General features: G+C 71.8%; 42 protein-coding genes and 1 riboswitch (1 of these 43 running past the window's edge). Of the genes, 12 read left to right on the top strand and 30 right to left on the bottom strand.

Translation table 11 applies throughout. The features are described from left to right. Positions 1-166: 166 nt before the first annotated feature. Both AC0NH5_RS33805 and AC0NH5_RS33800 read right to left on the bottom strand, forming a co-directional pair. A complete protein-coding gene (locus AC0NH5_RS33805; protein ID WP_474411019.1) occupies positions 167-430 on the bottom strand; it encodes a DUF3040 domain-containing protein in 264 nt (87 codons plus the stop codon). Between the two features lie 73 nt (positions 431-503). Beyond that, positions 504-1685, bottom strand: a complete 1182-nt coding sequence (locus AC0NH5_RS33800) for a M20/M25/M40 family metallo-hydrolase (RefSeq protein ID WP_474411018.1) — start codon at positions 1683-1685, stop codon at positions 504-506. Between the two features lie 96 nt (positions 1686-1781). Here AC0NH5_RS33800 and AC0NH5_RS33795 point away from each other — a divergent pair, with 96 nt between their 5' ends. The 4 genes from AC0NH5_RS33795 to AC0NH5_RS33780 all read left to right on the top strand — a co-directional run bounded on the left by AC0NH5_RS33795 (position 1782) and on the right by AC0NH5_RS33780 (position 5046). Further along, positions 1782-2456, top strand: coding sequence for a GNAT family N-acetyltransferase (locus AC0NH5_RS33795; RefSeq protein ID WP_474411017.1), 675 nt, complete (start codon positions 1782-1784; stop codon positions 2454-2456). Then, complete coding sequence (locus AC0NH5_RS33790) at positions 2453-3067, top strand: MurR/RpiR family transcriptional regulator (RefSeq protein WP_474411016.1); 615 nt, start codon at positions 2453-2455, stop codon at positions 3065-3067. The genes AC0NH5_RS33795 and AC0NH5_RS33790 overlap by 4 nt, the downstream gene beginning before the upstream one ends. Continuing rightward, on the top strand, positions 3064-4170 hold the full coding sequence (menC, locus tag AC0NH5_RS33785) for an o-succinylbenzoate synthase (protein WP_474411015.1): 1107 nt from the start codon (positions 3064-3066) through the stop codon (positions 4168-4170). Before AC0NH5_RS33790 ends, menC begins: the two co-directional genes overlap by 4 nt. Positions 4171-4321: 151 nt before the next feature. Continuing rightward, positions 4322-4499, top strand: a riboswitch (cyclic di-AMP (ydaO/yuaA leader). Continuing rightward, positions 4498-5046 carry a transglycosylase family protein gene (locus AC0NH5_RS33780; RefSeq protein WP_474411014.1) on the top strand — a complete coding sequence of 183 codons (549 nt, stop codon included), beginning with the start codon at positions 4498-4500 and terminating at the stop codon, positions 5044-5046. It overlaps the preceding riboswitch by 2 nt. Before the next feature lie 67 nt (positions 5047-5113). Here AC0NH5_RS33780 and AC0NH5_RS33775 read toward each other — a convergent pair whose 3' ends face one another. From AC0NH5_RS33775 to AC0NH5_RS33750, 6 genes are all read right to left on the bottom strand, one after another. After that, complete coding sequence (locus AC0NH5_RS33775; RefSeq protein WP_474411013.1) at positions 5114-5941, bottom strand: alpha/beta fold hydrolase; 828 nt, start codon at positions 5939-5941, stop codon at positions 5114-5116. A 12-nt stretch (positions 5942-5953) separates the two neighbouring features. Beyond that, on the bottom strand, positions 5954-7318 hold the full coding sequence (locus AC0NH5_RS33770; RefSeq protein ID WP_474411011.1) for a transaminase: 1365 nt from the start codon (positions 7316-7318) through the stop codon (positions 5954-5956). 23 nt (positions 7319-7341) lie between these two features. Further along, a complete protein-coding gene (locus AC0NH5_RS33765; RefSeq protein WP_474411010.1) occupies positions 7342-11763 on the bottom strand; it encodes a beta-propeller fold lactonase family protein in 4422 nt (1473 codons plus the stop codon). A gap of 546 nt (positions 11764-12309) precedes the next feature. Beyond that, positions 12310-12558, bottom strand: coding sequence for a hypothetical protein (locus AC0NH5_RS33760; RefSeq protein WP_474411009.1), 249 nt, complete (start codon positions 12556-12558; stop codon positions 12310-12312). Positions 12559-12702: 144 nt separating this feature from the next. After that, complete coding sequence (locus tag AC0NH5_RS33755) at positions 12703-13908, bottom strand: helix-hairpin-helix domain-containing protein (RefSeq protein ID WP_474411008.1); 1206 nt, start codon at positions 13906-13908, stop codon at positions 12703-12705. A 117-nt stretch (positions 13909-14025) separates the two neighbouring features. Beyond that, positions 14026-15393, bottom strand: a complete 1368-nt coding sequence (locus tag AC0NH5_RS33750; RefSeq protein WP_474411007.1) for an APC family permease — start codon at positions 15391-15393, stop codon at positions 14026-14028. 89 nt (positions 15394-15482) lie between these two features. On the opposite strand from AC0NH5_RS33750, the gene AC0NH5_RS33745 reads away from it, so the two are divergent. Further along, positions 15483-15899 (top strand): universal stress protein, encoded by a 417-nt coding sequence (locus AC0NH5_RS33745; RefSeq protein WP_474411006.1) that lies wholly within the window; start codon positions 15483-15485, stop codon positions 15897-15899. Between the two features lie 16 nt (positions 15900-15915). On the opposite strand, the gene AC0NH5_RS33740 is transcribed toward AC0NH5_RS33745, so the two are convergent. The 13 genes from AC0NH5_RS33740 to AC0NH5_RS33680 form a co-directional block, all read right to left on the bottom strand. Then, positions 15916-17802 (bottom strand): adenylyl cyclase, encoded by a 1887-nt coding sequence (locus AC0NH5_RS33740; RefSeq protein ID WP_474411005.1) that lies wholly within the window; start codon positions 17800-17802, stop codon positions 15916-15918. Positions 17803-17978: 176 nt separating this feature from the next. Beyond that, complete coding sequence (locus tag AC0NH5_RS33735) at positions 17979-18737, bottom strand: class F sortase (RefSeq protein ID WP_474411004.1); 759 nt, start codon at positions 18735-18737, stop codon at positions 17979-17981. Continuing rightward, a complete protein-coding gene (locus tag AC0NH5_RS33730; RefSeq protein WP_474411002.1) occupies positions 18730-19206 on the bottom strand; it encodes a hypothetical protein in 477 nt (158 codons plus the stop codon). Before AC0NH5_RS33730 ends, AC0NH5_RS33735 begins: the two co-directional genes overlap by 8 nt. Before the next feature lie 104 nt (positions 19207-19310). Next, entirely contained in the window at positions 19311-20843 is a 1533-nt protein-coding gene (locus AC0NH5_RS33725) for a hypothetical protein (protein WP_474411001.1), read from the bottom strand. Beyond that, positions 20840-22750, bottom strand: coding sequence for an AAA family ATPase (locus tag AC0NH5_RS33720; protein WP_474411000.1), 1911 nt, complete (start codon positions 22748-22750; stop codon positions 20840-20842). Before AC0NH5_RS33720 ends, AC0NH5_RS33725 begins: the two co-directional genes overlap by 4 nt. After that, a complete protein-coding gene (locus AC0NH5_RS33715) occupies positions 22738-23943 on the bottom strand; it encodes a hypothetical protein (RefSeq protein ID WP_474410999.1) in 1206 nt (401 codons plus the stop codon). The genes AC0NH5_RS33720 and AC0NH5_RS33715 overlap by 13 nt, the downstream gene beginning before the upstream one ends. Beyond that, entirely contained in the window at positions 23940-24554 is a 615-nt protein-coding gene (locus tag AC0NH5_RS33710) for a 4Fe-4S single cluster domain-containing protein (RefSeq protein ID WP_474410998.1), read from the bottom strand. Before AC0NH5_RS33710 ends, AC0NH5_RS33715 begins: the two co-directional genes overlap by 4 nt. After that, positions 24554-25798, bottom strand: a complete 1245-nt coding sequence (locus AC0NH5_RS33705; RefSeq protein ID WP_474410997.1) for a protein kinase domain-containing protein — start codon at positions 25796-25798, stop codon at positions 24554-24556. Before AC0NH5_RS33705 ends, AC0NH5_RS33710 begins: the two co-directional genes overlap by 1 nt. Then, a complete protein-coding gene (locus AC0NH5_RS33700; protein ID WP_474410996.1) occupies positions 25795-26622 on the bottom strand; it encodes a protein phosphatase 2C domain-containing protein in 828 nt (275 codons plus the stop codon). Before AC0NH5_RS33700 ends, AC0NH5_RS33705 begins: the two co-directional genes overlap by 4 nt. Continuing rightward, positions 26615-27382 (bottom strand): vWA domain-containing protein, encoded by a 768-nt coding sequence (locus tag AC0NH5_RS33695; RefSeq protein ID WP_474410995.1) that lies wholly within the window; start codon positions 27380-27382, stop codon positions 26615-26617. The genes AC0NH5_RS33700 and AC0NH5_RS33695 overlap by 8 nt, the downstream gene beginning before the upstream one ends. Then, complete coding sequence (locus AC0NH5_RS33690) at positions 27379-28341, bottom strand: hypothetical protein (RefSeq protein WP_474410994.1); 963 nt, start codon at positions 28339-28341, stop codon at positions 27379-27381. The genes AC0NH5_RS33695 and AC0NH5_RS33690 overlap by 4 nt, the downstream gene beginning before the upstream one ends. Before the next feature lie 117 nt (positions 28342-28458). After that, positions 28459-29061, bottom strand: coding sequence for a DUF2510 domain-containing protein (locus AC0NH5_RS33685; RefSeq protein ID WP_474410993.1), 603 nt, complete (start codon positions 29059-29061; stop codon positions 28459-28461). A 101-nt stretch (positions 29062-29162) separates the two neighbouring features. Then, positions 29163-30638, bottom strand: a complete 1476-nt coding sequence (locus AC0NH5_RS33680) for a M28 family metallopeptidase (protein ID WP_474411020.1) — start codon at positions 30636-30638, stop codon at positions 29163-29165. Positions 30639-30882: 244 nt separating this feature from the next. On the opposite strand from AC0NH5_RS33680, the gene AC0NH5_RS33675 reads away from it, so the two are divergent. Then, positions 30883-32508, top strand: coding sequence for an alpha/beta hydrolase (locus AC0NH5_RS33675; protein ID WP_474410992.1), 1626 nt, complete (start codon positions 30883-30885; stop codon positions 32506-32508). Between the two features lie 55 nt (positions 32509-32563). Here the strand turns inward: AC0NH5_RS33675 and AC0NH5_RS33670 are convergent, their stop codons facing one another. From AC0NH5_RS33670 to AC0NH5_RS33655, 4 genes are read right to left on the bottom strand one after another with little or no spacing between them, the layout of a single operon-like run. After that, positions 32564-33334: an ABC transporter ATP-binding protein gene (locus AC0NH5_RS33670; RefSeq protein ID WP_474410991.1), complete on the bottom strand. Its 771-nt coding sequence runs from the start codon at positions 33332-33334 to the stop codon at positions 32564-32566. 11 nt (positions 33335-33345) lie between these two features. Continuing rightward, positions 33346-34119: an ABC transporter permease gene (locus tag AC0NH5_RS33665; RefSeq protein WP_474410990.1), complete on the bottom strand. Its 774-nt coding sequence runs from the start codon at positions 34117-34119 to the stop codon at positions 33346-33348. Continuing rightward, a complete protein-coding gene (locus tag AC0NH5_RS33660) occupies positions 34119-34922 on the bottom strand; it encodes an ABC transporter permease (protein ID WP_474410989.1) in 804 nt (267 codons plus the stop codon). Before AC0NH5_RS33660 ends, AC0NH5_RS33665 begins: the two co-directional genes overlap by 1 nt. After that, positions 34919-35881: an ABC transporter substrate-binding protein gene (locus tag AC0NH5_RS33655; RefSeq protein ID WP_474410988.1), complete on the bottom strand. Its 963-nt coding sequence runs from the start codon at positions 35879-35881 to the stop codon at positions 34919-34921. The genes AC0NH5_RS33660 and AC0NH5_RS33655 overlap by 4 nt, the downstream gene beginning before the upstream one ends. 98 nt (positions 35882-35979) lie before the next feature. On the opposite strand from AC0NH5_RS33655, the gene AC0NH5_RS33650 reads away from it, so the two are divergent. Then, positions 35980-36765: an IclR family transcriptional regulator domain-containing protein gene (locus AC0NH5_RS33650; protein ID WP_474410987.1), complete on the top strand. Its 786-nt coding sequence runs from the start codon at positions 35980-35982 to the stop codon at positions 36763-36765. 109 nt (positions 36766-36874) lie between these two features. Here the strand turns inward: AC0NH5_RS33650 and AC0NH5_RS33645 are convergent, their stop codons facing one another. After that, positions 36875-38395 carry a diguanylate cyclase domain-containing protein gene (locus tag AC0NH5_RS33645; RefSeq protein WP_474410986.1) on the bottom strand — a complete coding sequence of 507 codons (1521 nt, stop codon included), beginning with the start codon at positions 38393-38395 and terminating at the stop codon, positions 36875-36877. Between the two features lie 112 nt (positions 38396-38507). On the opposite strand from AC0NH5_RS33645, the gene AC0NH5_RS33640 reads away from it, so the two are divergent. Next, on the top strand, positions 38508-40730 hold the full coding sequence (locus tag AC0NH5_RS33640) for a putative bifunctional diguanylate cyclase/phosphodiesterase (protein ID WP_474410984.1): 2223 nt from the start codon (positions 38508-38510) through the stop codon (positions 40728-40730). Between the two features lie 27 nt (positions 40731-40757). Here the strand turns inward: AC0NH5_RS33640 and AC0NH5_RS33635 are convergent, their stop codons facing one another. From AC0NH5_RS33635 to AC0NH5_RS33620, 4 genes are all read right to left on the bottom strand, one after another. After that, on the bottom strand, positions 40758-42074 hold the full coding sequence (locus AC0NH5_RS33635; protein WP_474410983.1) for a macro domain-containing protein: 1317 nt from the start codon (positions 42072-42074) through the stop codon (positions 40758-40760). 77 nt (positions 42075-42151) lie between these two features. Next, positions 42152-42661 (bottom strand): peptidoglycan-binding domain-containing protein, encoded by a 510-nt coding sequence (locus AC0NH5_RS33630; RefSeq protein ID WP_474410982.1) that lies wholly within the window; start codon positions 42659-42661, stop codon positions 42152-42154. Between the two features lie 23 nt (positions 42662-42684). Then, positions 42685-43083: a VOC family protein gene (locus tag AC0NH5_RS33625; protein ID WP_474410981.1), complete on the bottom strand. Its 399-nt coding sequence runs from the start codon at positions 43081-43083 to the stop codon at positions 42685-42687. A gap of 37 nt (positions 43084-43120) precedes the next feature. Continuing rightward, positions 43121-44161 carry a LacI family DNA-binding transcriptional regulator gene (locus tag AC0NH5_RS33620; protein WP_474410980.1) on the bottom strand — a complete coding sequence of 347 codons (1041 nt, stop codon included), beginning with the start codon at positions 44159-44161 and terminating at the stop codon, positions 43121-43123. 580 nt (positions 44162-44741) lie between these two features. On the opposite strand from AC0NH5_RS33620, the gene AC0NH5_RS33615 reads away from it, so the two are divergent. The 4 genes from AC0NH5_RS33615 to AC0NH5_RS33600 form a co-directional block, all read left to right on the top strand. After that, positions 44742-46325, top strand: coding sequence for a glycosyltransferase family 2 protein (locus AC0NH5_RS33615; protein WP_474410979.1), 1584 nt, complete (start codon positions 44742-44744; stop codon positions 46323-46325). A gap of 43 nt (positions 46326-46368) precedes the next feature. Next, the gene (locus AC0NH5_RS33610; protein WP_474410978.1) at positions 46369-47163 is read left to right on the top strand and encodes an HlyD family secretion protein; all 795 of its coding nucleotides are present in this window, start codon (positions 46369-46371) and stop codon (positions 47161-47163) included. A gap of 17 nt (positions 47164-47180) precedes the next feature. Then, positions 47181-49454 (top strand): glycosyl hydrolase, encoded by a 2274-nt coding sequence (locus AC0NH5_RS33605; protein WP_474410977.1) that lies wholly within the window; start codon positions 47181-47183, stop codon positions 49452-49454. 171 nt (positions 49455-49625) lie between these two features. Further along, on the top strand, positions 49626-54094 hold the 5' portion of the coding sequence (locus tag AC0NH5_RS33600; RefSeq protein ID WP_474410976.1) for a GH92 family glycosyl hydrolase. Its footprint extends 874 nt past the window's final position; 4469 of the gene's 5343 nt are visible here — the first part of the coding sequence; it begins with the start codon at positions 49626-49628; its stop codon lies beyond the right edge, outside the window.

The raw sequence follows: 54094 nt of genomic DNA, 5'->3' as shown, positions 1-54094 counted from the left end.
TGTGAACTTGCGGTTCGATACGCACCCCAACTTCACACACCGAGCCGTGCGCGGTGAGTGTGTGAACTTGCGGTTCGATACGCACCCCAACTTCACACACCGAGCCGTGCGCGGTGAGTGTGTGAACTTGCGGTTCGGAACGCACCCGAAGTTCCCACGCAGGGGGTCAGTGGGGGCGGGTGCGCCAGCGGCGGACGACCACGACGGCGACCGCGATCGCGAAGACGTCCGCGGCGATCATCAGCCCGAGCCAGCCGAACAGGACGATGACGATCGGGAAGGCGAGGAACAGCAGGACGCAGAGCACCGAGACGGTGGGGAACGCGGGGATCTCCGGCGCCTCACCCATCCGGGCGGCAAAGCCGGGGTCGGCGGACGCGAGGTCGCGTTCGAGGTCGGCGAGGACGCGGCGCTCTCTATCGTCAAGCATCGATAACTCCTCCGAGACCTCAGACTCGCAGGACCACCCGGGCCCGCGGGCCACTCGGCCGGTGGAAAATCCGCTATCTGAAAACCAGCAGGGCTTCGAGAAGATCGGCACGCTGGGCGATGCTCGCCGCGGAGACCCATTCGGTACGCGCATGCGCCCCGCCACCGGCCGGCGCCAGCCCGTCCACCGTGGGCCGGCCGAGCGCCCCGGTGGTGTTGGTGTCGGCCGCCCCGTCCGCGGGCCGCCCGTCGATCTCCTGGCCGATCTCCGCCGCGACCCGCTTGACCCGTGCCAACAGGTCCGGCTCGCCCACCCGTCCCGGCGAGCCGGGCTCACCCGCGCGCCCCGGCGAGCCGAGCTCACCCGCGCGGCGCGATGAGCCGGGCTCATCCGACGGGCCCGGCTCATCCGGTGGGGCCGGTCGCCAGGTGGGCCGGTGGGACAGCAGCTCAGCGGTGATCCGGGCGCGGGTCCGCACCGGCGTCAGCGAGTCCAGCGCCCCGAGGACCGCCCGCTCGTCGGCCGGGTCCAGGAACCGCAGCCCGAGGTCGGCGTGTGCCGCCCCGGCGACCACGTTGGTGCGGCCGCCTCCCGCGACGGTGCCGGTGTTGAGCAGCACCGGCCGGCCGGCGACCACCTCGCGGATCCGGATCAGCTGGTCGACCAGCTCGTCGATGGCGTTCACCCCGGCGTCCGGGTCGAGCGCCGCGTGCGCCTCGATGCCGGTGACCGAGATCCGCGCCCGGGCGCTGCCGCGTCGCCCGGTCTTCAGGTCGCCGCCGGGGTGCGGCGGCTCGAGGCCGAGCACCGCCCGGGCCCGGCGTGCCTCGGAGCGCACCAGCTCGCCGGCGGTCGGCGAGCCGATCTCCTCGTCCGCCACCACGAGGACCCGGATCTCGGGGTGCGGCCGGTCCGCGATCCGGGTGACCGCTTCGAGCAGCGCCACCAGACCGGCTTTCGTGTCATAGACGCCGGGCCCGCGGATCACGTCGCCGTCGACCGTCCAGGGCATCCCGGTCAGCGTCCCGGCCGGCCAGACGGTGTCGTAGTGGCTGAGCAGCAGCACCGGCTCGCCGGCGTCGTCGCGGGCGGGCAGGCTCCAGATCAGATGGTCGCCGGTGGGGTGTGGCTCGCGCGCGGTGGCGAACCCGGCCCGCGCGGCGTCGGCCTCGAGCACCTCGGCGAGCGCGGCCAGGCGGGTGGTGTCCCCGGTCGGCGACTCCAGGAGGGTGTACCGGCGCAGGGAGTCAAGCATATGCGAACGCTAAGTTCCGCCAGATGCGTTGTCAACGAGCGTCGATCGCGCCACGATGGCAGTCTTACGAGCGCTATCTTGGATCGAGGTGCTGTGATGCCGCTGGTGCGTGACCTGGACGGCCTCGCTGAGTGGACGGCCGCCTCCGCCCTCTACCGCTCGGTCTTCGGATATACCGCCCCGGAGTGGGGGCTGAGCCCGCGCCTGCTGGCCGCGCTCGGCGAGAACTCCGGCACGGTGCTCGGCGCCTTCGACGGCGGCGGCGAGCTCATCGGCTTCTGCTACGGCTTCTGCGCGGTCGAGCACGGCGAGGTCTACCACTACAGCCAGGCCGCGGTGGTCGCCCCCGGCGCGCAGGGCACGGGCGTCGGGCGCCTGCTCAAGACGGCCCAGGCCGCGGCGGCGCGCCGCACGGGTGCGGGGTCGATGCGGTGGACCTTCGATCCGTACGCGCTGCGCAACGCCCATTTCAACTTCACTGTGCTCGGGGCGACCGGAATCAAGTTTTTGCCCGACTTCTACGGGGAGGCCGGCACCGACCGGGTGCTCGTCACGTGGGATCTGACGGGCGCGTGCTCAGGTCGTACCACCGCGGTTCAAGAAGTGACCACGACGGCCGGTGCCGGGACCGCCGCGCCGGACCCGGCAGATCGCGCCCGGCTGCGACAGCAGCTGATCGACCGCTTCGCCGCCGGCGGCAGGCTGACCGCCGTGCGACGGTCGCCGGAGGTTGCCGACCGGGTGGTCTACGCGTTCGAGGGAGTCCGATGACGAGCCCGTTCGAGCGGTTCGACCGCAACGTGCAGCGCCGCTCCGCGCGGGTGCTCAAGCAGCGGGTCCTGGAGCAGCAGCGTGCCTCGTTCGACAAGGCGCTGGCCCGGGCGGCCGAGCAGGACGCGATCGAGCGCGCGGCGGCGCTGATCGTGTCGGCGCGGCGGCGGTATCTGCTGGGTTCGGGCAAGTCGCTCGGCTACGCGTCGCTGCTCGCGGCGGATCTCAGCGCCGGGCTGTCCGGGGTGCATCTCGTCGACGGGGTGGCGCTGCGCCCGCTGGACGTGCTCAGCGACATCCGGCAGGGTGACCTGCTGATCGCCGTGTCGATGCAGCGGTACGCGCGGGAGACCGTGGACGTGGCGGCGGCGTACGCACGGCACGGCGGCGCCCTGGTTCTGATCACGGACGCCGAGGACTCGCCGTTGGCCGGCGGGGCCGCGGCGGTGATCGTGACCGGGACCGAGACCGCCTCCTACGCGAGCTCGCCGACATCGGTGGTGCTTGCGCTGCACCTGCTCGCCACCCTCACCATCGCCAGCTCCAAGGGGGCCGGTCGCCGACTGCGTGAGCGTGACGCGCTCGCGGGGGAGTTGGGGCTCTACACATGATCCGCATCGAGCACGTCGAGCTGCGCCGAGTGCGGCTCCCGCTCGTCCATCAGTTCCGGACCAGCTCGCACGCCAAGCGGGAGCTGGAGCACATCCTGGTGGTGCTGCGGGACTCGCAGGGGTCAGCCGGCTGGGGGGAGATCGCCTCGCCGAGCGGGCCGTTCTACTCGGCGGAGACGGTGGAGAGCTGCTGGGCGGTCGCGCGGTCGTTCCTGGCGCCGCTGGTGCTCGGGACGTCCTGGTCGCACCCGGCGGAGCTGGCGGCCGTGCTGGCGAAGGTCCGGGGCAACCAGTTCGCACGGGCCGGGTTCGACATGGCGGCCTGGGCGCTGTGGTCGGCGCGCGAGGGGGTGCCGCTGGCCCGGGCGCTCGGGGGCACCCGCACCCGGGTGGCGGCGGGCGTGTCCCTGGGCATCGAGCCGACCATCGATGATCTGCTCGCCCAGGTCGCTGCGCGCGTGGCGGAGGGCTATCGGCGCGTCAAGCTGAAGATCGCCCCGGGTTGGGACGTGGAACCGGTCCGCGCGGTCCGATCCGCTTTTCCGTCCGTGCCTGTGCACGTCGATGCGAATGGAGCCTATCGCGCTTCTGATTTCGCCGTCTTTCGTGAATTGGACCACTGCGGACTGCTGATGATCGAGCAGCCTTTCGCGCCGCGTGACTTTGTGACGCATGCCGCATTGCAGAAAACGGTGGACACGCCGATCTGCCTGGACGAGTCCCTCGAAGAGGTGGACGACGTGGTCACCGCGCTGCGGCTCGCAGCCGGCCGGATCCTGAATCTGAAGGTCTCCCGGATGGGTGGGCTCACCGCGGCGGTCCGCGCTCATGACCTCGCCCACTCGGAGGGTGTCCCGGTGTGGTGCGGCGGGATGCACGAGTTCGGCATCGGCCGGGCCGCGAACGTCGCCCTCAGTGCCCTGCCCGGCTTCACTCTTCCGTCCGACGTGTCCGGTTCTGATAAGTATTACGCCCGTGATGTCACCACGCGGCCGATTGTCTGTGTGGATGGTTTCGTCGACGTTCCGGCGGAGGCGGGGCTCGGCCGGGAGGCGGATCTGGAGTTCCTCTCGGCGCATACCGTCGATCACCTGAAGCTGTGAATCCGGCTTCTCGGGAATAAGCCGTTTTGCCCGGTGCTAACAAGATCAAAGCGGGCAAATATTGAGAAGGAAGTCACTATCCCGGGTGTAAAACTTGGCTTTCGGCGGCCCGACGTGGTTACCGTCGTGCCGTCCCGCAATGGCGGGCACCGTGGACGGACCGCCGAATCCCGCCGCCGGCCACGGACACGAAACTCAGGCGGGAGCGGGGGACCCAAGTTTTTCGGCGCGTGAATTGTCCGCGTCTCGGGGTGAAGCCGTATTTTTCCACGGCCGGGCCACTCTGCCCGAACCCGACAGCTCACCTCGTAGGCGTGGAGGAAATCCATGTCTCGTATCGGTAGACGAACGCGCCTTGCCCTCGGTCTGGCGACCGTGGCCGTGACCGGAGCGGGCGTCCTGCTCGGCCCGGCACCGGCCTCCGCGGCCCGCCAGGTCAACTGGGACGTTGTCGCCAAGTGTGAGTCCGGCGGCAGGTGGCACATCAACACCGGCAACGGGTATTACGGCGGCCTGCAGTTCAGCCGCAGCACCTGGCTGGCCAACGGTGGCGGCAAGTACGCCCCGACCGCCAACCGGGCCACCAAGGCCGAGCAGATCAAGGTCGCGAACAAGCTCTACAAGAAGCGGGGCCTCAAGCCCTGGCCGACGTGCGGCAAGAAGTCCGGCGTCTACAAGGCCACGAAGGCCGCGAAGAAGAAGGCCGTGGTCAAGCCCAGCGGCAAGGTCTACGTGGTCCGCTCGGGTGACACGCTCGCCTCGATCGCCAAGAAGTACAAGGTCAAGGGCGGTTGGCGGACGCTGTACCGGCTGAACACCGACCGGCTCGACAGCCCGAGCCTGATCTTCAAGGGTCAGCGCCTGCGCCTGGCCTGACCGTTCCCGCCCAGATCAGTGTGTGAAGTTCGGGCTCGAATCGAGCCCGAACTTCACACACCTGACGTCAAGCGCGGGCCAGCCACTCCAGGGCCGGGACCGCCTCGGTAGCCAGCACCGAGATGTGGCCGGCGCCGGCGACGATCCGCAACTCCGCCCCGGGGATGCGGTCGGCCAGCCAGCTGCTGTGCGAGCTCGGCACCACCGCGTCGGCGCCGCCGTGCACCAGCCGGACCGGCGCGGTGATCGTGGCCGGGTCGAAGCCCCACGGTCCGGCGTTCGCGAGGTCGTCGTCGATCAGCGGGGCCGGGCCGCCCGCCGTCGCGGGCTCCACCACGCTGCCGAACCAGCCCCAGTCGCCCTCCAGGGCCGTCCAGTCGTCCGGGGTGAAATCGGGTTCGCCGTCGCCCCCCGCCGCGTGGGCCTCCTTGGCCGCGCGCCCGGCGGCGGCCGCGCCCAGCGACGCCAGACCGGCGGGGCCCATGCCGGCGAACCAGTCGAGGCCGGTCGCGCCGAACGGGGCCAGACCGGAGATGCTGACCGCCGCAGTGACCCGGCCGGGCAGCAGCGCCGCGCAGGCGAGGGCGTGCGGGCCGCCGCTGGAATGGCCGAGCACGGCGAACTGCCGCACGCCGAGCCGGTCGGCGACGGCGGCCGCCAACCCGGCGGCGGAGGCCATGTCGCGGCCGGGCGCAGCCGTGGAGCCGCCGTAACCGGGCCTGTCGTACGAGATGAACCGCACCCCGAGCCGCCGCGCCGCCTCGAACAGCGGGCGCGGCGGGACACCGACGTTGGGTGTGCCGTGATGCCACATGACCACCCGGTCGCCGTCGCCCCACCCGTACGCGTGCAGGATCCGCCCGTCCGCGGTGCTGACGTCAGTCTCGGTGATCACCCGGAGACCGTCTCACGTCAGCTCGCGCAGCGCCGCCCCGAAGACCTCGTGGTGCCGGGCCACGTCGGCAGCCGAGGTGTCCGGGCACATCAGCGCCATGTTGTGGAACGGGGTGAGCAGAACGCCCCGGTTGGCCAGGTAGACGTGCAGGAAATCCTCCAGCTCGGGGTCCGCGATCGCCGCCGACTCGGTGCCGGTGCGCGGGGCGGGACTGGTGAACCGGTATTCGACGCGGGCGCCGAGACGGCTCACGGACCACGGTAGGTCGTACCCCGCAATGATCTTCTCCAGACCGTCGGCGAAGGCCGATGCCGTCTCGATCATCGTGGCGAACGCGGCGTCGGTGAGCACGTCCTGCAAGGTGGCCCGCGTCGCGGCCATCGACACCGGATTGCCGGCCAGCGTGCCGCCGACCCCGCCCATGTCCACCAGGTCGAGATCGCCGCGCCCGCTGAGCGCGTCCGCGAGCTGGGCGCTCAGGCCGTACGCCCCGACGGGCACGCCGCCACCGATCGCCTTGCCGATCGTCACCACGTCCGGATCCAGGCCCCAGAACGCGGTGGCGCCGCCCGGGCCCGCCGAGAACGTGTGCGTCTCGTCGTTGATCAGGTACGTCCCGTACCGCCGGGTCAGCTCCCGCACCCCGGCCAGATATCCGTCCTCCGGCAGCACGATGCCGATGTTGGTCAGCGCCGGCTCCATCAGCACCGCCGCCACGTCACCGTGCGCCAGCTCCCGCTCCAGCATCGCCAGATCGTTGAACTCGGCGACCCGGCTGGTCACGGTCACGTCGACCGGGGCACCGACGTTGCCCTCGCGACTCTGCCCGAGCCCGTCCGGGCCGACGACGATCAGCGACTCGTCCACCGAACCGTGATAGCAGTAACTGTTCACCAGGATCTTCGGCCGGCCGGTGACCGCGCGCAGCAGCCGGATCGCCCACCGGTTCGCGTCCGTCGCGGTCAGCGCGAAACTCCACGACGGCAACCCGAACCGGCGGGCCAGCTCGGCGCCGGCGATCGCGGCGTCCTCGGTCGGCAGCATCGTGCTCAGACCGCCCAGCTCACCGAGGCGGCGGGTCACCGCGGCCACCACCGGCGCGGGGGAATGGCCGGCCATCGCGCCGGTGTCGCCCAGGCAGAAGTCCACGTACTCGTGGCCGTCGACGTCGGTGATCCGGTTGCCGCGGGCCCGGTCCAGATAGATCGGGAAGCCGGCCGCGGTCTTGTTCATCCACGTCATCGGTACCCGGCCGAACAGGTGGCCGGCCGCTTCGTAATGCGCCTTCGACCGCGGCCGCTCCTGGGCGAAGGTGGCCCGCTCCCGCGCGGCGAGCTTCTGCAGACGGGCGCGATCGACGCCGGAATCCGTTGCCATGGCGAGACGTTAGCAGGGAATTCTTACTCCGCGGTTGCTCGAAGAACGGTAACCGAACGGCCGCGACCATCAGTGACGTAAAGCCGCTTACCGTCCGGTGAGAGCGCGACGACCCGGGGACTGTCGCCGACACGGACCGTCGAGACCACCTTGCCGGCCCGTAGATCGATCACCGAGACGGTGTCCGAGCCCTCGTTCACCACGTACGCGTGCCGACCGTCCGTCGACGTGATCACCGCCTGCGGCTCACGGCCGACCGGGATCCGCTGCAACCGCCGCATGTCCGCGGTGTTGAAGACCTCCACCGTGTCGATGTCGTAGTTCGTGACGATCAGCGTCTTCCCGTCCGGGGTGACGGCGATGCTGTGCGGCGAACGCCCCACCTTGATGTTGCGGGTGACGACGCGGTCCGCGGTGTTGACGACCGAGACCTGACTGGACTCGTGGTTGGCGGTGTAGGCCACCTTCCCGTCCGGCGAGAACGTCACCCAGTGCGGGTTCGGCGGCACCGACATCCGGGCCGCCTCGGTCAGCGTCGCATCGTCGTAGATCTCCACCCGGGCGCCGTTGTGGATCGGCACCCAGATCTGCCCGTCCGGGGCCACCGCCGGCTCGAACGGCCGCGGACCGGTGCGGATCGTCTTCACCACCGACCGGTTCCGGGTGTCGATCACGGCGAGGCCGTTGCCGGTGAAGTTGCTCTCGAACATCGACACGTAGAGGCGGCCGCCGTCCGGGGAGACGGCCAGGAAACGGGGCGTGTTGGCGACCTTCACGACGGAGACGGCCTTAGACCGCAGGTCGACGAAGTGCACGTCCTTCGAGTTCTGGTCGGCGATGTAGGCGGTGCGGTTGTCGGGGGAGACGGCGACGCCCTCCGGCTCGCGGCCCAGCTTGATCGTGTCGACGACGGCGGGCCTGGCGATCGACGCGACCGCGGCGGCGGTGGTCGCGGCCGGAGGCGGCGGGTTGTCCGCCGCGGGCGGGACTGTGGCGGGGACGGACTGCTGCGGGGCGGCGTCGGGCGTGGGGGTGTCGTCGTCGCCGCCGAGGGCCAGGCGGGCGCCGATGTAGGTGCCGCCCGCCAGCAGCAGGACGACCAGCAGAATCGCGGCGATGCGGCCGGTGCGGCGGCGGCTGGGCGGGCCGGGATCGGGGTACGCCCCGGCTGCGTGCGGGGCCTCGCCCGGCGGGGTGCGGGGCCAGTCTGTGCTGCCGGGTTGCGACTGGGGCCAGTCGGCGTTGCCGGGCGTGGTCCGCGGCCAGTCGGCGTTGCCTGGCCTCGCCTGTTGCCACTCTGGGCTGCCGGGTGTCGTCGTCTGCGGCCACTCTGGGCTGCCGGGTGTCGTCTGCGGCCACTCTGGGCTGCCGGGTGTCGTCTGCGGCCACTCTGTGCCGCCGGGCTTCGTCTGGGGCCAGTCGGTGGCGGCGGGCCAGGCGGCGGCAGCGGGGGCGGTGGCGGCCGGCCAAGCCGGCTGCTGCGGTGAGGTGGGTTCGGCGGCCGGCGGCGTGGCCTGCCAGGGATCGACCGGGCCGCCGGACGTGGGCCACGGGTTGGTCTGCCCACCGGCGGCGGGCCACGAATTGGTCGGAGCGCCCGAAACCGGCCACGGGGTGGGCTGCGCGCCGGATGTGGGCCGGGCTTCGGTCTGCTCGCCCGGGGTGGGCGGGGCTTCCGGTTGCTCCCCCGCGGTGCGGGAGGACCACGGGTCGGCGGGGGCACCGGAGGTCGGCGCCGGGCCGGACCGGGCGCCGGAGGTCGGGATGGCGCTCTGCCAGGGCGTGTCCGCGGGCGGGCGGCCCGCGCTGGGCCCGGTGCCGGACAGGGCACCACTGGTCCACGGGTCGGCCGGCGTGGCGGAGCCCGGCCACGGGCTGCCCGACGTCGGCGCCGGACCGGCCGCGGGGGAGTGCGCCGGACCAGCCTCGGGGGAGTGCGCCGGACCGGCACCCGGGAAGTGCGCCGGACCGGCCTCCGGAACCGCCGGGATGCTCGCGGCCGGCGGAGCCGCCGGCTCTTCCGGTGCCGGCGAGCTCTCCTCCACCGGTGGTGTCCGCTGCGCGGGAGGCACGGCAGGCCAGGAGCCGATCGGACGACCCGGCGCCGACGGCACGCCGGAGACCGGCGGGACGCCGAAGGCCGGTGGAACGCCGAAGACCGGTGGAACGCCGGGAGTCGGGGGCGTGCCGGGATTCCCCGGCGCACTGCCGGAGACCGGCGTAGCACTGCCACCGGACGTCGGCCCGGGGCCCGCCGGGGGAGAACCCATTCCGGCGGGCGGGACGTCGGCGTCCGATCCCGACGGCAGGCGGTGCCGCGAATCCGGTCCGTGCTCCACGCGGTCGGGCGTCGTACTCCACGGGTTTCCGGAAGCACCGGCAGCCGGCGGCCAGCCCGGTGCCGCCGCTGTCCCGGCAGCCAGACCTCCGGCTGCGCCGGCCGCGGCGGCAGTCGACGGCCAAGGGCCGGCGGGTTCCGGCGTCTCACCGGGCCACAGGTCCGAGGACTCGGCCGGCTGATCCTCGACCGGTTGGCGCTGCCCCGGAACCGCGGGCCTGCCCGAAGCGACCGACTCCTGCACTGCGGACGCGTAACTTCCCGCATGCTCGTCGACCGCTTCAGGCGGTGTTTCACTGTCTCCAGGAGCCACCGGCGAAAGCGCGGTGGACGGCATGTTCGGCCCGGCCTCCACCGGGTGGGCCTCCGCAGGGCGGGCCTCCGTCGGGCCGGGGTCCGTCGGGCCGGGTTCCGTATTCGCCGGTCCCGGAGACTTGCTCACCCACCCGAAGCCGCCCGGAGTCGCGCCGGGCCACCCACCGGCAGTCGGCCAGGCCGTCTGCGGAGCACCGGCAGGCGGAGCCGGTGGCGATTCGGCGCCGCCCCGCGAGGCCGCCGTTCCAGGCGCTTGCGCGCCGGAGTCCCCGGTGGCCTCGTCCGGCCCGGGCTCGGGTGGCGGCTGCGAAGACATGTTGGCTCCAATGCCGGGTGCCGGCTGCGGGGAAACGTCGGGTGCCGGCTGCGGGGAAACGTCGGGTGCCGGCTGCGGGGAAACGTCGAGGACCGGCTGCAAAGGGACGTGGGGTGCCGGCTGCGAAGGACCACCGACCGCCGTCGGCGCCCCCACCGGAAGCGGCCCGGGCCACGGCCGCAACGGCGGCGGGTCCACCACCTCAGCGGCGGGTATCACCGGCGGAGCCCCCGGCGGGAACGGCCCACGCCGCTCCACCAGGCTCTCGGCATCCGCAACGCCGGGCGGCACAGGCCCGGGCACAGCGACCCCACCCGCGATCGCCGCAGGTGCCGCCCCGTTCATCCCCGGCGTAGGCCGCCACCCGCCGGTAGCCACATCGAAATCGTCCGAGACTTCGCCGCTGACCTGGAGTTTCGCTGTCCCGGCCGGACCGTCCAGGGTGATCGTCCCCTGCAACCGCCCCACCGTCGGGAACCACGAGATCCGCAACACCCCACCCTCCAGGCGGGCGTGCAGGCCGTCGGCGTCGCTGCTCACCGCGGACGCCGCCCCCAGCGGTGGCCCCTGCACCGGCACCTCCGCGGCCAGCTGCCGGGTGCCCGGCGCGACCAGGCCGAAGTCCAGCCCCGGCTCGGCGATGCGGATCGAGGTGCGGCGCAGCGCGGCCGCTGCCGCCGCGGCCACCCGGCCCTCGCCGGTGGTCATCCGGCGCAGCGTCGCGCGTGCCTCGACGGCGCGGGAAAGATCATCGCCGGCTGCTGCCGCGGCGAGCTGGGCGATCAGCGCCATCTGGTCGCTTCCCTGGCGTTTGACCCTCGAGAGGTACGCCTGACGACCGGATCCGAACACCCACTGCCGCACGCTCGGGTCGCGTTCCCGCAGGTGGTCGTGGAGTTCGCCGATGCCGATGAACCCGTCCCGGTCCCGGTCGGCCGCGCCGCTGCGCACGCCGTCGGCGACGAGCCCCGCGAAGGTGGGCGGTTCGGGGCGTGCCGTCGCGGCGATCACCACGCGGCTCTGCCACTCCGCCGACCGTGCCGCCCGGAAGTGGTGGCCCGCGTCGACCGGCCCGCCGGTGCGCCCGTCCAGCATCACCACGGCCTGCCCGGCCCGGCTGTGCTGCAACTGGGCGGCGAGCTGCGCGACGTCGAGCCCGGTGTCGGCGGGGCGGGCCATCGCGGTGTCCGAGGCGGCCAGATAGAGGCCGCCGCCCGGCCCGGTGAGCATGACGCCGCGGAAGTAGATCAAGAGGCAGTCGTCCTGGTCGCGACCGTCGAAGAGCGCCTGGATGTGCTCCTGCGCCTCCTGGAACCCGGGGTCGCGCAGGAACGCCACCTCGAATCCGCCGAGCCCGGCGTCGCCGAGCACCTCGGCGAACCCGGGCACGTCGGCGGACGGCACCGCGAATCTGCTCAGCACAGGATCCTCGTGGCGCTCGACCGTCACCACCACTGCCAGCCGTCGGCTGCTCAATCGCATCACCCTGCACCCATGGTGCGATGTGCGGGCCCGGCGCGAAACCCCGAAACGACTACGAAAAGCCACCCGGTGGCGACACAGCGTTGTTGATCTCTCTCTTCGCCGGTACGGATATGGCGATCTACCAGGGATGATGTTGGAGAGGGCGTACGTTGATCAATTTCAATATCTTGAATGTGCCGAATTGGCGAAGAACCGTGTCAAGTGGTGGGCCGTCCCCGGTCCGGGGAGTAACCGTGACGTCAATCCGTCAGCCCCGCCCCTTGACCACCCTCCAGCGCGGTGACTCGAGGCCCACAGGCTTCAGCCACGGCTGTGTGTGACCTTCGGGTGCGTACCGCACCCGAAGGTCACACGCTCGCCCCCGCGCGCGGCTGTGTTGGGAATTGGGGCGCGGAGCGCACCCGAACTTCACACGAAGGCTCCCGCGCGCGGTTGTGTGGGGAGTTGCGGTGCGCACTCCAACGTCACACGAAGGCTCCCGCGCGCGGTTGTGTGGGGAGTTGCGGTGCGCACCCGAACTTCACACACTCGGGCGGGTCAGACCAGGAGGTCGAAGGTGTGGTTGCCGGCCTTCAGCTGGGCGATGTCGGCAGCCCGCCGCGCCTCGATGCGGGCGACCTCGTGGGCCGCGTTCACCACGGCGGCCCGGTCGGCGATGAGCACCGACTCGCAGGCGGTGACCGGGCTGAGGTCCGCGGCCAGCTTCTGCTGGGCGCCGGCGAGCCGGCTCCAGGCGGCGTAACTGCTCCAGGTCGAGGCGGTCGCGGCACTGACGGTCATCGACATGGGTTGCTCCTAGATGGCAACTGACGGGTGGGACAGCCGCAACCATCGGCCGGGGCGCACCCGACCTGCAACTTCTCGTAGTGAGCTGAGCAACATGCCGCGGCCGGTCCGGTTCCCCCGTGCACCGGACCGGTGGCGGGACGGTCAGCTCTTGACGCCGACCAGCGCGCGCGCCCTGTCCGGCCAGGTCGCCAGGCTCGCGGAGCCGCGCATGCCGGCCGCCGTGATCGCCAGCTTCAGGCTCGCGACGTCGGCGTCGGCCAACTTCGCGTAGGTGGTGATGCCGGCCGCGGCGAGCGCCATGGCCATCTTCGGCCCGATGCCGGGGATCTTGGTCAGGTCGTCCGGCTCCTGGGAGCCGGGCAGCGGCTCGGCGATCACCGGGTCGAACGCCGGCACGGCGACCGGCTCAGCCACAGCGGTCGGCTCAGCCGCGACGGGCTCGACTGCGGCGGGCTCAGAAGCGACAGGCTCGACTGCGGCGGGCTCAAGAGCGACGGGCTCGATGGTGACCGGCTCGGTGGTCGCCTCGGCGGCGGGACCGGCGGCCGCGACCGGCGCCGACTCGGATGTGGCTTCGGCGTCGGGCCCAGCGGTAGCCGCGACCGGCTCCGACTCGGAGGTCGACTCGGCTGCCGGTCCGGCGGCGGCCGCGACGGTCTCCGGCTCGGCGGCGAAAGACCTGCTGCCGGCGGGGGTGGCGCCGTTGGTGGACGTCTCGATCGGCACCGTCTCGGCGGCCGGCTCGGGCGTGGCGGCAGCGACCGGGTCCACGGCCGGCAGCACCTCGGTCCGGTCCTCGCCGGTCGCCAGTCCGGCGGCCGGCGCCGTGCCGGCACCCGAAATGACCTCGGTCTCGGCAGTGGAGGAGCCGGCACCCGGAATGACCTCGGTCTCGGCGGTGGAGGAGCCGGTGGGGAGGACCTCGGTCTCAGTGGTGGAAGAGCCGGTGGGGAGGACCTCGGTCTCGGCGGTGGAGGAGCCGGTGGCGAGGACCTCGGTCTCGGCGGTGGAGGAACCCGCGGGAAGGACCTCGGTCTCAGCCGTGGACGACCCGGCGGGGAAAGCCGTGGCCGATTCGGTGGCGGAAGCTGTGGCGGATCCGGCCGGGATGACCTCGGTCTCAGCCCCCGACGTGCTCACGCCGGCAGGAGCGGCAGCGGCTCCCGCGGTGGCGGCCGACGACGATGCGGCCTGGGGCTTCGACGACTCGGCCGGGGCCGGCGACGAGTCGGCCGGGCGCGACGCTTCGGCCTGGGGCCGCGGGCTGGCGTGACGCCATCCCCAGAGCAGCCAACCGGCGATCACGCCGATCACCAGCCCGGCAACAAAGTAGAGGAATGATGCCATATCGGGCCTCCGGACAGGAGATGAGGGTGCAGATGGTAGCGGGCAGCTTTCCACATCGCCGTGAGCAGCCACGACGAGGGTGGCCACCGGCCACGATCCGACCAGAAAACGCTGCGATCAGCGGCGGGACATCGCGTCCGGCGCGAACCGGTGCGCGGCGTACGTGATCGCCCACAGCACGATGCCGATCAGCAGCAGCACCCCGGCCACCCGGTAGTCCGCCGTGGCCCGTCCGGAGAGCGGGCTGGCGAGGAAGGCGCAGGCCACCGCTCCGAGGACCGGGATGACCGTCGGCGCCTTGAAGTGCTGGTGTTCGACGGGGTCCCGCCGCAGCACCAGGACGGCCACGTTGACCACGGTGAAGACGCAGAGCAGCAGCAGCGCCGTGGTCCCGCCGAGGGCGGCCAGGTCGGCGAACCAGATCAGGCCGAAGGCGATGGCGGTGGTGAACAGGATGCCGACCCAGGGCGTCCGCCGGGTGCGGTGCACCCGGCCGAGGATCCGGGGGAGCACCCGCTCGTTGGCCATGCCGTAGAGCAGGCGGGAGGCCATCATCATGTTGATCAGCGCGCTGTTGGCGACCGCGAACATCGTGATGAAGGCGAAGATCCAGAGCGGGAACCCGGGCGCGCCGGCCGAGATCACCTTGAGCAGCGGGGTGTCGCCCTCGCCGAGGTCGGTGGGCGACACCAGGGCGACCGCCGAGATCGCCACCAGCACGTAGATCACGCCGGTGATGAGAAGGCCGGTCAGCATCACCTTGGGGAAGATGCGCACCGGGTCGCGGGTCTCCTCGGCCATGTTCACCGAGTCCTCGAAGCCGACCATCGCGAAGAAGGCGAGCGCGGTGCCGGCGGTCACCGACAGGACGACGCTGTCGCCCTCGGGCGTGTTGAACTGGGTGAGCCGGGACAGGTCGCCCTCGCCGCCGCCGAGCGCCCAGGCGCCGACGCAGATGACGATCAGCAGACCGGTCAGCTCCACGCAGGTGAGCACCACGTTGGCCTTGACGCTCTCGCCGACGCCGCGGAAGTTGATCAGCGCGACCAGGGTGATGAAGGCGAGCGCGATCGCGGTGAGCGCGAAGCCGTCGCCGATGGAGAGGTCGAACGCCTCGCCGAAGTTCCCGGCGAACGCCTTGGACGCGCTGGACGCCGAGGTGAGCCCCGAGCACATCACCGTGAACGTCACCATGAACGTCAGGAAGTGCACGCCGAACGCCTTGTGCGTGTAGAGCGCCGCACCGGCCGCCCGCGGATATTTGGTGACCAGCTCCAGATAGCTGAACGCGGTCAGCAGCGCCACCACGAACGCCAGCAGGAACGGCAGCCAGACCGCGCCGCCGACCTCGTTGGCGACCTTGCCGGTGAGCGCGTACACCCCGGTGCCGAGGATGTCGCCGACCACGAAGAGCAGGAGGAGCCCGGGGCCGATGACCCGGTTCAACGCAGGCTGTTCCGAATCGGTCCTGATCGCCTCAGCCATGACTCGCCCCCCGTGGAGACCTGCGGAACAGTGACGTTACCCGTACCTTGAGTGGCGGGAAACATCGAAGAGCGTCCGGGGAGGCATTCATGCGCATCTTGCTCGCCGCCAATCCCGAGGCGGATCAACCGTGGGTCACCGACGCGGCGGCCGATCTGGTGCGGCAGACCGGCGGATCGGTCACGGTCGTGGCGGTCGACGAGCTGGAGACGGAGCATCTCGCGCCGCTGCCGCGCAGCGTCTATCTGGAGCGTGCGGAGCAGGCGGCGGACGCCGCGGTGCAACGACTGGCGGGGGCGGGCATCGAGGCCACGCGCACGGTGCTGCCGGGCCGGCCGGTCGAGCAGATCATCCGGTACGCGGAAGAGCTCCGCGCCGATCTCATCGTGGTCGGTTCGAGCGTCCGCCCGGTGGTGGCGCAGCGCCTGCTGGGCAGCGTGCCGCTCATCCTGATCGAGAAGGCCGGACGGCCGGTGCTGGTGGTCACCCGCCCCGTGAACAGGTGACCACCAGACTCGGGTGTTACGGAGCGGCGGGGTAGTCGGTCACGTAGACCGGCTGACCCACCTTGGTCATGTCCGCGGCCTCACCGACGCCGTTGACGACGTGGTTGATCACGCCGGCGCTGAGGTTGACGGTCATGATGTGGTGCAGCTTGACGCCCGGCCGGTTCGGCACCTCGAACCCGTTCTCGGTCTCGATGGCCGGGTTGTTCTGGTTGAACACGTAGACGCCGCCGCCGTACAGGTTGTGCTGGCGGACCTTGTCGCCCACCTTGTACCCGGCGTAGCCCTTGACGTTGCCGTTCATCCAGTCCGCCTGCGTCGGCGGGTCGTACGGCAGCTCGTTCTGGTAGAGAACCGTGGTGCCCCGCTCGCCGTTCCAGACGGTGTTGTACTTCTGGAAGTGCTCGACGAACAGACCGGTCGCGGTCACGTCGTCGCCGTTGATGACCGCGCCGTACCGGCCGGTGTTGGTACGCCACCGGTCGGTGTCACCGTTCACGCCCTGCGTGAAGCCCTCGACGCCGTGGTCCCCGCGCCACACCCAGGTGTGGTCGATGAGCACGTCGTCGCTGTTCACCTCGAGCGCGATGTTGGCCTTGCCGATGTGCGGGCCGCCGACGCGGAAGTACACGTCGCTCAGCGTGGTCGGGTTGGCCGGGTTGCTGATCTTGAGTCCGTGCTTCTTGCCGACACGCAGCAGAACCGGGGACTCCTTGGTGCCGGCGTCGATGGTCACGCCGGCGACGACGATGCCGGGCACGTCGGCGACGTCGAGCGGGATCGAGCCGTTGACCGCGGTGAGGGTCGCGTGGCCGATTCCGAGGACGACCGTGTTCGGCCGCCACACGTGGATGCTGCGGGCGATGTCGTACACGCCCGGGGTCAGCAGCAGGTGCTTACCCAGCGCGAGCGCCAGGTTGATCTTCTCCACCGAGTCGCCGGGCTTCGCGATGTAGAAGTCCGACAGCGGCAGCGTGCGGCCGCCCGCGGAGGTGAAGTCGGTGCCGCTGGTGTTGCGCTTCGCGGCCGGCACCTTGACCTGCCACTTACCCTTCGCGTCCACGAAGAGGTACGGCTTCTCCCGGCTGACCGGGGTGCTCTCCAGGGTGGTGTACGGCGGGTTCGGGAACGCGGACTCGTCCGGCGCGCCCTTCACTCCGGAGAACACCTGGTTCCACACCGCGTTCGACCAGCTCGCGACCTCGCTGTTGCGGGTGAGCCACTGCTGCTGCGAGCCGTTGGTGGTGGCCGGCAGCTTGGAGTTCGCGATGAAGCCGCCGCTGGCGTACTGCGGGCCGGCGGTGCAGTAGTCCATCAGTGTCAGCGGTCCGCCGGTGAACTGCACCCGGCGCATCGAGACGGCCTGGGAGACGGCCCAGAAGTTGGCCCCCGCCCGGCAGCCGTCCTGGCCCGCCCCGTTGACGTTGACGGTCAGGTTGGAGATGGTACGCCAGAAGTTGACCAGCGCGATGCAGTTCGGGTTGGCCGGATCGGTGCTCAGGCAGCGGTTGTAGACCTCCACCTTGCCGTTGATCACGACGTCGCCCGGGTCGGCGCCGAGACCGGTGATCTCGGTGTAGTAGCCGACCTGGAACTGCAGCGGCCGCTCGGCGGTGCCGTAGGTCCCCGGCTTGAACAGGAACGCGTACCGCGCCGTACCCATCTCGTTGTTGACCTGGGCGGCGTGGGTGGCGTCCAGCTTCGCCTGGATCTGCTCCACCGGCATGCTGGGGTCGAAGACGGTCACGTTCGCGCCGAGGTTCGGCGCCGCGGTGCCCTTCGGCGTGGCGGCGGCCGGTCCGGCCGTGGCGCCGACAACGGTCAGCGTCAGGCCGAGAGCGAGCGCTCCGGCGGTGATGCGGCGCAGTGGTGTACGGCCACTACGCTCGCGAATTCGCGTCATGCGGAGGGATCCCTTCCGTAACAAGATCGCAATGATCCCGGTCACAGAAGCAATCGGCTCCGCTCCATGTCAAGAGGGGCCAACCGGCATAGGGTTCGGATCGGTACGAGCCGGGCGTGTTCCGGAACCAGGGTGCCCGAAAAGCCCCCTGAAACCGGTACCGGAAGCGGTTCCGATCACGATGGAGGGTCTACTGCGGAGGCATAGACGACGATGTTGCTGCGGTAGCTCCCGCGCGCCCGGTCGAAGGCGCCACCGCACGTGATCAATCGCAGTCCCGGGTGATCGACCGGGCCGTAGACCTCCGCGGTCGGGAAGTCCCGTTTCGGATAGCCGGCGACACGGGTCACCGTGAAACGAGCCACGGAACCGTCGTCACGTCGTACCCCCACGGTGTCACCGACTTCGACCTCCCGCAGCCGGAAGAAGACCGCCGGACCCTCGCGTGCCGTGTCCACATGGCCGATGATCACCGCCGCGCCGGGCTCGCCCGGCGTCGGCGAATGCCGGTACCAGCCCGCCGGCGCGCCCGCCCGCAGCGGCGGCACCTCGAGGGTGCCGTCGCCGTTGAGGCCCACCCCGCTGATCGGGGCCCGCAGGCCGATCGCCGGGATCTCCAACCGGACCGGCTCCGACCGTGGCATCCCGGCCGGCGGCCGCCGCGGACCCACGCTCGCGCCGGCCGATCCCGGGCCTGGCGATCCCGTGCCGGACGGCGACGGGCCGGGTGAGGCGGGAATCCCGGGCCAGACGGCGACCGCGGCCGGTGGCGTTGGCGAGGTGTTCGAGGCGGCGACCGGCGGCAGCGTCTCCGCCTCGACCCGCAGGCCCATCGTGATGCTCGCCGTGCCGAGCAGGGCCAGCAGCCCCGCGAGCCCGGCCGCCCGGCGGTCCCGGACGCGGAAGCGGTCCTGGAGCCGGAAGCGATCAGGCACGCGACCGGCGGCCGACCGCCACCCAAGCCGCGCCCGCCGCCCCCACCAGCAGGAACACTCCGATCGTCAGGAACGGCACACGCCGGTCCGGTGCCCCGCTGCCACCACCGGCGTCCACGCCGCCCTTCGGCGTCGGCGCCGTCGTCGCACCGTCGCCGGGCTCGGCCCCATCGGAGTCCGGTTCCGGATCGGCGCTCGGGTCGGCGCCCGAACCACCGCCGGGATCCGGGCCGTCGCCGGGCGGCGGTGAGTCCGGCGCCGTCGACCCGTCGGGCAGAACCGGCGAGGACTCGGTGCCCGGCGCCACGCTCGCCGAGCCGGGCCCGGTCGCTGTCGGCGGCCCGGGGTCGTCCGGGCCGGCGCACTGGGTGAGCAGGACGGCGAGCAGGATCAGGCCGAGGAGGATGCCGAGGGCGAGCGCGAGGATCCGGTTGCGTCGCCCCGGTTGTGCGTGCGCCGGAGATGACACGAGACGCCCTTCCTGCGAAGAATGCTTGGCGTCACGTTAATGACCCGGCACGCCGGCCGCACGGGGGTGTCCGTGATCGGTCACTTCGGACTCTCCGGCCGGGCTCAGATCCCGATCGCCGTCCTGATGGCGGTGGTCGCCGTGGCGAGCGCCAGCTGCTCGGCGACCCCGAGCGCCCACCGCCCGGCCCGGGCCAGGTGGCCGCGCGCGCCGGCCTCGTCGTTGCGGCTCGCGGCCTCCTGCGCGGCGGCCACCGCCTGGACCGTCTCCCGCTCCTCGTGGGTGCGGGCCGCCGTGCCGAGCACGTCACGCAGCTCGGCCAGCTGCCCGGCGAGCTGCTTGAGGTCGGCGCCGGCGTGCTGCTCGGCGTGCGCGTTCTCGATGCGGGCGTCGCTGCCGATGATGTTCGAGCTGACCGGCCCGTTGAAGTTGTAGCTGCTGGACGAGGACATGGCGTTTCCTCCCTGGCCGACGGCCTGGATCTCGATCCGGTTGGCATGGGCGAACCTGGCGTTGAGTGCGTCGATCTCCTTACGGAACGCCAGCTCGCGGTCGCAGCGCCGCAGCGTGTTCTGCAGCAGCAGGTCGGTGTTCCCGTCGTCGGAGCGCTGGGTGACGATCCCGAGGTACGTGTTGCGGGCGGCCAGCCGGGCGGCGAGGTTCCAGTGGTTGCGCGCCGCGCGGACGTGCTCGCGGCAGGCGGCCCAGCGGCACTCGTCGACCGCGAGTTCGGCGTTCACCCAGCTCAGCCAGCCGTTGACCCGGGCCAGCCCGGTCTCGTGCAGCGCCTGGGCGTTGCGCGACACCTTGCGGGCCACCGCCTCGTCGACGATGCGCTGGAAATGGCCGACCGCCTCCCGGCCGGACAGCATGGCGTCGCCGTAGTTGCCGTTCTGCGCCTCCCGCAGGGTCTCCACGAAGCTCTGCACGGCCTGGATGTAGCGGATCCCGTCGGCGAGGTCGTGGCGCAGCCCTTCGAAGGTGGCGTCGATCTTGTCGGCGGCCCGTTCGCGCTCCTGGTCGACGTCGACCAGCAGTTCGTCGAGCGCGACGTGGGTGCGGTCGAAGCTCTGATAGGCGCCCTTGAAGTCGCCGGTCTGCATCTGCGCGAGGCCGGCCAGCATCTCGGCGGTGCTCTCGGCCAGGGTGTACCGCAGCTCGCCGACCGGCTGCAGCGGCAGGTCGCTGAGCGCGAGCTGCCGGAAGCACTTCTTCGCCTCGCCGAGATGGTCCCGGGCGAGCTGGAAGTCGCCGGCGAGCCGGCACCGCTCGGCCCGGTTGGCGTTCTGCTGCCCCTCGGCGAGCAGGACGTTGCCGGCGGCGGCGGCCCGGACGTAGTCGAGTTGCCGGAGGTGGTCGTCGTCCAGGCCGGTGCGGGCCATCTCCCGCTCGGCGATGTCGCGCTGGGTCCGGTTCAGCGCCACGAACTGGCCGAGCAGCGCGTCGGCCTCGGCGAAGCGGAACTCGTTCTGCCGCCGGGCCGCCTCGGCGCTGATCGCGTCCTCCAGCGCGGCCTCGGCCCGCACGTACCGGTCGAAGTCGTCGCGGTCGAGCGCCGCCCGGTGCTCGTAGTAGTCGACCTCGGCCAGCAGGCTGGCGAAGTCGTCCGGGTCGGACCGCGGTGGCGGGGTGGTCATGACGGCTCCGGCTCGCCCAGCGTGTCGATGGCGAACGGCGGCGACGTGTCGCTGCGATGCACGAAGATCCGGGTGCCCGGCGGTGGCTGGTGCTCGAGGATCCAGCGGTTGAGCGGGACGCGCACCCACTGCTCCAGCAGCGGACTGCGGATCTGCCGGGCGCCGAGCGCCGCGCCGTGCCGGGTGATCTCGTCGACCACCGCGCGCCCGATCGCGGTGCGGTCGAGGACCAGGTCGTACCCCCGGGCCAGGGCGGCCGTCCTGATCTGGTCGAGGAACTTGTCGCAGATGTCGACGATCACGTTCTCCCGGAGCAGGTCGAACACCACGATCCCGCTGCCGAGCCGGCCGAGCAGCTCGGGGCGGCGCAGCCGGGTGGTGAAGAAGTCGGCGACCGCCTGGTTGAAGTGCTCCTTGATCGCCTCGTACGACATGGCCGGGTCGGTGAACGTCCGCCGGATGTCCCCGGCGCCGATGTTCGACGTGAAGATGACCAGGGAGTGCGTGAAGTACGCCGTACGCCCCTGCCCGTCGGTCAGCCGGCCGTCGTCGATGATCTGCAGGAACTTGTCGAGGATCTTCTCGTGCGCCTTGTCGATCTCGTCGAACAGCAGCACGCTGAACGGCCGGTCGAGGACCCAGTTGGTCAGCGTGCCGCCGTGATCGTGCCCGACGAACCCGGGCGGCGCCCCGGTCAGCCGCTCGCTGGTGTGCTCCTGGCTGTACTCGCTCATGTCGAACCGGCGCAGCGCCGACTCGTCGTCGAAGACCAGTTCGGCCAGCGCCTTGGCCAGCTCGGTCTTGCCCACGCCGGTCGGCCCGACGAAGAAGAAGACGCCCTTCGGGCGGGTCCCGGTCTGCTGGCCGTCGGAGACGAAGTCGAGCCCGACGCGGGCGTTGACCAGCACGTCGGTGACCGCGCGGACCGCCGGCAGCTGCCCGATGACCCGGCGGGACAGCAACTGCTCGGCGGACTTGATCTTGGAGATGTCGAGCTGCTCCCACGGGTCGTCGCGCAGCCCGAACCGGTGCCGGGCCACCAGCCGCCGCGGCATCGACGGCGGGATGAGAGCGACCTGCGAGGTCACGCTCAGCGCGCCGATGTCGACGATCGTCATGCCGTCGGTCAGGTTGGCCAGCACCCGGACCGCGTTGTCCCGGGCCTCCGCGGTCATCGTGTCCGCCTGGTGATAGCCGAGCAGGTTCTCGCGCAGGAACGCGGCCCGCTCGGCGATCCCGGGGCGGTCGGCGAGCACCGTGGCGACGTGCGGGTTGTCGCGGCGCAGCCAGACCGGGAGCGAGGCCAGGTCGCGGACCACGAAGACGATCGTGTTGTGGTACGGCTGACGGCCGGGCGGGGCCGCCGCGCCCGAGGCGAGCAGCCGGCGGGCGTACGCCAGCTGCATCACGTGGTCGGCGCCGAGCTCGGACTCCCGCCCCACGATCAGATCGGCCGACTCGATCACCACCACGCACGGCCGCTCCGGCTGGGACATCAGCCGCAACGCGAGCGCCAGCACGTCGACCGCCGTCCGCGGCTGCGCCTGCCCGGCCGCCAGCAGCTGCTGCTCGAGCAGGTCGGCGGAGGTGACCGCACCGTCGCGCCGGGGGCGGCTCCGGGGCACGCGGGCGCTGTCGCTCGCGGCCTCGCCGAGGTGCTGCCGGACGAACTCGCGACTCGCCTCGTTGTGGTACCGCAGGCCGCCGGCCAGGTCGTACCGCACGATCACGTCGAAGCCGGCGACCGCGAGGAAGTCCATCAGGGTGTCCGTGAACGGCTGGTACCGGTCGTGCCACCGCACCTGGTCGTCGACGTTGCCGTGGATCACCAGATGCCGGCGGCGCTGCAGCTCGTGATAGGCGCGGACGAGCCAGGGGGCGCCGCGCGGCGCCGTCAGCGTGCCCATGGCTGCCCCTTCTGCTGTTTGACCTGCTCGGCGGGCTGCCGCCGGGCGATCGCGCCGGGCGTGCCGGGGCGGTCCCGGCCCTCCCAGGAGACCGTGCTCAGCACGACGCCGTCGCGGATCGCGGAGGCCTGGAGGGCGTCGATCACCTCGACCAGCTGGGCGCAGGCCGCCTCGCCCCGGCCCTGCCGCTGCTCGCGCCGCAGCCGGTCGGAGTTGTAGAGCACCCGGTGCTCGCCGTCGCGCGGCTCCACGACGACCGCCATGGTGTCCCCGCCGGCCCGGACGGCGCGCAGCGCGATCGCGCCGTCCGCGTTCTCGGTCAGGCTGCCGCCGTCCACCGCGAACCCGACGTCGGGCAGCGCCTTGATCAGCGAGCCCAGGATCGCCCGCCGCTGGGCGATCTGATCGATGGTGGCGTCCAGGTCCGCCTCGCTGGCGTCCAGCCGCTGCTCCAGCCGGGCGCAGAGCCGCAGCACGTCGGTGACGTCGCCGGCCGCGATCTGCCCGCGCAGCACGCCCAGCGCGTCCGCGGCCCGGTCGCCGTCGAGCACCCGGACCCGTGCCGTCCGGGCGTCGTCCTCCAGCACGCTCAGCCGGGCCGCCAGCTCGTCGATCCGGGCGACCGCGGCACGACGCGTCCGGGCCTGGTCGCCGCGCACCGCCAGGGCCCGCTCCAGGTGCCGGCGCACCGCGGCCTCGACCTCCTCGACGGCGTCCCCGGTGGGCTGCTCCTGGGTGCGCAGGCGGGCGAACCCGGTCTCCACCACGGCGGCGCCGGCCGGGTCCAGGCGCAGCCGGTCCGGGCCGAAGCCGGCGAGCTCCGCGGTGAGCACCGCGACCCGGTCCGGGCCGGTGCGGCCCCGCTGGGTGTCCTCCGCCCGCTGCCGGCCGATCTGCCGTTCCGCGGCGTCCAGCACGCCGTCCGCGGCGGCCAGCGCGGCCTCGGTGGTGGCCCGGTGGATCGCGGCGAGCGCGTCGGCGAGCGTCGCGCCGAGGCCGGGCACGGACCCGGCGTGGCCGGCCAGCCCGCGGTGCCGCGCGATCGCAACGGCCCGGGCGGTGTCCAGCGCCCGGCGCCGTTCCGCGTCCACCACCTCGGCGCGGCGCCGGCGCCGGTCGCTCTGCTCACGCCGGAGCCGCTCGTGCGCCTGCCGGCCGAGCTGGGCGAAGCTGTACTTGGGCGACCTGCTCATGGGCCCGCCACCCCGAGCGCGCGCTCCAGCCGGCCCCGGAAACCGGGCACCGGCGGCACGCCGAGCCACGTCAGCGTCCCCGAGCCGTCGATCTCGAACTGCAGTCCCACCCCGGACCCCGGGTCCTCGCGCAGGTCGGCGTGCCGGTCGGTCAGGTGGTGGATCCGCTGGTTGGCCGAGCCGCGCCAGCGCAGGTCGGCGTGCCGGCCCACCAGGTACGGCCCGTCGATCAGCAGGTCCACCAGGCCGAGCAGCCGGGCCTGCGCGGGCGTCCCGTGCCGCCGCAGGTGCTCGATCGTGAAGCCGGTGTAGCAGAGCACCGACAGGTCCCGGTGGGCGCGGACCTCCTCGATCAGCCGGCCGACCGCGCCGGCCTGCGCGAACGGCTCGCCACCGGAGATGGTGAGCCCGTCGGCGGCCTCCCGGACGACCCGCTCGGCCAGCTCGCCGACCGGTGTCTCGTGGCCGCCCTCCGCCGGGATCCACTGCGGGCTGACGCAGTCGCGGCAGTCCAGCGGACATCCCTGCACCCAGATCGCGAACCGGGTGCCCGGCCCGAGCACCGTGCACCCGGGGTGCACCGCCGCGACCCGCACGGCCGGCCCGGTCATCACGACGCCATGCCGATGCAGATCAACGCCAGCACCACGACGATCAGCACGATCGCCCAGGTGGGCATCGCGCGCGACCGGGGGACCGGCGCCGGGAGCGGGGCCGGTGCCGCACCGAAGGGCGCGGGCGGCGGTGGGTACGCCGAGAGGGCGCCGACCGCGACCCGCTCGGACATCACCACGCGCGGTGTGACCGCGAGCGGCGCGGCCCAGCCGGCCGGCGGCGGGAACTGATCGCCGTACCCGGCGGCGATCCGCGCACACCACACGCACGACGGGGCGGAGCGGTGGTACGCGTGCCGGGGGTTGTACCGGCAGCCCATCAGCTCGTAGCCGGCCTGGTCCAGCTCGTGCGCCCACGCCTGCCCGCCGGGGCGGCGCGCGGGCTCCAGGAAGCCGTCCTCGAAGCAGCCGCGGATCAGGTCGTGGATCCGGGCGGGCAGGATCTCGGCGGTCAGCGCGTCCGGCGACGCCACCAGCCGCTCGGCCCGGGTCACCCGGTTGTTCAGCCGCTTGATGTTCTCCTCGACGCTCACCGACGGCGGCCGCTCGGTGGACACCCCGCCGAACGGGTGCTCGCCCTCCATCAGCAGCTCGCAGACCATCACGCCGAGCCCGAACAGGTCGTGCTCCCGGGTCAGCCCGGTGCCGTTGAGGACCTCCGGGGCCGCGTACTCCGGGGTGAACTTCTCGCCCCGGTACAGCGTGCCGGTCCGCGGGTCGGTGAACTGCACGCCGTCGCAGTCGAGCAGCGTCACGTGCCCATGCCGGTCGACCAGCACGTTGGACGGGCTGACGTCGCCGACCACCACACCGGCCGTGTGCAGCATGTCGAAGAGCCGGCCGACCCGGGCCGCGATCGCGAAGGTGGTCCGCCAGGTCGGCTCGTCCAGGATCTCGACCCGGCGCAGCGGATCGCGCAGCCGCAGCAGCGGGGTGCCGTCGATCCGGGGCATCACCACGCCGCGCAGGTCACCGTTGCCGTCCCGCAGCGTGGAGCGCGGCCATGCGGTGTGCAGATGCTCCGGGCAGTCACCGCCCCAGGACACCGGGGCCATCCGGGTGAGCACTTCCATCCGGTGCCCGAGCGCGGTGGCCCGGTCGAAGTCGCTGTAGATCTTGGCGCAGACGTGCGGCGAGTCGGCGACCGGATAGATGGTGCCCTCCGCGCCGCTGCCGATCTCCTGGTCGACCAGGATCTGCACCCGCCGGCCGGTGGACGTCCGCAGGCTCAGCGTGGTCATCGCCGGACCGCCAGCACCATCGTCTTGTCGTCGCCGGAGGAGGCGGCGAACTCCCGGGACTGCAGTTTCCGGCTCAGTTCGGTGCCGTCCACCCCGGGCGCGCGGAACGCCGCGAAGTACGCGTCGAAGTCGGCCGGCGCGGTCAGCAGCCGTAGCCCGTCCTGCGACGGGGCGAGGTCCAGCAGGCCGTCGATGAGCCCGTCGGTGCACAGCGCCAGCCCGACGACCGCCGGATCGACGAGCACCCCGCAGCGCAGGTCGGTCTCCCGGCCGAGCGAGGTGAGGAAGACCGTCTCGCTGGCCGTCTCCCGCCCGGACGGCGGCGCCAGCACCAGGTGCGAGCCGCCCGGCGCCCGCTCGACGACCAGGAAGCCGTCGCCGACGCAGACGTAGGCGAAGAACGGCGGGTCGGCCACCACCGCCAGCAGCGTGGTGGCGAACTCCGCGCGGGCCGCGGTGTCCGCCCCGGTCGCGGTCGGCCGGGCCCGCAACGGCGTCAGCGCGCGCTCGACGTGCTCGTCGAACTCGGCGAGGCACTCGGCCGCGAACATCCGGGTGGCCCGCTGCCACTCGGCGAGAGACCGCGGGGCGGCCGCGAAGACCCGGTTCGCCGCGTCCCGCGCGGCCTCCATCGACAGCCGCGACCCGTGCGCGGCCCGCGGCTGCGAGCCGGCCCCGTCGGCGACCGCCAGCAGGTGCAGCGCGTCGCCCACCATGCCGGTCCGCATGCTGTCCTGGTTCTCGATCCCGACGCTGGCGTGGTTCGGACCGGCCACCGACGCCGAGATCACCCGCCAGCCACGCTCCAGGCGGCTGTCAGCCATCGTCTGCGGCACCTTCCCGCTCGAGCCAGCGGCGCATCTCCTCGTTCTTGCGGTTGTCCCGCTGGAAATGGTCGTAGATGACCTCGGCCGAGGCGTCCCGCGACTCCGCCTGCGCCGAGCCGATGCTGGTCGAGACCAGCCGCAGCACCTTGCTGAAGTCGGTGTCCTCGAGCAGGTACCACGCCTTCGGGGCGAGCCCGCTGAGCACCTCCTGGTCGGCCCCGCGCACCCCGAGGGCGAAGAACAGCAGGTGCTTGCCGGCCTCGTGCTGGCGCAGCATCGCGGCCACGTCCCGCCACCGGTCGGTCCGGTTGCCGTGCGGGTCGGTCGGCACGCCGTCGGTGATCAGGTGCAGCATCGGCCGGTACGCGAGACCCACGCCCTCACTGGTCAGCTCGTTGCGCCGGATGCTGAGCACCTCCAGCGCGTACTGGATCGCCTCGACCATCGGGGTGACGCCGCCGGCCTCCAGCCGGGGCGGGTCGAAATCGCGCAACGGCACGTACGGCTGGGTCGTGTTGCCGCTGATCCGGCCGCTCGGATCGACGGCCTGCACGTGGTCCTTGCCGAAAGTGATCATCGCGATCTCGCCGGACATCTGCAGCGAGTCGTTGCCGCGCAGCTCCTCGCACCACTTGCGCAGCGCGTCGTTGAGCTCGTCGATCGCCCCGGTCTGCCGCATCGACGACGACGTGTCCAGGACCAGCGTGATCAGCGTGCGGTTGCGCGCCTGGCGGACGGGCAGGGCATCGACCGTCATGGCCGTACCTCCTCGATGACGTGATGCGAGACGACGAGGCTGTGCTCGCCGCGATCCGGGCCGACCACGGTCAGCGGCTGTCCCGGGACGGCGCGGCCGGCCGGCTCGGCCAGGCTGGCCCACAGGACCACGCCGTCGGCGTCCACATAGCCGCCGTGCGGCCCGAAGTGGGTGCGGGCCACCACCCGGCGCCCGGCGGCCGGGATGACGCCGGGCGGCAACGGCGCGGGCCGCGGCGGCTTCGGTGCCGACAGCGGCGCGGACCGGCCCGGCCGGGCCGGAGCGGCGGCCATGCGCTGCACCGCCTGCGATCCGGCGTGCACCGCCGGCGGCCCGGAGACGTGCCCCGGCCCGGGGCGCACCGGCCGGCCGGGCCCTGGTTCCGGCCCCGGTCCGGGCTCCGGCACGGCCGACTGCATGACGAATCTGCGCGGGCGCATCCGCAGCACGAAGAAGAAGGCAGCCGCAGTGACGACGATCATCCCCAACCCCACCTTCATGGCCGCGCCCCAGGCGAAGGTGCCGCTCAGCGGTTGCCGGCCGGACCGCACATAGGTGGCTCCGCTGTCGTCCGCCGTGTCCGCGCCGTAGAGCGCGTCCAGCGTGGCGCCGCTGTCCCGGACGTCGGCGAGCACGACCCGCCGGGAGTATTCGTGAATGATCGGACAGGACTGCGGCAGCCAATCGTCCGTGCAGTCGAACTGGCGCCCGGTGATCCGCCCGTCCGGTGGAATGATGAGCAGTACGCCGGACGGCGCCCCGGCCTTTCTCAACTCGTCGGACAGAATGCGATCATCGATTTCCGGGTAGGCCCGGAGATTCACCACGTCGACGTCCGTCCGCTGGGCCCGCAGAGCGCCGGCAGCCAGTGGGGTCAGCACGACGACGGCTCCCGCCAGCACGGCCACCAGGACCGTCACGGCCAGGGAGCGGAGCTTGCCGACCGCCCTGTTCTCCATTCCGGAATTCTCGACCCGGACGACCGGCGCGTTTTTCCAGAGAAAGCTATCCGACAGCCGCGCAGTATGATCGGACAATTTCCATCGTGATGATCAGAGGCGCCGCACGGCGCCCGGTCAGAGCAGCATGACGAACAGTGCGGCGAGAACCGCCTGCGTCACGATGCCGCCCGCGCCCAGTCCGACAGCGAGCAGGCCGTCGCGGCGCCCGGCCGGCGATGAGCGGATCACCCGCAGCCCGGTCAGGATCGCGTAGAGAGAGCACAGCAGCAGCGGATTGATCACCAGCCCGATCGCGCCGACCAGGACAGCGCGTTTCGCCGGCGGCTTCGCGGCCGGGGCCGGCGTGACCGGTGCCGGCGACGCATAACCCAGCTGTTCCGACACGGCGTCCGCCGGCTGCGTCAGGAATGTGGTGCTCGGTGCGGGCCCCGGACCCGGCTGCTGCGCCGCACCCTGCTCAGCTGCCGCCGGCACAGTCGGCGCGAACAGGTCCGTCGGCGACTCCACCGTGTGCGCCCCCGGCAGCGGCTTCCCGACCGGCTTGGTGGCCGGGCCCCCGCGCCACCCCGCGGAGATCGTCGTGGGTGGGGCGCCGACCGCGCCCGGCTGCACGTGCGAGGTCCACTCCTGCCCGTCCCACCAGCGCAGGGCGGGGAGGCCACTGGGATCGGCATACCAGCCGGCGGGCGCCGCCGAAGGCTGCGGGGGGCTCGTCATGTGCATCCTCATCGGCAGGACGCGTACCGGCCTGAGCGCAGCGACAGCAGCGTGTGAACTTCGGGCTCATATCGAGCCCGAAGTTCACACGCTGCGGGTGGTCAGGCGCGAGTGATGCGGAGGTTGTCGACGGCTGCCTCGACCAGCGAAGCGGTGGCGGCGTCGGCCGCCTCCACCTGGATGCGGACGGTCTGGCCGGCGTACGACGAGAGGTTCGCCGTCGCAGTCGTCCAGGCCGCGGCCTTGTTGGCCGCCGTCGCGGTCTGTGACAGCACCGTCGTCGTGGTGGAGCCGGAGACCACCCGCACCCGCAGGTAGTCGGCGGTGCTCGCGTTGTTCAGGTGGCTCAGGTACCAGGACAGGCTGAGCGTCAGCGTGCCCGCCGGCAGGGTGATCTGCGGCGAGACCAGCGTGCTCACGCCGCCGTCCAGATCGTTGGCGCCGGCGCTGGCGCCCGCGGTCGCGCCGGTGACCAGGGCGAAGCTGCCGGAGGCCGCGGCGTCGAGCTGGGTGGCGACGCCGGAACTGGTGGTCGCCGCCGGGTTGCCGCGTTCGAACCGGCCGGAGGTGGCGGTGTCGGTGGTCAGCGCCGTCCAGCCGGTGGCGGTCTCCAGGTCGTCGGCCCAGACCGTGGTGCCGGGCGGCGGCTCGGTGCCACCGTCGTCGGCCAGGTTCCACACGGTGTACGCGATGGCGTCGGAGTTGCGGTTCAGCGCGGTGTCGTTGATGTTGGTGATCGTGTCGCACGCGGCGTGGTAACAGGGGTCGAAGCGGCCCGTCGTGCCGCCCCAGAGCTGCACCTGCGCGGCGGTCTTGGTGCCTTCCGCGCCGGTGAAGATGCCGCCCGCCGGGATGCCCGCCGAGATGAACGGGCCGTAATCGCTGCGCCCGTCGAAGTCGGTGCCCCGGGTCGGCACCCCGATCGACGTGAAGTACGCCGCCAGCGTCTGCTCGATCTGCGCGGAGCCGGCCGGGCCGGGACCGGCGCCGGTGCCGTCGGAGTTGTCGCCGTCGTAGAGGAAGTATCCGGGGTTCGGCGAGCCGATCATGTCGAAGTTCAGGTAACCGGTGATCGACGACCGCTGCGCCGCGGTCAGCCCGTTCACGTACGCCCGGGAGCCGCGCAGACCCAGCTCCTCCGCGCCCCACCAGGCGAAGCGCAGGTGCCGGTCCGGCTGGAAGCCGGTCCGCGCCACCTGCAGCGCCACCTCCAGGATGCCCGCCGATCCGGACGCGTTGTCGTTGATGCCCGGGCCCACAGCCACGCTGTCCAGGTGGCCGCCGATCATCAGGGTGTCCGAGGTGTCGCCGCCCGGCCAGTCGGCGATCAGGTTGTAGCCGGTGGCGCCGTTGTAGGTGAACGACTGCTGGGTGGTGGTGAACCCGGCCGCGTCGAGCAGGTTCTTCACATAGGTGACCGAGGCGAGATATCCGGGCCGCCCGTGCGCGCGGTTGCCGCCGTTGGCGGTGGCGATGTTCTGGAACTGGGTGAGGTGCGCCTTCACGTTGGCCAGGGCGATGTCGGGAGCCGCCGCGGCCGCCTGGGCCGGGGTGGCCGCGGCCAGGCCGGCGACCATGGCCGCCACGCCGATGAGTGCTGGTGCTCGCACGGGTTTCCTCCGCGGGCTGAGGGTTCGGGCCGGCGCGGGGGTGGAGCGCCGGCATCCGCCCGAGCATCGCAGAGCGCTCCGGCCGGGCTGTCATATCAATCGATACCTATCGTCACTTCGGAAAATGATGCCGCACGAGAGGCGCATCTCCATCTCTGAATGCTTAAGCTGCGGTGATCGACCCATACGGTTCGACAACGGAAGGCAGAGGATGCGAAGAATCCTGGCGGCCACCATCGCCGCGTCCGTGGGCCTCATCGGCGCCGCGGTGACGCCGGCGGCGGCCCAGGCGCACGGTTCCGGCAATCCCGGTTCCGCGGCGAGTGGTTACACACCCCCACCCATCGACTGGGGCACCTGCACGCGAGCGAGCCTGGTGCGAGCCGGCGCGCAGTGCGGTTTCCTGGTCGTACCCCTGGATTATGCGAAGCCCGCCGGCACCAAGATCAAGATTGCGGTGTCCCGGGTCGCGCACAAGTCCAGCGACGCCGAATATCAGGGCGTCATGCTCACCAACCCGGGCGGCCCCGGCGGCTCGGGCCTCGGTCTCGCCACGCTCGGCGCGGCGATCCCGAACGGCGCCGGCGACTACTACGACTGGATCGGCTTCGACCCGCGCGGCGTCGGCTCCAGCGTCCCGGCGCTGAGCTGCGACCCGGAGTACACCGGGTACAACCGCCCGTTCTACGTGCCGGTCACCAGGTCGATCGAGAAGACCTGGCTGGCCAAGGCCAAGGGGTACGCGAAGGCGTGCGACGTGGCCGGCGGCGAGCTGCTCGACCACCTGCGGACCACGGACACGATCGCCGACATGGAGAGCCTGCGGAAGGCCCTCGGTGAGCGGAAGATCAACTTCTACGGCTTCTCGTACGGGACGTACCTGGGCCAGGTCTACGCCACCCTGCACCCGGACCGGGTCCGCCGGATGGTGTTCGACGGCGTGGTCAACCCCGAGCGGGTCTGGTACGACGCGAACCTCGACCAGGACGTCCAGTTCGACAAGAACATGGACGTCTACTTCGCCTGGATCGCCAAGTACGACTCGGTCTACCACCTGGGCACGTCCGCCCGCGTGGTGAAGCAGAAGTACTACGCCACGCTGTACTCGCTGATCAAGGCGCCGGCCGCCGGCAAGATCGGCCCGGCCGAGTGGAACGACATCTTCGTCTCCGCCGGCTACTACGTGTACGGCTGGGAGTCGGTGGCCGAGGCGTTCTCCGCCTGGGTCAACAACAAGGACCCGGAGGGGCTGCTGGCCCTGTTCGCCGAGCCCGGCGCCCCCGGCGCCGACAACGGCTACGCGGTCTACCTCGGCGTCCAGTGCACCGACGTGCAGTGGCCGACGAAATGGTCCAAGTGGCAGCGGGACAACTGGCGGACCCATGTCAGGTACCCGTTCATCACCTGGAACAACGCCTGGTTCAACGCCCCGTGCATCTGGTGGGGCGCCAAGGCCGGCAAGCCGGTCGAGGTGAACGGCAAGAAGGTCCCGGAGATCCTGCTGATCTCCGAGACCAACGACGCCGCCACCCCGTTCGGCGGTGCCCTCGAGGTCCGCAAGCGGTTCCCGAAGTCGGTGCTGATCGAGGGCGTCGGCGGGACCACGCACTCCGGTTCGCTGAGCGGCATCGCCTGCACCGACGACACCATCGCGGCCTACCTGGCCACCGGCGACCTGCCGGACCGGGTGCGCGGCAACCGGTCGGACGTCAAGTGCGACCCGGTGCCGCAGCCGGACCCGACCGCTTCGGCGGCGCAGGCCCGGACGTTCTCGGACGCCTCTGACGCCCGTGCCGAGGTGCGTGCAGTGGTCGAGGCAGCGGTCACCAAGCGCTGACCCCGCAGTGTGTGAAGTTCGGGTGCGCATCGCACCCGAACTTCACACACTCGGGTCAGGCGTTCTTCTTGGCGAGCTGGATCTGCTCGTACACCTTGGTGCGCAGTTCGATGAAGCGCGGGTCGGCCCGGGTGTGCAGCTGGTCCCGCTTGCCGGGCAGGTCGATGGTCAGCTCGTCCTGCACCACGGTCGGCGACGAGGACAGCATCACCACCCGCTGACCGAGGTACACCGACTCGTCGATGTCGTGGGTGACGAACAGGATCGTCACGTTCAGGCGCTTCCACAGCCGCCGGACGAGGTCCTCCAGGTCGGCGCGGGTCTGCGCGTCCACCGCGGCGAACGGCTCGTCCATCAGCAGGGTCTGCGGCTCGTACGCCACCGCGCGGGCGATCGCCACCCGTTGCTGCATGCCGCCGGAGAGCTGCCACGGGTACGCCGACTCGGTGCCGGTCAGGCCGACCGCGTCGAGCGCCTCGTCCACCAGCTGCCGGCGACGCGCCTTCTCCACCTTCTTCTGCTTGAGCGGCAGCTCCACGTTGTCGCGCACGCTCATCCACGGGAACAGGCTCCGGCCGTACTCCTGGAAGACCACCGCCATGCCGGGCGGCGGCCCGTCCACCGGGCGGCCGTCGACCCGCACGTCGCCGCCGGTCGGGTCGAGCAGGCCGGCGACGCACCGCAGCAGCGTGGTCTTGCCGCAGCCGGAGGGCCCGACCAGGCAGACCAGCTCGCCGTTGTCCACGGTGAACGTGAGGTCACGCAGCGCCTCGACCTCCCGGTTGCCGGACCGGTAGACCTTGCGCAGGCCTTTCACCTCGAGCATCGTCGCCCCTCCTACCCTCGGCGCTGCGCCGCGCGCAGGCCCTCGTACCACCGCAACGCCCGCCGCTCGGCGAGCCGGAACAGCAGCGACAGCACGAAGCCGATCAGCCCGAGCAGGATGATCCCGCTCCACATCTCGGGGATCGCAAAGCTGCGCTGGAACTGGACGATGGTGAAGCCCAGGCCGTTGCTGGCCGCGAACATCTCGCTGATCACCATCAGGATGATCGCGATGGACAGCGCCTGGCGCAGCCCGGCCGCGATCTGCGGTGCCGCCGACGGCACGATCACCCGGGTGATCCGGGCCGGGCCGCTCACCCCGTACGCGCGGGCGGTGTCCAGGACGACGCCGTCCACCGCGCGCACCCCCTCGACGGTGTTGAGCAGGATCGGCCAGACGCAACCGAAAACGATCACGATGACCTTCATCCCGTCGCCGATGCCGGCGAACAGCATGATGACCGGGACCAGCACCGGTGGCGGCACGGCCCGGAAGAACTCCAGGACCGGCTCCGTCGTGAAGCGCAGCCGGCGGTTCAGGCCGATCGCCACGCCCGCCGCGATGCCCAGGACGGCGGCCAGCGCGTACCCCGCGGTCAGGCGCAGCAGGCTCGGCACGACGTCGGCGCCGAGCCGGTCGGCCTGCCAGGTCTCGCCGAAGGCGGTGAGGATGTCGCGCAGCGGGGGAGCGTAGAAGCTCTCGCTGCCCGCGCTGAGCACGTACCAGCCGGCGAACAGCACGATCGGCAGACCGATCAGGATCACGACCTTGCGGAGTACGGCCATCAGGCGGCCACCTCCCCGCGGACCGACTGGTGCCATCGGAGCAGCCGGCGCTCGCCGGTCCGGGCCAGCATGTTGATCACCACGCCGAGCAGGCCGGTGACGATGATCAGGCCGTACATGGTGGGCACCGCCTCGGAGGCCTGGGCCACCGCGATCTCCTTGCCCAGGCCGGGCGCGCCGATGACCAGCTCGGCCGTGATCGCCAGGACCAGGGCCACCGAGGCGGCGAGACGGACACCGGTGAAGACGTACGGCAGGGCGGTCGGCCAGAGCACGTGCCGGATCCGGGCCCAGGTGGAGAACCGGAAGCTGCGGGCCGTCTCGTCGGCGACCGGGTCGACGTCGGCCACCCCGTACAGGACCTGGACGAGGACCTGCCAGAAGGCCGCGTAGCAGACCAGCATCAGGGTGGAGCCGATCTCGGTGCCGTAGAGCAGCACGGCGAGGGGGATCAGCGCGACCGAGGGGATCGGCCGCAGGAACTCCACCGTGGACGCGGTCAGCTCGCGCAACAGCGGGACCGAGCCGATCGCGATGCCCGCGACGACGCCGGCACCGACCGCGATGGCCAGCCCGAGCGCCCAGGCGACCAGGGTGTCGCCGAGGGCCGTCCAGAACGCCGGCTCGCCGGTCTCGCCGGCCAGCGCGGCCACGATCCGGCTGGTCGGCGGCAGGTACCGCTCGTTCACCAGGCCCAGCCGCGGAAGCAGTTCGATGACGAGGAGCAGCCCGGCCAGCCCGGCCCCGCCCAACAGGACGGGATTGCCGAGCAGGGCCGGGCCGCCGCGGCGTGCCGGGGTCACGGGAGAAGCTTCTCCAGGTCCGGGCTGCCCTCGAAGATGCCGTCCTGCGAACCCAGCTTGGCCAGGGTCTCCACCGACGCCCGGTTGATCTCGGCCGGCCACTTCGGCAGCACCAGCTTCGCGACCAGCGCTTGGTCGATCTTGGTGTAGGAGCCGAGCACGCCGCGGACCTCGTCCGGGTGCGCGTCGGCGTAGGCGAGCGACTCGTTGATCGCCTCGGTGAAGCGCTTGACCAGGTCGGGGTCGTCAGCGACCAGCTTCTCGGAGGCGAAGTACGTGGCGACGGTCAGGTTCGGCGCGGCGTCGACGTAGGTGGAGGCCACCTCACGGCCGCCGGCCGCCTTGATCGCGGACAACGACGGCTCGACCACCCAGGCCGCGTCGATGTCGCCCTTCTCCAGGGCCGCCTGCATGTTCGGGAACGGCATCTCGACGAAGTTCACGTTGGTGCCGTCGCCGCCGGCCTTGCGGACCGACTCGCGCGTGACGGTGTCGCCGATGTTCTTCAGCGTGTTCACCGAGACCTTCTTGCCGACCAGATCGGCCGCGGTCTTGATGGCGCTGTCCTTCTTCACCACCACGGCGCCGAAGTCCTTGCCCTGCTCGCCGGTGGAGGCGACGCCGTTGGCCACCATCTTGATCGGCACGTTCTTGGTCTGGGCGATCATCAGCGAGGTGACGTTGCTGAAGCCGAACTGGAACTGCCCGCTCACCACACCGGGGACGATGGCGGCGCCACCCTGACCGGCCTCCATGGTCAGCTCGATGTTCCGGCTTCTGAAGAACCCCTTCTGCTGTCCCAGGAAGATCGGCGCGACGTCGATGATGGGGATGACCCCGACCTTGACGTTGTCCACGCCGCCGGAATCGGAGCCGGAGTCGCCGGAGCTGTCCGTGCCGCACGCCGCCAGGGAACCGGCGAGCGCGGCCACCATGATCCCCGTGAGAAGACGCCGCATATCTACTCCTTGGATGTGTGCGCTCTACGAACACGAATTCTCATCGAGAACGCTAGGATGTGCCCCGTGTCACGTCAACGATTGATTTCGATCATCTGATGCCGCGGGAACCGTACTACGTCCAGTCGCTCGAACGTGGACTCGCGGTGATCCGTGCCTTCGACGCGCAGCATCGCGAGTTGACGCTCAGTGACGTGGCCCGCGCCTGCGGCCTGACCCGGGCGGCGGCGCGCCGGTTCCTGCTCACGCTCACCGACCTGGGGTACGTGCGGTCCGACGGCCGGCTGTTCTCGCTGGCGCCACGGGTGCTCGAGCTGGGGTACTCGTACCTGTCGAGCCAGTCCCTGCCGGAGGTCGCCGCCCCGCATCTGGAGCGACTGGTCGCCCAGGTGCGCGAGTCGTCGTCGATGTCGGTGCTCGACGGTGACGACATCGTCTATGTCGCCCGCGTCCCAACCCGCAGGATCATGCGGGTCGCGATCAACGTGGGCACCCGCTTCCCGGCGTACGCGACGTCGATGGGCCGGGTCCTGCTCGCCGCCCTGCCCGAGCCCGAACGGGAGGCCTACCTCGCCCGCGCGAGGCTGGAGCCGCTGACCGAGCGGACCCTCCGCTCGCCGGACGCTGTGCGCGCCGAGCTCGCCCGGGTCCGCGACCAGGGGCACGCCATCGTGGACCAGGAGCTGGAGGAGGGGCTGCGGGCCCTCGCCGCGCCGATCCGGGACCGCACCGGAGCCGTGGCCGCGGCGGTGAACGTGTCGGTGCACGCGGCCCGTGCCACGGTCGGCGACATCCGGGAGCGGCTGCTGCCGCCGTTGCTGGCCGCCACCGCCGCCATCGAGGCGGACCTCCGGATCGCGGCCGGCTCGCCCCCCGCGACCTGACGCCCGCGTGCGCATCGAACCGTAAGTCCCCACACCGGGTCGGCGACCGCGGTGCGTGGGGACTTCGGGTGCGCATCGAACCGTTACTTCACACACCCGGTCGGCAACATCACGCAGCTTGCATGTCGGCGCCGTGCTGGAGGACCGCGGTGCCGGGGATCTTCTTCGCCGCGTACATCGCGGCGTCGGCGCGCCGCAGCAGCTCGTCCGGGTCGGTGCCGGCGGAGCCCTCGGCGAGGCCGATGCTGGCACGGATGTGCAGCTTGCGGCCGTGGGCGAGGACCGGGTCGCGGCGCAGCGCCTCGGCGATCCGCTCGGCCACCTCGATGGCGCCGGCAGAGCGGTCAGGGTCGCCAGGGCGGGCAGGTTCGGCGGGGTCGGTGTCCTCCAGGATGAGCACGAACTCGTCGCCGCCGAGGCGGGCCGCGGTGTCGTTCTCGCGGATGCCGGCGCGCAGCACGCCGGCAACCGTGGTCAGCAGCAGATCCCCGGTCTCGTGGCCGAAGGTGTCGTTGACCTCCTTGAAGCCGTCGAGGTCGATCAGCGCGACGTGCACCGGCCGGCCGGTGGCCAGCGATGCGGCGAGGCGGCGCTGGAAGAGCGCGCGGTTGGCGAGGCCGGTGAGCGGGTCGTGGCTGGCGGCGTGGTCGACCTGCGCCAGCAGCCGGGCGTTGTCGCGCAGCGCGGAGATCTGCCGGACGACGACGACGGCGGTGAGGGCGACCGCGCTGAACGCGATCACCACGATGTCGTCGCCGCCGGTCGTGGCCTCCCAGAGCAGCAGGCCGTCCACCGCCGCCACCGCGGTGTAGGGCAGCAGGCTGTACGGCCGGCGGCGCTTGCGGGCGCTCCGGGTGCGGGTCTCGGCGGCCGGGCGCCATTGGGCGGCCGCGGCGAGCGCGGCCAGGCAGTAGACCGCGGGCAGGTGCACCTGGTTGACGTAGAGGTCCTCGCCCGCCATCGCCACCAGCGGCTGGGCCATCGGCGCGAGCGCACCGACGAAGACGGCGGACGCCAGGTAGCGCAGGCCCCGGCCGTCGACCGCCGAGTAGTCGCTGAGGATGACCTTGGTCAGCGCGAACACGACGAGGATCGCCAGCACGCAGAGCACCAGCGAGGTGATCACCGGCGGGGTGAGGCCGGCGGCGACCGCGCGGCGGGTGCCGACGTGCCAGATGAAGACGGAGGCGGCCAGCGCGACGCTGCCGGCGTCCAGGAAGACCCGGGCGACCGTGCCGGCCTTCTCGCTGCCGACCGGCAGCCGGCTCAGCGCGTAGCTCAGCACCAGCATGCCGGCGCCGTCGAGGGCGAGCATCCAGGGCCCGGTGTAGAAGGTGCGCACCTCCGGGTGGGCCAGCACGTCGATCGCCTGGGCGCTCTGGCCGGCGCCGATCAGCAGCGGCACCGGGGACAGGTGCCGCCAGAACCGGCGGGTCGGCTCCGGTAGCGCCGGGTTCCGGGAGACGTGCCAGAAGGCGAACGTGGCAACCACCGCGATGGCCGGGACCGTCACCCAGAGCAGCACCGGCGGGCCGACCGGATGCACCACGTTCACGGTGAACCAGCCGACGGCGGCGGCGAACAGCGCGACGGCGGCGCGGGTGGCCGACCGGCCCGGGTGCGACGTCATCGATGCCTTCCCACTTCGCCGAGGCCAACTCAGACACTGTCGGCCGCGGCGGCGCCGATATGAGGCCTTCGAGTACCTCAACTTTGCGATGATTCAGCCGAAAAGACAGGGTGTGACGGACTTGCGGTGGCCGCCGCTGTGGCAGCTGTGGCTGGGGTGCGGGCTTGCCGCCGCGCTGGCCTACATGCTGCTGCCGTACGGCTTGGCGTCCGTGATCCTGGCAGCAGCCGTGGCGATGGGCTCGTGCGCAGTCATGGTCAACGGGGCCAGGCAGCACCGGCCGGGGACGGCCGGCGCGTGGTACGTCTTCGCCGGCGGGGTGCTCTCCTGGGTCCTCGGCGACCTCATGTACGCGTACCACGTCTTCCGCGGGGACGTGCCGTACCCGTCCTGGGCCGACGCCTGCTATCTCGCCGCGTACCCGCTGCTCACCGTGGCGCTGTTCCTGCTCACCCGCCAGCGCGGGTCGATCCGGTCCGGCAACCTGATCGACTCGGCGATCATCGCGGTCGCCGTGGGCATCGTGTACTGGACGTTCCTGATCGAGCCGATCGTCATGACCGGGTCGATCCCGCTGCTCACCCGGCTCGTGTCGGCCGGTTACCTCGCCGCCGGTGTGCTGCTCTGCGCGGTGATCGCTCCGATCCTGTTGCGCCGCGGCCGGCGCACGCCGAGCCTCTGGCTGCTGACCGCGGGCAGCACGATCACGCTCGCCTGCAACGTCGTCTACACCCTGCTGCCCGAGCTGGTGGCGTCGTCGACGATGCTCTACGCCGGTTATCTGTGCGCGTACACGCTGTGGGCCGCCGCGGCCGCCCATCCCTCCACCGCGCACCCGGTCACCGCCGACGGTGAGGGCCTGGGCCGCCGCCGGTTGATCGTGCTGACCGCCACCATGCTGCTGGTGCCGGCGATCCTGCTGGTGCAGGGCGAACACGCCGGCGGCGGGCTGAGCTGGGCCTCGGTCGGCATCGGGTCGATGATCCTGTTCGTGCTGGTCGCCACCCGGATGTCCGGATACATCGCGCAGGTCGACCGGCAGGCCGAGCAGCTCCGGGTCCTGGCGATGCGCGACGACCTCACCGGCCTGCCCAACCGGCGCGACTTCGAACGGCTCGCCGCAGCGGCGGTCGAGGCCGGCCCGTGCCACCTCATCATGATCGACCTGGCCGGGTTCAAACACGTCAACGACCGGCTCGGCCGCGGCGCCGGCGACCAGGCGCTGGTGGCCGTCGCCGAGCTGTTGCGCGAGTACGTCCGCGACGGCGACGTGGTGGCCCGGATGGGCGCCGACGAGTTCGCCGTGCTGGCCTGCGACACCGTGCCCGGTGAGGGCGACCGGGTGTCCGAGCGGCTGCTCGACCTGCTGCGCCACCCGGTGCAGGCCGGCGAGCACGAGCTGTTGCTCAACGCGCGGCTCGGCGTGGCCGACGCGACCGGCGACATCGACGCCACCGAGCTGGTGCGGCGCGCCGACACTGCCCGGTACGCGGCCAAGGCGTCCGGCGGCCAGCTCGTCGCGTACAGCCCCGAGCTGGACGAACGGGCCGAGGCAGCCGAGCGGCTCGGCGCCGACCTGCGGCACAGCCTCGACGACGGCGACTTCCACGTCGTCTACCAGCCGATCATCGACCTGCACGACGGCCGGGTGGCGGCGCTGGAAGCCCTGGTGCGCTGGGACCATCCGGTACGCGGCCCGGTCAGCCCCGTCGCGTTCATCCCGGTCGCCGAGGACAACGGCCTGATCGTCGAGCTGGGGGAGTGGGTGATGCACACCGCCTGCCGCCGGTACGCCACCTGGCGGCGCGACCTCGGCCGGCACGCCCCGCAGTACGTCAGCGTCAACGTCTCCGCCCGTCAACTGGCCGAACCCGGCTTCCCCGACGTGGTGACCGGCATCCTGGCGAGCACCGGCGTCGACCCGCACGCACTGCTGGTCGAGGTCACCGAGACGGCACTGTTCGCCGGCCGCACCGCGGTGGAAGCGGTGGAGACACTGCACCGCGCGGGCGTGCGCATCGCCCTCGACGACTTCGGGACCGGCCACTCGTCGCTGGGCCTGCTGCGAACCGTGCCGGTGGACGTGCTGAAGGTGGACAAGTCCTTCGTGGACGAGATCACGCCGTGCGGGGGACGGGCGGTGATCGTGGACGCGCTGATCCACGTGAGCAAAGGGCTGGGACTGCGGGCGGTGGCCGAGGGCGTGGAGACGGCGGAGCAGGCCGGCTATCTGCGGGACCGGGGATATCCGTACGCCCAGGGTTATTTCTTCGGCCGCCCGGTCGCGGAACCGGACTTCAGCCCACGCGTCCTGGTAGGCCAAGAACTGTCATGACCGGGTGTTCCCGAACGCGGGCTGCGCTCAGCCGCGTCGGAAGCCACTGCTGTCTTGCCGGGGATCGTCGATCGGCGGTCCGGTGGCGGACAGGGCGGGGTGGCTGCGGAGCGCGTCCGCGAGTGCGACCCGTTCCGCATCGGTGTAACCCAGGAAATAGATACCGCGCAGTGGCGTGTCCGGCGCAGCGACCAGGTGGTCCACAGCGGCGCCGACCAGTTCGCCCGCGGTCCGCGGCACGGAGGCACCGGCGACGCCGGTGCCCAGCATCGGAAACAGGATCGTACGGACGGAGGCGTCCCCGGCAGCGAGGTGCTCAGCCTGCCGCAGCGCGTTGGAGACGCCGGTGCCGAGCTGCTGGACCTGACGGAATCCGGCGCCCGGCTCGCCGTGGACGGCGGCGACATGAATGATCCAACGGACTCCGTTGCTCTCGGCCAGCGCACCGGACCTGGTCACGAAGGCCGTCCCCGGAGCGACCGGCTGGTGGCCCCCGACCACCCGGGCCAGCTCGTCCGCGATCACGTCGTCGACGACATGACCTGCCGCGTCCCGGACGGCGCCGTGGTACCGGATGATGCTGGAGATCGCGAACTCGTTGAAGCGCGCCATCATCATGTCGGTGTTCTCGCTGTTGACCCAGATGTCGATGTCCCTGACCCGCTCGATGCCACCCGATCGGGTGCCGATCTCACACTTGCTCGACAACGGCGCAGCCAGCACGAACGTTTCCGGTGCCCGGCCGTGCCGCGGTCCGGTGGCGGCCGGACCGGTCCAGAGCCAGCCGCGCCCGTCGAACTCCTTGACCCTGACGGTGACCGGCTCGAATTCGCCGGCGCTCAGGCCGGCGTGGTGCTTGCCGACGGCGTAGCCGTGCACCTGGTCGGAGATCAGCACGGCCAGGTCCGCATCGGGCCGGTCGGTGAGGGCGGTCCGCAGCTCCTCACAGTCGACCATGCGGGCGGCCTCGACGATGGCGTCACCGGAGAACCCGACGGCGGCCGGCCCGAGCGGACCGATCACCACGGCCATCCGCAGCCGCATCCGATCCCGGTACCGCCGGTTGTCCTCGGCCAGCGTCTCGGCGGCCGAGCGCAGCAGCCGCGCCAGTGCCCGGTGCACCTCGACTTCGCTGGGCAGGAAGACCACCATGCCGTCGCCGGTGCCGTGGTGGTGGGTGTCACCGAGCCGGAACCCGATCTCCTGAAGGACTTCACCGACGAACTCGGACAGCCGGCGCTGGAGGTCGACCTTCTGCTGGGTGGACCGGCGGCCGTAACCGGCTATGTCGATCACGAAGCCCATCCGTACCGCGGCGGCGAAGGGCGTACCGGAGGATTCCACATCCATCAATGTATGGGGGTGGATCCGGTTCCGCCGCGCCGCCGGAGCCGGCACGCAGCGCGGCGGTCCGGCGGGGCTCAGCCCGAGTACATCCCGCTGATCAGCGACTGCCAGGTCATCCGCCCCACGATGCCGTCGACCGTCATGGCCGGCTCGTCATGGTCGTGCAGGAACTGCTGCCAGTTCCGGACCGCCGACTCCGTGTGGGCGCCGAAAATGCCGTCCACGGCGGGCGCGTTGCCCGGGTCCCCGGACTCGTTGCGGAACTGGAACTCCTCCTGGACCGATCGCACCGCGTCACCCTGATCGCCGCGGCGGGCGGTGACCACCAGGGCCTCCCAGGTCCGCCGGCCCACGATGCCGTCGACGGTCAGCTTCTTCTCCTTCTGGTACGCCCGCACCGCGGCCGTCGTCTTCGGGCCGAAGTCGCCGTCGACGACGACGGTGTGGCCGCGGGCCCGCAGGTGGTACTGCAGGCTCGGCACCGGGTGCGCTTTCGCGCCCTCGCTGATCTCCGGCCATGGCTGCAACGCCATCTCGATCATCTCCTCGGCCGGCGGCCGCGTCCGGGTCGCCGGCACCGCCATCGTCGTCCTCGGTGGAGATCCGCTCATGTCTCAGTCGCGGTGCCGACAGGCGGTTGGCACGCGCGGTGTTCGATGAGGCCGACCAGGTTGCCCTCGGTGTCGCGCACGAACGCCTGCACCTCCTCGGTCCCGGCCGGGCCGAGCAGGTCGTCGCGGTGCGTGAAGATCACGTGGGGTTCGCTCTCGACGGGTGTGCCGGCCGCGCGCAGCCGTTCGATCGTCGCCGCGACGTCGTCGACGAGGTAGTAGTGCAGCGCCGGGGGAGCTCCGCGGTCGAGCAGCAGGCGTTGTCCGTCGAGGTCGAAGAAGACCAGCCCGGGCGGGTCGAACGTGGCGACCGGCGCCGCCTTGAACAGGCCGGTGTAGAAGGCGGTCGCGCGCGGCAGGTCCGCGGCGTGCTGAGCGATCTGTGCAGCTCTCATGATCAGCGCTCCTTGGAGGAAAACCTACGGCCGGACCCTAGCCCGATTCGCGTACGACGAACTCCGTGCCCAGCAGGACGGACCGTTCCACCGGCTCCCCGCCGGCCAGGCGCACCACCTGCCGGGCCATCGTGCGGCCGATGTCGTGGATGGGCAGGCGCACCGTGGTCAGCGGCGGCTCCGCGTACCGGGCCGGTTCGGTGTCGTCGAAGCCGATCACCGCGACGTCGTCGGGGACCCGCCGCCCGGAGAGCCGCAGGGTCCGCAGCGCCGCGTGCGCCATCAGGTCGGAGGCGACGAAGACGGCGTCGAGCCCGGGGTGGTCGGTGAGCAGCTGCCGCATCGCCGTTCCGGCGGACTCGTAGGTGAAGTCGCCGACCGCGACGACCGGCCGGCGGCGGGAGTCCCGCATCTCGGCGCGATATCCGTCGAGCCGGTCGATGGCGCCCGGGACGGTCTGCGGCCCGGCGATGGTGGCGATCCGGCGGCGGCCGGAGTCCACCAGGCGGCGGACCGCGAGCCGGGCGGCGTCGGCGTTGGCGACGTCGACGTAGGGGACCGGTGACGGGTTCAGCGGCCGGCCGTTGACCACGACCGGGACGCCGAGTTCGGCCAGCGTCCGGGCCAGGTCCTCGGCGCCGTTCATGGACACCACCATGACGCCGTCGACGTGGCCGCTCAGGGCGGCGTCGCGGACCCGGTCCTGGCTGCTGCGGGAGCTGGCCAGGTGCAGCATGAGTTCTTTGCCGGACGCCGCGAGCTCCTGCGCGGCCCCGTGCACGAGGGTGGAGAAGAACGGGTCCTCGGAGAAGATCCGGTCGGCTGACTCGGCGAGCACGAGCGCGTACGTGTCCATGCGATGGGTCATCAGCCCGCGGGCGGCGCGGTTGGGCACGTACCCGAGGGTGCGCACGGCGGTCAGCACCGCGTCCCGGATGTCGGGTGCCACCGTCGTGGAGTTGTTGACCACCCGGGAGACCGTCGCCCGGGAGACCCCGGCCAGGGCGGCGACCGTCTCCAGGGTGGGGCGTTCCCGTCCCGCTCCGGCGCGAATTCGCAGGTGTTCGCCATCGGTCATGACGCCGGGCATTCCGATCGTTTCCCGGTGCCCGTGAAAATGTGCGCCGATAAACCGTGCGCGGCGTCACTTTTATGAAACAGGTTGGTCATCGGCATCGGCGTGATGATCCTCTTTCGGAGTCAGGGTGCGTGTGTCACCGTACGCAATAGGTGGGGTCCAAGACAATTGATCGCCGAAGGGCGATTGATTTCAGATCGTGAAGAAATGGCTGTCGGGGCAGCTCACGGGCGTGTGCCGTTGCTGAGGGGTGGTCGGTGGGGTGGCGGTCACATTCATCCGGCATTGACGGCGCTGAGCTGCTATATCCGTGGTGGCGGGTGCCGGCCGAACGGCGCATTGATGAAGATTGTGTTTACCGGGCGGGTCGCCGGCGTTTCCGGGAAGCCTGTGTCGGCAGTCACCGAATTTGCCGGGTGGCGCGCTCCGCCCTTACGGTTCCCCGGGTCGGGCAATGAAGGCCGGCACAATGAAGGATCTCAATGCGGCGGCGACATGATCGTCAATTCCCGTGCTTGAGGGAACGCCCCTGTCGGGCGTACGGAAAACCGCCGATCTCGTGGAACCTCCGGGAGTGCACATGCCCACCACCAGTCCGCAAGCCCGCACGAAGGGCCCGTCCCCGCGCCAGGCCTGGCGGCCGTTGCAGCGATCCACCCGGGTCGCCATCATCGGGGCGCTGGTCGCCACGGTGTTCTACCAGGTCTTCCTGCTGGACCCGCAGTACCGCGGCCCGACGTGGCTGTGGGCCGCGATGCTGCTCGCCGAGGGTCTGATCGCCGTCCACGCCATCGGGACGTGGTGGACCATCCTCGCCCACGACGACCGCGGTGAGCCGGTCAACGTCACGGTGTGGCGCAACCAGCTTCGTGCCGGCGCCGTGGTGCCGGCCATCGACGTCTTCATCACCGCCTACGGCGAGGCTCCGGAGCTGGTCCGCACGACGTTGCGAGCAGCCCGGGACATGACGCTGGAGCACGAGACGTGGGTGCTCGACGACGGCGACAGCGACGTCCTGCGGCAGATCTGCGCCGACGAGGGCGTCGGCTATCTGCGCCGGGCCGGCGGCCTGCACGCCAAGGCCGGCAACGTCAACGCGGCTCTCGCACAGACCACCGGCGAGTACGTGGTCATCTTCGACGCCGACCACGTGCCGGAGCCGAACTTCCTGCTCCAGGTGCTGCCGCACTTCGACGACCCGGACGTGGCGTTCGTGCAGTCGCCGCAGGCGTACGCCAACCAGACGAACCTGGTCTCCACCGGCTCGTCGGAGGCGCAGCGCATCTTCTACGAGCTGGTGTGCCCGGGCAAGAACCACTTCAACGCCGCGTTCTGCGTCGGCACGAACGTGATGTTCCGCCGCGCGGCGCTGGACGAGATCGGCGGGATCGCCACCGGCAGCAACTCCGAGGACATCTGGACGTCGCTGGAGCTGCACCGGCGGGGCTGGAAATCGATCTACGTGCCGCAGGTGCTGGCCCGGGGGCTGGCGCCGACGGACGTCACGTCGTTCTTCAAGCAGCAGCTGCGCTGGGCGAGCGGCGGCTTCGAGGTGGTGCTGCGTGGCCGGCTGTTCCGCCGAGGCAGCGGTCTGACCCTCGACCAGCGGCTGCAGTACCTGTTCGTCGGCACCCACTACGTGCTGTCGCTGGCGATGTTGATCTTCATGCTGTTCCCCGCCCTCTATCTGCTGTTCGCGCTGAGCCCGATCCGGGCCGACGGGCTGACCTGGGCGGCGCACTACCTGCCGTTCCAGGTGATGGTGCTGGTCGTCACGTGGCTGCAGTCCGGTGGATTCCGGATGTCGGCGATCGTGGCCAGCATCGGCGCCGCGCCGGTGCACGCCCGGGCGTTCTGGGCGACGCTGCGCAACAAGCCGGCCCGGTGGAGCGCGACGAACCAGGCGGGGGCCGGCAACCGGTCCCTGGGGGTCGTCCTGCCGCAGCTGGCGCTGGCCCTGCTCAACGTGACCGGCATCGTCGTCGGTCTCGCGGTGATGGCCGATCCGGCGCCGACCTGGCTGTCGGTCGCCTGGGCCACCATGATCGTGCTCATCCTGGGCCGGATCATCGCCGAATCCGTCCGGCGCACCCCGGAGGAGCCGTTGCCCACGCAGCCGGCCCCCGTCGCCCGCCGCGCGCCCGAACCGGTCGCCGCGCGCTGACGGCCGCCGTTCCCATCGCTTCAGGAGTTCAAGGGATATCGCTATGACTCTGACCCGTGTGATCGAAGCCCAGGAAAACGTTCAGCCGGAGGTGGAACCCGCCGTCGACCGGCGTGTCACCCGATCCCGGATGCCCGCGGTACGAACCTTTCTGATCACCGTCGTGCTGCTGGCCGGCGCGGCCGCCGGCGGCACCTACGTGCTGAAGGACCGGCTCGCCGCCGCCGCGTACGTCTCCCTGGAGGAGGCCGTACTGACCGCGGACGCCCTGCCGGTCGGCTCCACCGGAGCCGGCGTGGTCACCGAGGTCCTGGTGGCCGAGCAGGCCCGCGTCGCCGCGGGCCAGGAGCTCGCGCGGGTGCGGCTCGCCGAGAACCCGGCCCGCACCGCCCGCAGCCCGCGCACCGAGACGTTGCGGGCGCCGCAGTCGGGCACCGTGTCGCGGATCGACATCGCCGTCGGCGGTGTGCTCAGCGCCGGCGAACCCGTCGTCACCATGTACGACCACACCGCACTGAGCTTCGAGGCGCGCGCGTCCGAGGAGCAGCTGCGCGATCTGCGGCTCGGCATGACCGCCCGGATCACCGGCCCGGGTCTGAGCCGGCCGGTGTCGGCCACGCTCGACCACGTGAAGCCGCGGGTCGGCGCCGACCCGATGCTGGACGCGCCGCTCACCGAGGAGCAGAAGACGGCCCATGAGCGGCTCACCGTCGTGCTGGTCCCGGGCACCGGCGACGTGGACGCGGTGAGTGCCCTGGTGCCGGGCCTGCGGTACGCCGTCCAGGTGGACACCGAAACCGCCGTCGGCCGGACCCCCGCCGTCAACAGCGCCGGATGAGGCGCGGCCTTCGGCGGATGACGACCGCCGCATGTCTGGTGACCACTGTCCTGCTCACCGCGAGCTGCACGCCGGGGGAGGAGCCCGGCAGACCCGCGGGTGAGCCGGCGGCCGGTGTGCTCAGTGAGGACGCCGCCACCACAACGGTGGAACCCCCGGCCACGGAGGGCAAAGCGGCCCTCGCCGACAGCCTGCCGGCGACCGCGAGCCCACAGCAGCGCCCGGCGCGGGCCGGGAAGTCGCTCGCCGGGCAGGCCCTGCCGACCAACCAGTGGTGGACCTCCGCGCTGACCGGTACCGGTGACCAGCCGATCTGGGCCCGGCCGCTGGCGATCAAGCGGACCGGTGCGGGGCTCGCCGTCAGCTCGGCCACCGCGACCGCCTCGGCGAAGGCGGTGGTGACACCGTTCGAGCCGGCCCTCGTCGCGGCCGGGCCGATGGGCGTGCCGGAGGTCGTCGGGTACGGCGCCTTCCACGTCGTGATGCGCGCCGAACTCCGCGACGGCGGCACCGTGGAGATCACTGTGGTGCAGGGCAGTCCGCTGCTGTACCTCGAGTTCCGGGACGCGACGCCGGCGCTCACCGCGACCGGTCCGCTGCGGCGCACGGGCAGCGGTCCGCTGGCCCGGCTCACCGTCGCCGGGCAGCGCTGGGACGTGCAGGCCCAGGATGGGGCGGCCTGGCGCCAGGACGGCGACCGGCTCACCGTGGACGGCTCAGGTCGTACCGCCATCGTGGTGGCCCGGGTGCCCGAGGGGGTGAACGACGCCGAGTGGACCGGGGCGCTGGCCGGCGCCGCCGGCGACCCGGTGATCCGGACGACGTCGCACATGGCCTACGACCGGGCTGCCGGGACCGTGACGCAGACCCTGCGCGCCGAGCGGCGGTCCAGCCGCCCCGGCGTGTGGGCGCTGCTGCCGCACCAGCAGAAGGGGCTCGTCCGCGACGGCGGCCCGCAGCCGCTGGCCGGGACGTACTCGGACGCGATCGGTCCGCTCTCGCTGGTCCGTGGCGCCGCGGTCGGTGTCCGGGTGCCGATGCCCGGCCTGATCACCGAGGTGCCGGCGGTGCCGCTGGCCGATCCGGCGCGGACCGCGGTCCTCGCCGATCTGCGGCGGGATCTCGCCGAGAAGGCGAAGACCGCCGACGGCGGCAGCTATTTCGGGCTCAAGGAGCTGGGCCGGCTGGCCACGCTCGCGGAGGTGGCCAAGGGCATCGGCGCGCGGTCCGAACAGGATGCCGCGCTGCGCCGGCTGCGTGCCGGGCTGGCCGACTGGCTGACGTACGACGGCGCCGGCGACACCCGGTACTTCGCCTACGACCGGACCTGGGGCGGGCTGATCGCCGTACCCGCCGAGTTCGGCAGCAACGACTACAACGACCACCACTTCCAGTACGGCTATCTGGTGCGCGCCGCAGCCGTGCTGGCCGCCGAGGACCCGGGCTTCGTCGAGGACTACGGCGCCGCTGTCGGCCTGGTGGTCCGCGACTACAGCGGCACCCTGTCCGGCAACGGCCCGGACGGCTTCCCGCCGTTCCGCGCGTTCAACGCGTACCTCGGGCACTCGGCGGCGTCCGGGTTCGCGCCGTTCGCCGACGGCAACAACCAGGAGTCGTCGAGCGAGGCGGTGGCGGCGTGGGAGGCGGTCACCCGGTGGGGCGTGGTCACCGGCAACGCCGATCTGACGGCGTACGGGGCCACCCACTACGCCGTGGAGGCGGCGACCGCGCGGATGTACTGGCTGGGGGAGGGCCTGCCGCGGCCGGCCGGCTATCAGCACACGGTGGCCGGGATCGTCTGGGACGCCAAGGTCGACTACGCGACGTGGTTCGACGCGAAGCCGGAGTCGATCGTCGGCATCCAGCTGCTGCCCCTCACGTTCGGCTCGCTGTACCGCGGTGACGCCGGACAGGCCGCCGCCCGCTCGGCACAGCTCGTGAAGGAGGCGGGCGGACCGCCCCGGGTCTGGGGCGACCTGTTCGCCGCCGACCTGGCGCTCGCCGACCCGGCCGCTGCCCGGCGCCGGCTCGGCCCGGGCCTGCCCCGGGAGGAGAGCACCAGCCGCGCCATGGTGCGGTACTGGGTGGAGATGCTGGCCACCTACGGCCCGCCGCAGCCGGCGGTGGTCGCCGACGGCCCGTACGGGCTGGCGTTCGGCGCCGCCGGGCAGCCCCGGCTGCTCGCCGTCAACCCGACGGCCGAGCAGGTCACCGTGACGTTCCGGCACCAGGGCGAGATCGTCGCGACAGTGGTCGTCGATCCCGGCCAGAGCGTCGTCCGCAGGCCGTGACGACACCGGCGGCCGGCCCTCGCGGGGGCCGGCCGCCGGCGTGCGCGGGGCGGGCAACTTTATTTCCAATGGATTTCCGGGCCGCTGTTGACATCGTTGTCATCCGGGTCGATGGTGAAGCGATCTCAGCTCCTGGCGTCCACTGTGCGCCGGCTTCGGATGGAGTCCGCATTGAAGTTGACCGTCGGCCGTCTCGCCGCGTCCCTCCAGTCCCGACCGTGGATCGCCGTCGCCGGAGCGCTGCTCCTGCCGCTCGGTCCGCTCGCTGTCCCCGCCCCGGCGAACGCCGCGCCCGCGCCCGGTGACTTCGGCTCGTCGTTCGAGTCCGGCGACCAGCAACCCGCCGCCAGCACCGCCGAGCTCGACGCCCAGGGCCGGCCGGTGCAGGGCAACCTGACCGGATCGATCCGCACCGGACTGCCCGGCAGCCTGGCCGACCGGGTCGACGCGGTGACCGCGAGCGCCGAGAACCCGCCCAACGAGGTCGCGGCCAGGCTCACGGACGGCGACCCGTCGACCAAGTGGCTGGCGTTCGCCCCGACCGGCTGGGTCGCCTACCGGCTGGCCACCCCGGCGACCGCGGTGAAGTACTCCCTGACCTCGGCCGACGACGCGCCCGGCCGGGACCCGAAGGACTTCACCCTGCAGGGCTCCGCCGACGGCACGACCTGGACCGACCTGGACCGCCGGACCGGCCAGAGCTTCGGCGGGCGCTTCGCCACCAACACCTACAGCTTCACCAACACGACGCCGTACGCCCACTACCGGCTGGCCGTCACCGCCAACTCCGGTGACTCGCTCGTGCAGCTCGCCGACTTCGACATCAGCGACGGCTCGGACGTCCGGCCGCCGGCCACCCCGATGGTCAGTGTGGTCGGGTCCGGCCCGGCACGCGGCGCCAACATGCTGCCCGGCGCAGGGTTCAGCGGCGTCGCGTCGGTGCGGTACGCCGGAGCCGCCGAGACCGCCGGGCGCTCGTACGCGACCAACCGGCTCTTCGACGTGAACATCCCGGTCGGGCCGCGGTCCCGGTTGTCCTACAAGGTGTTCCCGGAGCTGACCGGGCAGGACCTGCGGTACCCGTCCACGTACGTCGCCGTCGACCTGCGCTTCACCGACGGCACGTACCTCAGCCGCCGGTCCCCGCTCGACCAGCACGGCAACGCGCTCACCGCGGCCGGCCAGGGCGCGGCGAAGGCGCTGTTCGCCGACGAGTGGAACGCGGTGCAGTCGGACATCGGCAAGGTGGCCGACGGCAAGACGATCGACCGGATCCTGCTCGCGTACGACAACCCCGGCGCCGCCGCCGGCACCCGGTTCCAGGGCTGGATCGACGACGTCACGGTCACCCGCACCCCGGCCGCGATCGACGGCTCCAGCCTCACGAACTACGTCGACACGCGCCGCGGCACCAACTCGTCCGGCGCGTTCTCCCGCGGCAACAACCTGCCGATCACGTCGCTGCCGAACGGCTTCAACTTCCTCACGCCGGTCACCAACGCCACCTCGAACTCCTGGGAGTACGAGTACCAGCGCGCGAACAACGCCGCCAACCTGCCGATGCTGCAGGGACTGGCGGTCTCGCACCAGCCCAGCCCCTGGATGGGCGACCGGAACCAGATGTCGGTCATGCCCGTACCCGAAGGTGGGTCCCTGACCGGGCAACCGCGTGATCGCGCCCTCGCCTTCCGGCACGACGACGAGATCGCGCGTCCCGACCTGTACCGGGTGAAGTTCCAGAACGGCCTGGCCGCGCAGATGACGCCCACCGACCACGGCGCGATCATGCAGTTCGACTTCCCGGCCGGGAAGACGGGCAGCCTCGTGCTGCACAACGGCACCTTCACGATCGGCGCGGACGGCACGCTCACCGGCTGGGTCGACAACGGCAGCGGCCTGTCCGCCGGCCGCAGCCGGATGTTCGTCGCCGGCGCCTTCGACCGCGCGCCGGCCGGCACCTCGGCCACCGCCGCCACCTTCGACCTCACCACGGGCCCGCAGGTCACGCTGCGGTTCGCGACCTCGTTCATCTCGGTGGACCAGGCCCGCCACAACCTGGACCTGGAGGTCACCGGCCGCACCTTCGAGCAGATCCGGGCCGCCGCGACCGCCGCCTGGAAGGACCGGCTGAACCGGGTCGAGGTGCGCGGGGCGACCGAGACGCAGCTGGTCACCCTCTACTCGAACCTGTACCGGCTCAACCTCTATCCGAACTCGCAGTCGGAGAACACCGCCACCGCCGCGGCGCCGCGCTGGCAGTACGCGAGCCCGGTGTCGGCGCCGACCGGCACGTCGACGCCCACCACGACCGGCGCGAAGATCGTGGACGGGCAGATCTACGTCAACAACGGGTTCTGGGACACCTATCGCACGGTGTGGCCGGCGTACTCGCTGCTCTACCCGGACGTCGCCGCCCGGATCGCGGACGGCTTCGTCCAGCAGTACCGCGACGGCGGCTGGGTCGCCCGCTGGTCGTCGCCCGGTTACGCCGACCTGATGACCGGCACCAGCTCGGACGTCTCGCTCGCCGCGGCGTACCTCACCGGGGTCAAGCTGCCCGACCCGCTCGCCGCCTACGACTCCGCGGTCAAGAACGCCACCGTCGCCTCCGGGCGCAGCGCCGTCGGCCGCAAGGGCATCGAGACCTCCCAGTTCCTCGGCTACACCGCCACCTCGACCGGCGAGTCGGTGTCCTGGGCCCTCGAAGGCTTCATCAACGACTACGGCATCGGCAACATGGCCGCCGCGCTGGCCAAGGACCCGGCCACCCCGCGGGCCCGGCGCGACCGGCTCAAGGAGGACTCGAAGTACTTCCTGGAGCGGGCCCGCAACTACGTCAACCTGTTCGACCCGAAGACGAAGTTCTTCCAGGGCCGCGACGCCGCCGGCACCTTCCGCGCCGACGACCCGCTCGACTGGGGCGGCGTCTACACCGAGACCAACGGCTGGAACTTCGCGTTCACCGCGCAGCAGGACGGCCAGGGCCTGGCCAACCTCTACGGCGGGCGCAAGGGCCTGGAGAAGAAGCTCGACGAGTTCTTCGCGACACCCGAGAAGGCCGACCGTCCCGGCGGTTACGGCGGCATCATCCACGAGATGCTGGAGGCGCGGGCGGTCCGGCTCGGCCAACTGGGCATGAGCAACCAGCCCTCACACCACATCCCCTACATGTACGACTACGTCGGGGCACCGGCCAAGACGCAGGCCCTGGTGCGCGAGATCCTGCGGCGCCTCTACGTGGGCAGCGAGATCGGGCAGGGATACCTGGGCGACGAGGACAACGGCGAGATGTCCGCCTGGCACATCCTCAGCTCGCTCGGCATCTATCCGCTGCAGGTCGGCTCGTCCGACTGGGTTCTCGGATCACCCCAGTTCACTTCTATGAAGGTGCGTCGCACCAGCGGCGACATCGTGGTCAAGGCCTCGGACAACAGCGCCGGCAATGTGTACGTGCAAGGCGTGACCGTCAACGGGAAGGCGCAGCGGGGCGTCTCCATCGACTCGTCCGCTCTCACCCGTGGCGGCACCATCGAGTTCCGGATGGGCCCGAAGCCGTCCTCGTGGGGCACCGGCGCGAACGACGTGCCGGAGTCGCTGACCAAGGGCACCGCGGCCCCCAAGCCGCTGCAGGACACCACCGGACCCGGTCTCGGCGCCACGGCGGAGCCCCGCCTGTTCGACGACTCGTCGGCCACCCAGGTGACGTTCGCGACCGGGACGCCGCAGATCGACTGGTCGTACCGCAGCGGCAAGCAGGCGCCGACCTGGTACACGCTGACCTCGGGCACGAGCGCCGGCGACCCGGCGGACTGGAAGCTGCAGGGCTCCCGCGACGGCATCACCTGGACCACGGTGGACCGGCGCAGCGGCGAGGCCTTCCCGTGGCGCAACCAGACCCGCCCGTTCAAGATTGAAAAGCCGGGGCGGTTCGCGCACTTCCGCCTGGTCGTCACGAAGACGACCGGTGCCGACCGGACGAACCTCGCCGAGATCGAACTGCTCGCCGGCGGCGACGTCCAACTGGGCGGCGGTGCGGTCGCGGTGACCGCCGGGACCACGGTGCCGGCCATCTCCGGTGCCACGGTGTCGCTCCCGCTGGCCACCGTCACCGGCGGCACCGCGGCGGAATACCAGGCCACGATCGACTGGGGTGACGGCTCACCGGTGACCGCCGGCACCACGACGCCGAGCTCGCGGGCGGTGTACCGGGTGAGCGGATCGCACACCTACACCAAGCCCGGTCACTACCAGGCCTCCGTCACGGTGGTTGACGGGACCAGCCAGGACTCGGCCACGGTCGGCGTGGACGTGTCGTACGCGCCGGAGTCCGGCCTCACCGCCGCATTCGACACCGTCTGCATCGGCGACGAAGGTGTGCTCGGGGCGAACTGCGACGCCAAGAACTGGGCGTACTCCCGGTCCGCACTCGAGGCGGCCGGGGTCACCCGGGGCAAGCGGACGGCTGTGCCCGGCACCGCGCTGCACTTCACGCTGCCCACCACCCCGCCCGGACAGCCCGACAACGCCGTCGGCAACGGCCGGACCATCGAGCTCGACCTGCCGTCCGACGCCACCAGCATCGCGTTCATCGGCGCCGGCACCCAGGGCAACCAGAACACCACCGGCACCGCGACGTTCAG

The sequence above is a fragment of the Actinoplanes sp. 13 genome, from assembly GCF_056134165.1.
Note: the sequence above shows the minus strand (reverse complement) of the source record. Positions and strands in the feature narration are given on the sequence as shown.

What these genes read in the sequence shown, in the direction of transcription:
- AC0NH5_RS33805 (WP_474411019.1), bottom strand. Translation starts at nt 430, where the DNA reads ATGCTTGACGATAGAGAGCGCCGCGTCCTCGCCGACCTCGAACGCGAC.
- AC0NH5_RS33800 (WP_474411018.1), bottom strand. Translation starts at nt 1,685, where the DNA reads ATGCTTGACTCCCTGCGCCGGTACACCCTCCTGGAGTCGCCGACCGGG.
- AC0NH5_RS33795 (WP_474411017.1), top strand. Translation starts at nt 1,782, where the DNA reads ATGCCGCTGGTGCGTGACCTGGACGGCCTCGCTGAGTGGACGGCCGCC.
- AC0NH5_RS33790 (WP_474411016.1), top strand. Translation starts at nt 2,453, where the DNA reads ATGACGAGCCCGTTCGAGCGGTTCGACCGCAACGTGCAGCGCCGCTCC.
- menC (WP_474411015.1), top strand. Translation starts at nt 3,064, where the DNA reads ATGATCCGCATCGAGCACGTCGAGCTGCGCCGAGTGCGGCTCCCGCTC.
- AC0NH5_RS33780 (WP_474411014.1), top strand. Translation starts at nt 4,498, where the DNA reads ATGTCTCGTATCGGTAGACGAACGCGCCTTGCCCTCGGTCTGGCGACC.
- AC0NH5_RS33770 (WP_474411011.1), bottom strand. Translation starts at nt 7,318, where the DNA reads ATGGCAACGGATTCCGGCGTCGATCGCGCCCGTCTGCAGAAGCTCGCC.
- AC0NH5_RS33760 (WP_474411009.1), bottom strand. Translation starts at nt 12,558, where the DNA reads ATGTCGATGACCGTCAGTGCCGCGACCGCCTCGACCTGGAGCAGTTAC.
- AC0NH5_RS33755 (WP_474411008.1), bottom strand. Translation starts at nt 13,908, where the DNA reads ATGGCATCATTCCTCTACTTTGTTGCCGGGCTGGTGATCGGCGTGATC.
- AC0NH5_RS33750 (WP_474411007.1), bottom strand. Translation starts at nt 15,393, where the DNA reads ATGGCTGAGGCGATCAGGACCGATTCGGAACAGCCTGCGTTGAACCGG.
- AC0NH5_RS33745 (WP_474411006.1), top strand. Translation starts at nt 15,483, where the DNA reads ATGCGCATCTTGCTCGCCGCCAATCCCGAGGCGGATCAACCGTGGGTC.
- AC0NH5_RS33740 (WP_474411005.1), bottom strand. Translation starts at nt 17,802, where the DNA reads ATGACGCGAATTCGCGAGCGTAGTGGCCGTACACCACTGCGCCGCATC.
- AC0NH5_RS33725 (WP_474411001.1), bottom strand. Translation starts at nt 20,843, where the DNA reads ATGACCACCCCGCCACCGCGGTCCGACCCGGACGACTTCGCCAGCCTG.
- AC0NH5_RS33720 (WP_474411000.1), bottom strand. Translation starts at nt 22,750, where the DNA reads ATGGGCACGCTGACGGCGCCGCGCGGCGCCCCCTGGCTCGTCCGCGCC.
- AC0NH5_RS33715 (WP_474410999.1), bottom strand. Translation starts at nt 23,943, where the DNA reads ATGAGCAGGTCGCCCAAGTACAGCTTCGCCCAGCTCGGCCGGCAGGCG.
- AC0NH5_RS33710 (WP_474410998.1), bottom strand. Translation starts at nt 24,554, where the DNA reads ATGACCGGGCCGGCCGTGCGGGTCGCGGCGGTGCACCCCGGGTGCACG.
- AC0NH5_RS33705 (WP_474410997.1), bottom strand. Translation starts at nt 25,798, where the DNA reads ATGACCACGCTGAGCCTGCGGACGTCCACCGGCCGGCGGGTGCAGATC.
- AC0NH5_RS33700 (WP_474410996.1), bottom strand. Translation starts at nt 26,622, where the DNA reads ATGGCTGACAGCCGCCTGGAGCGTGGCTGGCGGGTGATCTCGGCGTCG.
- AC0NH5_RS33695 (WP_474410995.1), bottom strand. Translation starts at nt 27,382, where the DNA reads ATGACGGTCGATGCCCTGCCCGTCCGCCAGGCGCGCAACCGCACGCTG.
- AC0NH5_RS33690 (WP_474410994.1), bottom strand. Translation starts at nt 28,341, where the DNA reads ATGGAGAACAGGGCGGTCGGCAAGCTCCGCTCCCTGGCCGTGACGGTC.
- AC0NH5_RS33685 (WP_474410993.1), bottom strand. Translation starts at nt 29,061, where the DNA reads ATGACGAGCCCCCCGCAGCCTTCGGCGGCGCCCGCCGGCTGGTATGCC.
- AC0NH5_RS33680 (WP_474411020.1), bottom strand. Translation starts at nt 30,638, where the DNA reads ATGGTCGCCGGCCTGGCCGCGGCCACCCCGGCCCAGGCGGCCGCGGCG.
- AC0NH5_RS33675 (WP_474410992.1), top strand. Translation starts at nt 30,883, where the DNA reads ATGCGAAGAATCCTGGCGGCCACCATCGCCGCGTCCGTGGGCCTCATC.
- AC0NH5_RS33670 (WP_474410991.1), bottom strand. Translation starts at nt 33,334, where the DNA reads ATGCTCGAGGTGAAAGGCCTGCGCAAGGTCTACCGGTCCGGCAACCGG.
- AC0NH5_RS33665 (WP_474410990.1), bottom strand. Translation starts at nt 34,119, where the DNA reads ATGGCCGTACTCCGCAAGGTCGTGATCCTGATCGGTCTGCCGATCGTG.
- AC0NH5_RS33655 (WP_474410988.1), bottom strand. Translation starts at nt 35,881, where the DNA reads ATGCGGCGTCTTCTCACGGGGATCATGGTGGCCGCGCTCGCCGGTTCC.
- AC0NH5_RS33650 (WP_474410987.1), top strand. Translation starts at nt 35,980, where the DNA reads ATGCCGCGGGAACCGTACTACGTCCAGTCGCTCGAACGTGGACTCGCG.
- AC0NH5_RS33645 (WP_474410986.1), bottom strand. Translation starts at nt 38,395, where the DNA reads ATGACGTCGCACCCGGGCCGGTCGGCCACCCGCGCCGCCGTCGCGCTG.
- AC0NH5_RS33630 (WP_474410982.1), bottom strand. Translation starts at nt 42,661, where the DNA reads ATGGCGGTGCCGGCGACCCGGACGCGGCCGCCGGCCGAGGAGATGATC.
- AC0NH5_RS33625 (WP_474410981.1), bottom strand. Translation starts at nt 43,083, where the DNA reads ATGAGAGCTGCACAGATCGCTCAGCACGCCGCGGACCTGCCGCGCGCG.
- AC0NH5_RS33620 (WP_474410980.1), bottom strand. Translation starts at nt 44,161, where the DNA reads ATGACCGATGGCGAACACCTGCGAATTCGCGCCGGAGCGGGACGGGAA.
- AC0NH5_RS33615 (WP_474410979.1), top strand. Translation starts at nt 44,742, where the DNA reads ATGCCCACCACCAGTCCGCAAGCCCGCACGAAGGGCCCGTCCCCGCGC.
- AC0NH5_RS33610 (WP_474410978.1), top strand. Translation starts at nt 46,369, where the DNA reads ATGACTCTGACCCGTGTGATCGAAGCCCAGGAAAACGTTCAGCCGGAG.
- AC0NH5_RS33605 (WP_474410977.1), top strand. Translation starts at nt 47,181, where the DNA reads ATGACGACCGCCGCATGTCTGGTGACCACTGTCCTGCTCACCGCGAGC.